The sequence below is a fragment of the Streptomyces sp. NPDC096105 genome, from assembly GCF_044763335.1.
GTDB lineage: Bacteria > Actinomycetota > Actinomycetes > Streptomycetales > Streptomycetaceae > Streptomyces.
In genome coordinates, this window is record NZ_JBIWGC010000023.1 from 43,435 (window position 1) to 100,758 (window position 57,324).

Sequence of the window (57,324 nt, forward strand, 5' to 3'; positions counted from 1 at the left end):
GTTCGTCGTAGAAGCCCTGGTCGGGGTGGATGGTGGTGGCGGGTTTGCCGGTCTGTTCGGCGACGAGTGAGGTGACCAGTGCGGTCAGGCCGCCGCCGGTGGCGGAAGCGGTGACGACGGGCTCGGGGGACTGTTCGGCGGGGGCCTGGATGCCTTCGTCGGTGAGGTGGGTGACGAGTTGGCCGATGGTGGGGTGTTCGAAGAGGAGGGTGGGGTAGAGCTCGGTGTTCAGTGCGGTTTCGAGTTTTCCGGCGATGTTGAGGAGGTCGACGGAGGTGAGGCCGAGTTCGTCGTAGAAGCCCTGGTCGGGGTGGATGGTGGTGGCGGGTTTGCCGGTCTGTTCGGCGACGAGTGAGGTGACCAGTGCGGTCAGGCCGCCGCCCGTGGCGGAAGCGGCGACGGCGGGAACGGAGGTCGGCTCGGCGGCCGCCGGGGTCTTCGCGGGCGCCGGTACCCCGGCCCGCGCCGCCCGCGCCTTTGCCGGCGGCCGGCCCTCCTCGGCGTGCTTGCGGATGTCCTCGGTGGTACGGACGCGCTTGGCCCGGTAGCCGGTCAGCCGGACCGCGACCTCCCCGTCCGGGGTGCACAGATCGATGTCGGCCACGACGGCCTGGGTGCTGTCGTCGACGTGCAGGCTCGGCAGCCGCGGCGAGTGCACGAGCGTGCGGGCTTCGAGGGAGCGGCGGGCGCGGAAGGAGTCGACGTAGATCGGAATGAACGGCTGGACGATGCCGCGCCGCACCGGCTCCGGGAACTGCAGGAACGGGACCAGCACGGAGAAGTCCATGAAGACGGGGTGCACGTGGAAGTGGCCGAGCGCCTCCACCGCGCTGGGGTCCAGGTGCACGTCGGCGACCGAGAAGCCGTCGCCGGCCCCGACCCTGCCCTGCACCTTCATGAACGGGCCGTGCTCTATGTCCAGTTGACGGGCCAGCGCGTACAGGTCGTCGGCGTCCAGCGAACCGGGGCCGGAGGCGGCCTCGAGCCGGCCGGCGGGCACCGGCTGCGGCTCCCACGGGCCCACCACATGGATCTCCGTCCGGAAGTTCACCTGCCACTGCTCGTCGGCCACCTCGCCGCCCAGCAGCGGACGGCTGCGCACGGTGACCGGCACTCCGCCGCGCGGGCCCGGCTCGCCGACCGTCACCTCGAGCTGGCGGTCGAGATCGTCCACGGCGATCAGCGGCCGGATGAAGACACAGCGGCGGAGCTCGACCAGGGAGGGATCGACACCCAGGTGCCGGACGAGCCGCAGCACCAGGTCGAGATGGAAGACGCCGGGGAGCACCGGTGTGCGGTGAACCAGGTGGTCGCGTACCGCCGCGTCCTGCGCGGTGACCCGGGTGGCGAAGCGGTGCCCCGCGAGGGCGCGGAGCGCGGCCCCGGCGTCGAAGGACCGATGGGTCTCGGACATCGTCAGTTCAACTCCTCGAGGGGCAGGATCGGGCCGCCGACGGCGGCGGGCGCGACAGGCGCGGAAAGGGCGGGCGCGGAAAGGCCGGAGGCGGGAGCGGTGGTGGGCACGGTCGGGGCTGCCATGGCCACGTCGCGTTCCACCCAGTGACGGGTGCGCCGGAAGACGGCGGGCGGCAGACTCGGGCGCTCCGCCGGACGCGTGGCCAGCTCCGCCGCCGTCGGCTCACGCAGGACGGCGTGGCAGTTGACCCCGCCGAAGCCGAAGGCACTGACCCCGGCCCGGCGCACACCGCCGATCGGTACGAACTGCCGCAGCTCGGTGTTCGGGTGGAAGGGCGACTGGTCGAAGGAGAAGCGAGGGTTGGGTGTCTCGCAGTGCAGCGTCGGGGGGATCATCCGGTGCCGCAGGGCCAGCACGGCCTTCTGGAGCCCGGCCATGCCGGCGGCCATCAGCGCGTGCCCGATGTTGGACTTCACGCTGCCCACGGCACACCATCCGGTGCGGCCGCCCGCGTCACCGAACGCCCGTGTCAGGGCGCGCAGTTCCATCGGGTCACCGATCATCGTGCCGGTGCCGTGCGCCTCGACGAGACCGATCGCCGTGGGATCCACGCCCGCCGTGCGCTGCGCCCGGCGCACCACGTCCTCCTGGGCGTCCGGGTTCGGCGTCGTCAGCCCCATGGTGCGGCCGTCGTTGTTCACCGCGACCGACTCCACGACCGCGTACACCCGGTTCCCGTCGGCGAGCGCCGCATCCAGCGGCTTGAGCAGCAGCGCGCCCGCACCCTCCCCGAGCACCAGACCGTTGGCCCGCGCGTCGAACACCCGGCACTCCGCGTCCGGGGACAGCGCGCCGGACGCGCTCAGCTTCAGGTACGGCATCTCGTCGAGCAGCAGGTCGGCCGCGGCGACCAGCGCCATGTCGCACTCGCCCAGCCGCAGTGACTGCTCGGCCAGGGCCAGCGCCGCCAGCGACGAGGAGCAGGCGGTGTCGATCACCAGGTGCGGGCCGCGCAGGTCGTACACCTGGGCGAGCTGGGCGGCGGCGAAGTTCTGGTTGAGCCCGGTGACGGTGTTGCGGTGCGGGACGCGGATCCGCGGCGCGTAGGCGCCCGTCTGCGCCGCCGCGAACACTCCCGTGCGGGTGCCCGCCAGTTCGGCGCGCTCGTACCCGGCGTCCCGGAAGGCCTGCTCGGCGCACTCGAGGACCAGCCGGATGAGCGGGTCGACATGCGCGGCGTCCTCCGGCGCGATGCCGAACGGCTCCGGGTCGAAGTCCTCGATGCCGTCCAGGAACCCGCCCCAGCGGGAGACGGAACGCCCCGGTCGCTTCTCCGGCGCGTACAGCTCGGCGGTGTTCCACCGGGATGCCGGCACCTCACGGATCGCGCTGCGGCCCTCGGCCAGGAGCTGCCAGAAGGCGTCGGTGTCGGGTGCTCCCGGGAACCGGCTCGCCATGCCGATGACGGCCAGCGGCCGGGGTCCGGGCACCGGGCCGGTGGCACCGTGCGGCTGAGGCCGGTCGGCGGTCCCGGCGGCGCCGCGCCGCTTGTCGCCGACGCCGCGCCGGGCCGCCCAGCGCTCGACGCCCTGTGGGTACGCGCTCGACAGGAAGGCGGCGAGTCGCGCGGCGGTGGGGTTCTCCAGGACCACGGACGGGTCCAGCGGCGCGTCGGTCAGCTCCTCCAGCCTGCCGACCATCCCCGCGATCAGGATGGAGTCCACGCCCAGGTCGGCGAAGGACGCGTCGGTGGCCACCGCCTCCTTCGGCAGCATCAGTTCCTGGGCCATGAGGTCGAGGAGGAACTCCTCGACCGCCGTCCTGACGGCAGCGCCCGCGGCGCCGTCCGAGGTCGTCACCTGATGCTCCTTCTTCTCATCGTCGTTCGGTTGCGTGTTCGGGCCGTTCGGCCGGCCCGCCGGGCTGCCGGAGGCCGGGGCGGGAGGCGGGGTGGCGGGGGTGCCGGTGAGCGGGAAGCGGCCGGGGCGTACGGCGGCCGCGACGGCCCCGTCGACGCGGCCCGCGATCACTCGGTCCAGCAGCCCCAGGCCCGCTTCGCGGGTCAGTGCCCCGAAGCCCGCCTCGCGGTAGGCGTCGGCCGTCACCTCGCCCATGCCGAGTCCGGTCCAGCTGCCCCAGGCGACACAGAGGTAGCGCGAGCCGTCGGGCCCCTCGGCCGCGTTGCGCTCGGCCGCGTAGGCCTCCAGATGGGCGTTGGCGGCGGCGTAGTCGCCGAGCCCGACGCCCAGGTGGGGCAGCACCGCGGAGACGGACGAGTACAGGACGAAGAAGTCCGGCCGGTCGGTCCGTACCAGGTCGTCCAGCACCCGCAGCCCGGTGGTCTTCGGCTCCCAGGTCGTGGCGACGGCGTCGGGCGAGCGGCGCACGAACGCCGGGTGCCGGCGGTCCACCGAGCCCGCGCAGTGCAACACACCGGCGACGGGACCCAGTTCGGTCCGCACGTTCTGCAGGAAAGCGGCCAGTGCGGCGCGGTCGGTGAGCGGCCCGGTGTGGATCAGCACGCGCACGCCACGGGACTCCAGCCGCGCGACGACCCGCGCCAGCTCCGCGGTCCGCAGGTCGGACTCGTCGCCGGAGGTGTCCGCTGATTCGGTGATCCGCCGCCACTCGGCGCGGGGCGGCAGGGGCCGCCGCCCGAGCAGGGCCAGCTTGCGGGCGCCCCGGTCGGCCAGCCGCTCTGCGGCCGCCAGGCCCAGTCCGGCGGTGCCGCCCGTCACGAGGTAGGTGCGGTCGGGGTCGAGTTCGGGCCGGCCGGCTCCGGCCGGCAGGACGCGCAGCGGGCCGGGCACATAGCGGTCCGCGCCGCGCAGGCACACCTCGGTCGGGGTCTGCGTGACCGCGGGCAGCTCGGCGCGCACGGTGCCGAGGACCGCCTCCGGATCGGTGACGGCCGGGTCCAGGTCGACGGAGGCCGAGCGAACCGCCCGGTACTCGGCGCCCACGGCCCGGACGAGCCCGGCCATGGCCCCGCCCCGGGCGAGCGGCCCGGGGTGCCGCAGTGCCTGGCGGCCACGTGTCACGTGGAGCACCGCCAGCTCCTGGCCGGCCGCGGTGGCCCGGCGCACCAGCTCCTGGAGGAGCCCGATCCGGGCGGCCTCGCACTCCAGCGGTGCGGCGTCGACCGCCTCGCCGCCGGACAGGTCCGTCAGGTCCACGACCGCGTCCAGCCGGCCGTACCGCTCGTACAGCTGCTCGGCCAGGGCATGCCCCGCCGTGTGGTCGGCGAGGTCGAGGTCGTACTCGTCGGGCCCCAGGTGCGGCAGCAGGCTCCGCTCGCGAACCACGATCCAGCCGCTCTTCTCCGCACCCGCCGCGTGGGCGGCGCTCTCCGCGAAAGCGAGGGTGTCCGCCGCGGCGACGAGCAGCACGCCGAGCGGCCGGCGGCCGGTGTCGGCGAGGGCGGGCGGCGGCGCCTCGACCCAGTCCCGGACCAGCAGCTCCGGGATCGCGTCCTCGTCCGTGCCGGCCGGTGAAGGCGCCGTCGGGAGCGGCTCGGACGGCTCGGGCACGGTGTCCGGCGCACCAGGCGACGGCATGCCCGAGGGGCCGAACCCGGTGCTGTGGTCGAACGGGTACACCGGGAACGGCACCCGGCGGCGCGGTGCGTCGTGCAGCGCCCCCCAGTCCACCCGCTCGCCCGCCGTCCAGCGGGCGGCGGTGTCCGCCGGGTCCGTCGGCCGGACGGCCGGGCCGTCCACGGCCTCCCGGTGCGGACCGCCCAGGTGGACACCCGGCGTTCCGGCCTCACCCGTGTCGTCCAGGTAGGCGCTGAGCCGGTCCCGCAGCTCGGGCAACGAGGTGGCGACGACCGCCAGTCGCTCGGCGAGCGGGGCGCGACCGTGCTGCGAGGTCCACGCCAGGTCGTCCAGGCGTACGTCGCTGACGGCGGCGAAGTCGCGCAGCCGCGCGGCGTAGGCGCGCAGCCGTTCCCGGGTCCGGGCGGACAGCACGACCACCTGCGGACCCGCCGGAGCCTCGGTCCGTTCGGCGGGGGCCGGCGGTTCCTCCACCACGACGTGCGCGTTGACTCCGCCGAAGCCGAACGAGCTCACCCCGGCGCGCAGCGGGGCGTCACCGGCGGCCGTCCACGGCTCCGCCTCGCGCAGCACCCGGAACGGCGAACCCTCGAGCTCCAGATACGGGTTGAGTTCGCCGAGGCCGGTGACCGGTGGCACGGTGCGGTCGCGCAGAGCGTGGATCACGGCGATCAGCCCGGCGATGCCGGCCGCGCTCTCCAGGTGCCCGACGGACGCCTTGAGCGCGCCGAGCACCGTGGACCCGGCGGGTACATCGGCCCCGTCGGCCGCCCGCTCGAACGCCTGCTTAAGGCCCTGCACCTCGATCGGGTCGCCGAGCCGGGTGCCCGTGCCGTGAGCCTCGATGTAGCCGACGGAGGCGGGAGACACGCCCGCGTCGCGCAGCGCCGCCACGATGGTGTCAGCCTGGCCGCGCGGGGTGGGCGCGGTGAGCGAGTGGGCGCGGCCGCCGTGCCCGACGGCGGAGCCACGGATCACGGCGCGCACCGTGTCGCCGTCGGCGAGGGCCTTCGACAGCGGCTTGAGCAGGACCGCGCCGACGCCCTCGGCGCGGACGTAGCCGTCCGCGCGACTGTCGAAGGTGTGGCAACGGCCACCCGGCGACAGCATGCCGCCCCGGCTCAGCGAGACGTACCAGGTCGGCGTCATCACCACGTTGACCCCGCCGACCAGAGCGGCGTCGCACTCGCCGGCCCGCAGCGCCGCCAGCGCCCGGTGCAGGGCGACCAGCGAGCTGGAGCACGCTGTGTCCACCGTCTCGCTGGGGCCGCGCAGGTCCAGCAGGTACGACACGCGGTTGGCGACGATGGCGTGCACATTGCCGGTGACCGTGTGCCCGGCCACGTCAGTGCCGTGCTCCCGCAGCACCTCCAGATAGTCGTGGAGGGTGGCGCCCGCGAAGACCCCCGTGCGGCTCCCGGCGAAGGACCTCGGGTCGTACCCGGCGTCCTCCAGGGCGTGCCAGCACGTCTCCAGGAACAGCCGCTGCTGCGGGTCCATGAGGGAGGCCTCACGCGGGGACAGCGAGAAGTGCGCGGCGTCGAAGGCGGTCACCGAGTCGAGGAAGCCGCCCGCCCGGCAGTCGGTGGTGCCGGGGTCCCGGCGGGGGTCGCCGTCGTACGCCCGCCAGTTCCACCGCTCGGCCGGCACCTCGGTGACCATGTCCCGCCCGGCGATCAGGTTCCGCCAGAAGGTCTCGGCGTCCGGGGCGCCGGGGAAGCGGCCCGCCAGACCCACCACAGCGATCGGGTCCGCCGCGGCGGCGTCCGCGCGCTCCTCCTGCCGCGCCCGTGGCAGCGGCGCCGCAACCGGCTCGGGAGCGGGTTCGGCGGCCGGGTCGGGAGCCGGTTCGGCCAACGGCTCGGGAGCCGTGCCGGCGAGCCGCGTGGGCGCCGCCTTCCTGATCTCCTCGCTTGCCGGTTCCACAGCCGCCAGGGGCGCCGTTTCCAGCGCCGTGGCCGGTTCGGCCGCCTCCGGTCCGCCCCACGCCGCGCCCAGCTGCCCGGCGTGCCGGTCCATCAGGTGCGACGTGATGGCGTCGGCCGTCGGGAACTCGTAGAACGTCACCGGCGTCAGAGCCGTGCCGAAGGCGTCGTTGAGCCGGTTGGCGAGAGTGGTCAGCAGGACGGAGTTGAACCCGTACGCGCCCAGTTCGGTGGCCGCGTCGATCCGGTCGGGGGAAGTCCCGGCGACCTCGGCGACCCGCGCCACGACCAGGGTGCGGACCCGGTCCGGGTCCGGCGCGGTGTCCGTGACCCGGGCCGGACGCGGAGCCGTACCGGCGCTGGGCAGCGGGCCCAGCCCGGCCCGGCCGAGGACCGAGCGGGTGCGCTCGGCGCCGGCGCAGGAGACGTACAGGCGCGGGGCGGCGGACCGCACCGCCTCCTCCAGCACCCGCAGTGCCTCCGGCGTCCCGATGGGGACCAGGCCGATCGTGGTGACGGCCATCGCGGCGGCCTCCGCGTCCAGCCGCATGCCGCCCTCCGACCACAGGGGCCAGGCCACGGAGACGGTCCGGCCGCTGCGCATGCCCCGCGCGATCCGCTCGGTCCGGAGGACGGCGAAGGCGTCCAGGTAGGCGTTGGCGGCCGCGTAGTCACACTGGCCGGCGTTGCCGACGGTGCCGACGACGGACGAGAAGAGCACGAAGACACCCAGCCGGTCCTCGGCCGTCAGCTCGTCGAGCAGGGCCGTTCCGGTGGTCTTGGGCGCCAGCACCCGCGCCACCTGCTCGTCGCCCTTGTCCTGCAACAGCGCGTCCTCGATCAGCCCTGCCGCGTGCAGCACACCGGACAGGGCGCCGAAGCGCGACCGGGCGGTGCGCAGGGCGGTGTCCAGTGAGGAACGGTCGGTGACGTCCGCCCGCACATAGAGTCCGTCGCCGCCCAGGGACCGCAGCCGGGAGCAGAACCGCTCGTTCTCGGGGCCGGGCGCCGACCGCCCGAGGAGCGTGATCTTCGCGCCGTACTGCTCCGCCAGGTGCGCCGCGACGAGCCGCCCGATGCCTCCGGAGCCGCCGGTGATGACGTAGTGGCCGCCCTCCGTGAACCCCGGACCGGAGTCACCGCCCGTCGGGGCGGACTCGGCGAACCGCATCACCTGGCGCCCGCGCCGGCCGATCCGGATCTCGGTGTCCGCGCTGTCCGCCTCGGCGACCAGCGCGGACAGGGAGGGGGAGAGACCATCGGCGAGGGCGACGCGGACGTGCCGGAAGCGGCTCGTCTCCCGGGCCAGCGCCCGGCCGAACGCGGCGACCGCGTCCTCCGCCGGCTCCTCGCCGCCGGCGGACGTCACCTGGACGTAGGCCAGCGGGGGAAGGGCGCCGACCGAGACGGCCCGGCCCAGGTCGGCGGGGAGCCGCTGCGCCAGCGCGGACGCCGGGTCCTCGTCCGGTGCCGTGGCGGGCGCGAGGCCGCGCCGGTCGATCAGGACGACAGGCCCCTCGGCGCCCGCCCGCGCCAGCAGGGAGCGCAGATCGTCGGCGTTGCCGCGGCGCACAACCGGGTGGGGGGCGCCGCCGGGAACCTCGTCCGCGGCGTACTCCACGGCCCGCACCAGCAGCCAGGGCCGCTGGGGGTCCCCCTCAGCGAGCGGCGGGATACCGGGCGCGTCGAGCACCACGACCGTCGCCGGGGCCTGGTCGCCGATGCGGACGCGCTCCGCGGAGTCGGCCCAGTACGGCGTCCACAGGGTGGCCGAGTCGTCCGCGTCCGCCGCCGCACCGGCCGCGGCCGGGAGGGTGCCGGCCGGGGCCAGCGCGGCCGACGGCAGCCAGTACGGCACCCGCTCGAACGGGTAGGCGGGCAGCGGGGTGCGGCGGGCCGTGGGCAGCAGCGCGGGCCAGTCCAGTTCGGCGCCCTGGACCCACAGCCGGGCGAGCGTGCCCAGCTCGCCCCGCGCGGCCAGCGAGGCCAGGAAGTCCTGTCCGCCGGTGAGATCCGTGAACAGGCCGGCGAGCGGACCGCCCCGCACCAGCCGGCCGGTGTACACCGCGGCGGAGCCGTCCTCGGTGCCGTCCGCGACGCGGTCCAGCACCGCGAGCAGTTCCTCGTGGCCTCGCGCGGTGAACGCCACACGCACGTCCAGGCCTTCGCGTCCCACACGGAGCGTGTGCGCCACGTCGGCGAGCCGCACTTCCTGCCCGGCGGGCCCGCGCAGATGGGCCGCCAACCGCCGGGCAGTGGTGCGCAGTTGCTGGTTCGTGCGGGCCGAGAGCACATACAGCTCGGTACGCACCGTGTCCTCCTCCTCGGCCTCGCCGGCCGGTTGCCCGTACGCCTCGACGACGAGGTGCGCGTTGACCCCGCCCGCTCCGAAGGAGCTGACGCCCGCCCGCAGGGGCGGCGTGCTGCCGTCGGCCTCCACGCCCACCGGCTCCCACGGCGCGGCGGCGGTCTGCAGCCGGAAGGGGCTGCCGTCCAGCTCGATGAACGAGTTCGGGGTGTCGGCGTGCGGCGTCGGCGGCAGGACACGGTGTTTGAGCTGGAGCAGCACCTTGGTCAGCCCCGCGATGCCCGCGGCCGGTTCGAGGTGGCCGATGTTGGCCTTCACGCTGCCCAGGGCGCAGCTGCCCGCCTGGTCGCGCGCGCCGAACGCCCGGGTCAGCGCCCGCACCTCGATGGGGTCGCCCAGCGAGGTGCCGCTGCCGTGCGCCTCCACATAGCCGACGGTGGCCGGGTCCACGCCCGCCGAGCGCAGCGCCGACGACACGAGCGCCGCCTGGGCCTCCGGGCTCGGCACGGTGAACCCGCTGGTCCGGCCGCCGGAGTTGACGGCCGTGCCGCGGATGAGGCCGTAGACGTGGTCGCCGTCGGCGATCGCCCGCGACAGCGGCTTCAGCAGCACCGCGCCGGCACCCTCGCCCATGACGAAGCCGTCGGCCCCCTCGGCGAAGGGACGGCAGACCCCGGCCTTCGACAGCATCCCCATCTGCGCGTACTGGATGTGCCGCACGGGGTGCAGCACCAGGTTCACGCCGCCCGCGATCGCGGCGGCCACCTCACCCCGGCGGATCGCCTCGCAGGCCAGGTGGAGCGCCACGCCGGACGCCGAGCAGGCGGTGTCCACGACCATGCTCGGCCCGGTCAGGTCCAGGAAGTACGAGACGCGGTTGGCGATGGCGTAGTTGTCGGCGTACGGGTAGGGGGAGTGGCCGGTGGCGGCGCCGTTGGCGCTGAACGTGCGGTAGTCGTCCGCCATGGCGCCCACGTAGACACCCGTGTTCCGGTCCAGCGTGTGCCGGTCGTATCCGGCGTCCTGCACCGCCTCGACGGCCGTCTCGAGGAAGACGCGCTGCTGCGGGTCCATCTGCTCGGCGTCGCGCGGGGCGATCCCGAAGTAGAGCGAGTCGAAGTCGGCGACGCTGTCGAGGAAGTTGCCGATGCCGCTGTACGTACGGCCCTGCCCGCCTTCCGGGTCGTACACCGCGGCGTGGTCCCAGCGGTCGGACGGCACGGGCCGGGCGGCGCTGCGGCCGTTCAGCACGTTCTGCCACAGCTCGTCGAGGCTGGCGGCACCCGGGTAGCGGCCGGCCAGGCCGACGACAGCGACCGGTTCGGTGACGGGCCCGGGGGCGGACGGCGCGTCCACGGCCACCGCGGCGGGCGCCGGGGTGGGGGGCCGTTCGGCCGGGGAGGCGGCTGGGACGGGACGCGGCGGCCCCTCGCCGCCCGCGGCGGTCGGCTCCGTACCGTCCCCCGCCAGCGCCGCGGCGATGTCGCCGAGCGTGCGGTGCTCGAAGAACAGGGTCTTGGACAGCTGCCCGTACCGCTTCTCCAGCCGGATCATCACGTCCACCACGGCCAGCGACGTCATGCGGATCGCTTCCAGCGGCGTGTGCGGGCCGATGTCCGCACGCGGCAGACCCAGCACCTCGGCGACGACCGAGCACACCGCCTCCCGCGCCTCCGCGAGACCGCCCGCGGCGGGCGCCGACGGGGTGGGGTCCGGTGCGGCCGGGACCGTGAGGCGGGCGGAGGGCCGGGTGGCGCGCAGCACGGTCGACAGCGGATCGGTGTCCTGCGCGAGGTCGACCAGGGCACGGCGGCGCACACCGTCCCGTACGGCCGCGTCGGACGGCTTCGCCTTCCGGACGGGCTTCGATTCGGCCGCCGGCTCGGGCTCCGCCTCCTCCGGCTCGAACGCCACCTGAGCGACCGTGGCGACGGGCGCCCGGTAGACGACACGGCCGTCGTCGCCCGGCTCGGCGAAGGAGCCCAGCACCGAGTCGAAGAAGCGGCGCACCGGAGTGTTCCGCTCGCTCGGAACGTACGGGGCGACCAGCTCGGACACTCCCGCCTCGGCCAGCTCCCGGGCCACCGCGGCCAGGAACGCGTGCTCGACGCCGCGCCCGAGCACCCGGCAGCTCATCAGGAATGTGTCGAGGACCGCCGAGGCCCCGTCCGGGTCCTCCCGGGTGATGGCGAGGCCCACCAGGCCGTAGTCACCGAACCGGTCCCGCACGTGGGCGGTGCGGACGCGCACCGCCGGGTCGGCGAGGAGCACCCGCATCTCCGGTTCCCCGCGGCGGACGGCCGACAGATTGAACTGGTTGGTGCGATACGTCAGCTGGGACATCCGCGGGTACTGCTCGGCCGTCGGCGGCGCGACGTCCACCGTCAGCTCAAGGCCGGCGATGAAGTCGGCGAACGTGGCCGCGTCGCGGCGCATCGCGTCGCGCTCGCCCCGGGCCCGGTAGAAGTCGGTGCGCCGGCGGTCCTCGTCGGTGACGGTGAGCCGGTCCAGCGACCACACGCGGTCGAGGAAGGCGGGCACCTCGTCGCCGTCCTCGGGCAACTGCAGCGCCAGGACCTCGGGGTGGGCGGCACGTACGGCCGCGACCTCGACCGGGTTGTCGTCGATGAAGACGAAACTGTCCGGACCCAGGTCGAGTTCGGCGGCCAGGGCGGCTATGTTCAGCGCCTTCGGCTCCCAGTTCACCCGGCGGGCGGTGAGGTGCTCGGCACGCAGCGGCATGTCCTCGCGCACCGCGAACACCTCGTCGACGTCGGCCGCCTCGTTCTTGCTGGCCAGACAGATCAGGACACCCTCGCGCTGACGGGCCACGGCCCACTCCTGCACCGCCCGGTGGGCCGGCTCCAGCCGCACGCCATGCGGGCCGTCCTCCCCGACGACCCCGCCCCACAGCGTGTTGTCGCAGTCCAGGACGATCACCTTGGACGGTGCGGTCAGCGCGCTGTGCGCGGCCCGGGCCACACCCGCCGCCAGCGCGACGCAGCCCTCCTGGGTGAACGGGATGTGCGCCGCCGCGTCCCGGGCCTCGTCGTAGTGGGTCTCTTCGGCCGGGACGGTCCCGCCCGCCCAGCGTTCCCGGCCGAGCACGTGCACGCCCGAGACGCCTTGGAGCTCCCGCGTGATCAGCTCCTCGGCGGCGGTCAGCTCCGCGTCGCGGCCGCGGCCGTCGGCGTGCGCGGGCGACGGCGGGCACAGCAGCACCAGCACCGGCACCGAGCTGCGGGACGCGTGGGAGCGCACGGCGTCGGCGAATTCCGCGGCGGTCCGTCCGCTCTCACCCCGCGGCCAGTCCTCCGTCCGGATCAGGACGGCCTTGACGCCCTGCTCGACGGAGGCGAACACACCGTCAGGGGAGAGGAGTTCCTGGAAGACCTGCGCGTAGTCGGCCGGCCTGACCCGCAGTCCCAGGCCCAGCCGGTCGCACCAGTGCTGGAGCGGCTCCAGGAGCGGGTCGAGGGTGAAGGTGGCGACCAGGCCGAGGTCGAGTGGCCGCGCGTCGGCGACGGTGGCTTCGGCGATCTCGGTGCTTTCGGCGTTGTCGGTCGCCTCGGTGCCTTCCGTGGTCGCGGGCTGCTCGGGCGCCGCGGCCCACGGGCTTGGTGTGGGACCGGTGTCCGCCGTGCGCTCCTCGGACGCGTCGGTGCGCACCGTCCCGTCCTCGGCGAAGGGCAGCACCCGGACCTCGCCCGGTTCGGAAGGAGCGGCCAGGGCACGGACCAGCGCCGCGGCGACGGGCTCCACCGCGGCACCGCGTTTGCCGAGCGGGGTGGCGGTCATGGCGGTACGCAGCCGGGGCGGGCGCGCGATGATCCACGAGGCGCCGGGATGCTCGGCCGCCGCCGCGCGCACGAGGCCCTCGACCGCGGACTTGGCCGTCACATACGCCGACCACCCCGGCGGCGGCGCCTGCGTCCACGCACTGGAGACGGCCACGACGCGGCCCCCGCGCCCGGCGACCTCGGCCGCGAGGCCGGCCAGCGGCTCCCGGGCGAGGGCCAGAGCACGGCTGACATGGTCGGCGGCGCGCCCGGAGGTGGCCGGTTCCAGCGGCAGCTCGGCGGGGGTCGGGCAGGCGTTGAGAACCAGCAGGTCCAGACCGCCCCGCTCCGCGCGGATGCGGTCCAGGGCACCGGCGACCCATTCCGGGTCGGCGGCGTCCCCGGGCAGCGGGCGAACGCGCGCCGCGGCCTCGCCGACCTGCTCGGCGGCCCTCGCCGCGTCCGTGGCGCTGCGGTGGTAACCGGCGTACACCTCGGCGCCCTGCAGCGCGAGTGCCTGGGTGACGGCCGCTCCGAGGCCGCGGCTGGCACCGACGACCAGGGCGGTACGGCCGCGCAGCGGCTCGCCCTGCGGCAGCGCGGCGGCCAGGGCCGCCACGTCGCCCGGCGGGACGTCCGCGCGGTGGAAGGCGCGGACGGCCGCCGTGGCGCGCAGGCCGGCCGCTTCCACGGTGCCGGTGAGCCGGAGCATCCGGAACCGCTCCTGCACGTCGGCCACTTCGGCGCGGGCGGTGAACGGCCCGGCGTCGTCCGCCGGCTCGAACTCCACCTCGAAGTCGGACAGCAGGGCGGCCCGGCCGGGGGCCTCCATCCCGACCAGGTAGCTGATCCACGCCAGAACGCCGATCGGGACCGGCCCCAGCCCGCGCTCGGCCAGGCCGAGTTCGCCGGCCAGGCGGTCGATGCCGTCCCAGCGCGGTGCGTAGCCCTCGCCCAGGGACAGTCCGGCGGTGAACGCCGTGAGCTCGGCGTCGCGCGGCTCGGTCCGCCGGGTCACCGCCGGGTCCGCTTCGGGAGCATCGGCGCCGACTGCCGGGCTCTCGGCGAACTCCGCGGTCACCTCCAGCAGCGTGCGGCTGCCGTCGCGCAGCCGGGCGACCGCCCGTTCGGCTGTGTCCTCCGCTATCTCGCGGGTGTACTCCTGGCCGGCGTGGACCGGCGCGTGGAAGCGTGCGGAGATCCGGACCGGGCGGCGGCCGGGCCTCGGTGCCAGGCCGGACAGGGTGAGGAGCGTGCCGAGCACCCCGTAGACGACGGGTGTGCCGAAGGCGGTGCGCCGTGCGTAGTCGGCGTCCACGTGCAGTGGATTGTCATCGGCACTGGCATGCCGGAACGTCTCGACCACGGCGGCGGAGGCCCGCACTCGGGTCGTCGTCTGGTCTTCCATGATCGCCTCTCGACTCACTCGCTCGTGGGGTTCACGCGGCGGCGGACAGCGCCTGCCGCTGGGTCTTGATCTGGGCGATGAGCCCGGTCAGCACCTGGCCGGGGCCGACCTCCCGGAACTCCGGCTCCGGCCGCTCCAGCAGATGCTCGACGCTCTCCGTCCAGCGCACCGGCGACGCGATCTGCCGGGTCAGCAGATCGGCCGGGTCGTCCGTGCCGTACGGCCGCGCCGTCACGTTCGAGATCACCTCGATGCGCGGTGCGGCCAGCCGGTACTGAGTCAGGAACGTGCCGAACTCGGCTGCGGCGTCGGCCATGTAACGGGAGTGGAAGGCACCGCCCACGTTCAGCGGTACGACCGCCTTGGCCTCGTCGCCGAAGACGTCCCGGAGCCTCGCGATGTCCTCCCGGGGGCCGGAGACAACGATCTGGCCGGGAGCGTTGAGGTTGGCGACGTCGACGGCGGGAGCCCGCTCGGGGAGGATCTCGCGGATCCGGTCCGCCGGTACGCCCATCACGGCGGCCATACCGCCCTCGGGCGCCTGAGCCATCAGTTCGCCGCGGCGAATGACGATCTCCAGTCCGGTGAGGAAGTCGAACGTGCCGGCGGCGAACAGCGCCACGTACTCGCCGAGGCTGTGCCCGGCGACCGCGTCCGGCACGCGGCCCGTCTCGCGGACGGCGTCGAGGTAGGACAGGGCGTTCACGACGTACATCGCCGTCTGGGTGTTGCGGGTGTCGGTCAGCTCCTGGGCGGAGGCGTTCAGGCACAGGTCCGTGACGGAACGGCCGAGCACCGAGTCGGCCTGGCGGACGAGGTGAGGGAACTTCGGGAACAAGTCCCGGCCGATTCCGGGGCGGTGCGACCCCTGGCCGGGGAACACGTGGATGAGCGTCATGTCCGGGTCTCCCATAGGACGTCGTGGGGCTAGGCCGCGGCGAAGGGCCGGGACGAGGGAACGAGGTCGGCGGCGCGGGAGAGCAGCTCCGCGGCGCCGGTCATGATCAGTCGGGCGAGGTCGTCCGGGTGACGGGCGCGCCAGTCCTCCCGGGGCGTTCCGCGCAGCCGTTCGTTGAGCGCGCCGAGCGCGGGGCCGCACGGGATCTGGAAGTCGACCCGGCTGTCGGTGTCGCCCTCCAGCGCCACCCGGGTCGCCCTGGCGAAGTACCAGGTGAAGATCAGCGCCATCCGGCGCTTGGGGTCCTTCTCGGCGTGCTCGATCACCGCCGGGCGGGTGTTCGCGTAGCGCGCCTTGACCTCCTGCCACACCTCCTCGAAGGTGCGCCCGAGGATGCGGCGCTGCACATGGTCGGCGGTCTCCGGGTCCAGCTCCTCCAGCGACCCGTGCCGTAGCCACAGCTCGTACAGCTTGTTGGCGCGGGCGGGGAAGAACAGCCCACGGCGCAGCACCTGTGCCTTGGTGCCCATCTCGAACATGTCGCCGGCCGGCACCAGCGCGGTGTCCTGCACCTGGGCGCGCTGGAGGAGGTCCTTGGCGGTGTCGGAGGTGCCCGCCTCCACGGTGCACTGGTTGATGCTGCCGGTCAGGACGAAGTCCGCGCCCATGACGAAGGCGGCGGCCGCGGCCTCGGGCGTGCCGATGCCACCCGCCGCCCCGACCCGCACCCGCCCGGACGCCGGGTGTCTGCGGGCGGCCCGGTCCCGCAGCGTGAGCACGGCCGGCAGCAGAGCCGTAAGCGGCCGCTGGTCCGTGTGACCGCCTGAGTCGGCCTCGGCGCACAGGTCGTCGCACATGGCGACCGACGCCGCGAGCTGGGCCTCCTGCGGGGTGATGCGTCCGGCGGCGACCAGATCGCGGACGATCGACGCGGGCGGCGCGGACAGGAACGCCTCCGCGACCTCCTGACGCGACACCTTCGCCATGACGTGGTTCGGTGTCCGGACGGTGCCGTCGGACGAGCGGTGCGCGCCCGTGAGGCGATAGCGGACGAGGGCGGGGCTGATCTGGACGAACGACGCCGCTTCGACGCGCCGGACGCCGTGCGTGAGGAAGGTGTCGACCGTGCGCTCCTCGCGGTCCGGGCGCGAGGCGAGCAGATTGACGCCGAAGGGGCGGTCGCCGAGTCCGGCGCGGATGCGTCGCAGGGACGCGTCCAGCTCCTCCTCCGTGAGGCCGCCGGAGCCGAAGTAGCCCAGGAGCCCGGCCCGGCCCATCCGGACCACCAGCTCCACGGAGGCGATGGCCTTGTACATCGACCCCGAGGCGTACGCGTAGGCGACGCCGTGGTCGGCGCGGAAGTCGGCGCTGCCGAGATCCTCCGGCCGCATACCGGACCGTGGGGTGGCGGCCCGTGTACCTGACGTACCGTCGGGCGAGTGCACGGGAGTCCTCCAGGACATGGGTGGGTGGCGGCGCTCCCGCCCGGATGCCGGGGGAGGCCGTGGTGAAGGGAAGGAGCGCGGCGCCTAGAGGAGCTCCGGTTCGCGCATCACGAACCGCAGCTCCTCGCCGCGACGGCGGCCGATGCACACGGCCGCGTGGAAGTCGGCCGGCACCCTGAGGAAGTCGTAGAGCCAGTTGTCGGGCCGGTCCGCCAGCGAGGGCTTGAGGACCAGCTGCGGGGTGCGGCCGTCGGGGAAGAGGAAGGAGATGTCCTGCAGCGGCAGCGAGATGCCCTGGCCGCGCGCCTTGGCGTACGCCTCCTTGAACACCCACACGTCGAGGAAGCGGCTCTTCCAGGCGCGTGCGGGCAGGCGGCGCAGCTCCTCGATCTCGGGTTCGGACATGACTCGGTGGATCAGGTCGGGCAGCGAGATCTGCGCGTCGCGCTTCTCGACGTCCACTCCGATGGGACGTTCCCGGGTGATGCCGAGCAGGCACATGCCGCGCGAGTGCGACAGGTTGAAGTCGAGGTCGACGCCCAGCCGGTGGTGCACGGCCGGCTTGCCGTGCTCGTTGAACTCGAACTCCCACTCGGCCGGTGCGATGTCGACGTACTCGGACAGACAGCGCCTGAGCAGGGATCGCGCCATCACGAACTGGGCGCGGTCCTCCGCGAAGTAGAACTGGTCGGCCCGGTTCCGTTCCTCGGGGGACAGGACGGACTCGTGCGCACGCAGATCGTGAGGCTTGCCGTCCCGCCCCGCGGAGGACGCGATCCACAGGTGCACGTCGGTCCTGCTCAACGTGACGTGGGCTTCCCTGGTCATGGTCCCTCGGTGCTCTCCGGACTCGGCGCGGACGCGCACGTCGCCCTGAAGGTGGTGGCCGGCGGTGGACGGGGCGTCCCCGGGCGGGACCCGGGGACGCCGAGACGGATGGACGGTCGGACGGATCCGGGTCAGACGGCGGCCGAGTTGCGGTGCTCCTCGAAGACGTCGAAGACGCCCTCGAGCTTGCGGGAGATGACGCCGTAGAGCTTCTCCATGCGCTTCAGGCGCTCCAGACGCTCCTCCGGCTGGTCCTTCAGGACCTCCAGGCCGTGCTGGACGGCCGAGTGGAACTCCGGGATGCGGCGGAAGGAGTGCTCCACCGCGTTCGGCCAGGCGCCGTCGTTCAGGGTGATGTAGTAGTCGTCGGTACCGGGGATCTCCTCACGGGTGTACACGCCCGGCGGGGTGAGCAGGTCGGCGATCCAGTCCACCGGCTCGCGCGGGATGTCCAGCGCCTTGGCGATCTCGTTGGCGCTCTGCCTCGCCGGGTAGCTGATGATCATCCAGCCGATGACGTAGCCGCGCTCCCACTCCATCCCGTCGGTGATGTGGTAGTGCTCGGCGATCTTGTGGACGAAGGACTTCTCGGCCTCGTTGAGGGTGGAGCGCTCGGAGATGGCGCCCTCAATCTTTTCGGTCATGCCCTCAAGTATTGAGGTGCCGAATTGCTGGTCAAGCTTTCGAGGAATGCCGCGAAAGTGATTCCGCAAGGCGCCTGAACTGCCTCTTTGTTGAAGTCGATGGCCTGCTGAACTGCCACTTCAAGATGGCCTGAGGTTCTGCTTTCGCTGTCTTTACATTCCGCTTTACATTCCCGACATGCTGCTGTGGCGGAGTTCTCGCCGAGGGCTCGCCAATATTTGTCGTTCAGGTGGTGACGCACTCCGTGCGCTGTCGCGGGGGTCGGTCCGCACGTCGCGGGTCAGTCGACCACAGGCTGTTCGGCCGGCGGTTGGGCGTGCGCCGTCGCCGCCGAGGCCGCCACGCACACCGGAACGATCGGTGCAGGTCGTGCGGGTGGTGCCCGGTAGCGACCACGTGACCCGACTTCTGAGATCGACTGTTCAGCGCACTCACTCCGCCGTCCCTTTGCGACCCGCTGCCGTCGACCGTCACCGTGTCGCGCGGGTACGTTCTGCTCTCGGGCTCAGAAGGGGGCAAGTGGCCCCCGGCCTCCCTGACGGAGGATCCGAGGGCCGCACGTCTCGGCACACCGTCGGTGTTTTGCGACGATGCGGTCATCGGCGACGCTCGGATCGCCGGCCCGGCAAGAGCGCTGAGCACACTGGCGCCCGCAGCGGCAGTCGCGGGATGTGGCCGACCGGCTCGCTTCGCTCTGGCGACGAGCGTGCCCTGGATGAGGCCGATGGCAGGACGCGGCCGACTTCTGTCCGTCACGCGGTGACCTGGACGGCCTCCGGCCGCGTCGGCTGCTCCGCCAGCCCGTGGTTGGTCAGGCGCAGCACTCTCCGGTTGAGCGCCATGAACGGCTGGATCAGGCCGTCGACGAAGACCAGGAAGCACAGCGTCCCGATGCCGACGGGACCGCCCAGGAGGAAGCCGAGGCCGAGGAGAACCGCCTCGATGCCCGCCTTCGCCGCCCAGAAGGGCCACTTCCAGCGAAGGGTCATGGTGATGACGATCAGGTCCATGGCGCGTATGCCGATGCCGCTCATGATGATCAGGGCTGAGCCGTAGGCGCACAGCAGGACCGCCGTCGCGAGCGACGGGACGCTTCCGATCCACGACATGTCGGTGAGCAGCATGAGGTCGATCAGGCTGCCGCACAGAAAGAACGTGATGAAGGGGGCCACGACCGGGCGGCGTCGGTTCCACATGGACCACACCGCGATGCACACCGCGGCGATCGCCGCCTGGGCGATGCCGATGGTGATCGGGATGTGTTCCTTGAGGCCCAGGGCGAGCACGTCCAGCGGGTCGGTCCCGAGGTCGGAGTGGATGAAGAGGGTGGCGCCCGCGGCGAAGACGAAGCAGCCGGCGAGGTAGACGCCCAGCTGCTTGGCCAGGCCGCGCGCCGACAGGACAGCGAAAAGGGCAGGCAGTCGAGACATGAGGGTCCTTTGCGTCGGGAATGACGGTCTGCTGCGCTCGCCATGACGTTACCGATCCCAACGAAAGCCCTGTATCAGAGCAATATCAGGCAAGCTGCAAATAAATGTATGAAATGCGCAAGGCTGCGTCCGCAGGGGTTGAGCGGCGAAAGCCGGGTCGATGCGTGATCGGCAGGTTCTCTATGTTCGGTGTATCCTGAACAAATGGAACGGAGTGCACAGGGCAGGCCCGCTGCCACCGAGGAAGAGCTCGCCTTCGTCGAGGAAGCCGCGATCAGCCTTGAGCGCCAAGGGCTGTTCCGCATGGCCGGGAGGGTGCTCGCCTGGTTGCTGATCTGCGATCCGGCGGAGCAGACGGCCGGCGATCTCGTCGAGGTTCTTCAGGCCAGCAAGGGGTCCGTCAGCGCCGCGACGCGATTCCTGGTGCCGAGCGGCATGGTGGAGAAGATCTCGCGGCCCGGTGAGCGCCGGGACTACTACCGGATCAAGGAAGGCGTGTGGCCGGCCTTGGCCAAGAGCCAGGCCGAGCACTACCAGTCGTTCGTCGACATCACGGAACAGGGCCTGCGGATCCTGGAGGGGGCGCCGGCCCAGCGCAAGGAGCGGCTGCAGACGATGCACGACTTCTATGCCTGGCTGGCCAAGGAGATGCCTCTGTTGTGGAAGCGCTGGGAGGAGGAAGAGGGGATCCTCCGCAGCGCGAGCCGAGGGGCCTGACACGCCGGTCGGAGCGGAATGCGAACGCACGGATGCCCCGTCGACTCGACGGGGCACCGGTATCGGCGGAGCGGGTGGGCATCGCCCGGATGTCACCGCTGGGCGCGGTGCAGCAGCACGAATCGCCGCGCTGCTTCCTCGGCCTCGGTGAGGGACAGAAAGCCGCGATCGCGTGCCGCGGCCTCCAGTTCTGCCTGCTCCTCCACGCGCCAGACGTCCGCCAGATGGCGCCGCACCACGGCGTGCGGCAGGTGCCGCGGTGTGCGGCGTTCACCGGTCCGCGCCCTCTGCTGGTTGAGGCGGTCGGCGGCGGACACGGCGTCGGCACTCGACCTCCAGGCCGTGTCCGTGTCCCGCAGTTCCTCGGGCGCGTCATGGAAAGGCGCCGCTCCCGGGACACTGCGGAACGACCGGACCAGCAGCTTGAGCAGTCGGCCCTCGACGCTGCCCTTCCGCAGTTCGCCGGGTGTCAGCCAGTACGTCCAGGCGTCCCGCGGCACCTGCTGGGCTGTGATCCCGCGCCCGGCCGCCGCTTTCAGTGCGGCGTGGACAAGGCCCCGGTCCTCGGAGGCCAGGAGCGGACCGGCGATACGGGTCAGGGCGAAACGCCGGTAACGGGCAGGGAAGCCCGGCGCGTACAACTGCTGAAAGCGCAGCACATCGAGCTCCGAGACGGTACCCGGACCGGTTCCGGGTACCGTGGGCCGGAACATGCCGCGCCAGCGTTCCAGATACATCGTGTTCGGCACCATCCAGGCGGGAGTCGACCATCCCGTCGCCGGGGCGGACGCCGGCCGGGGCGTGGCGCAGTGCGACAGCGCCAGCAGGGCATCCCGGCGCTTGAGATCCGAGGACGCCGGATTACGTTCGGCGAACCGCCGCAGTGCCACGGCGGCCTCACCCGCCACCGGCGAGTGGCGACCCGCCGCGTGCGCGACGGCGCCCCAGGAACGTTCCGTGTAGTGCACCGACCGTGCCGCCGCCAAGACCTCCGCGCCGTGCTTCTCGTCCAGCACCTCCTGGGCGACCGCGTTGGAGATCGACCACCGCACGTTGACCAATGGGACGGTGAGTTGCCAGTGGTCGCCGGACGGCAGACGGCCGACCGCCACCTCGTCGTCGGCGTCCAGGGTGCCCTGTACGTACATCCCGAAGACCAGCCCGACGCCCTCCATGCCGTACGGCCACAGCTCGGCCGCACGCAGGGCACCCGTGCTGGAGGCTCCGATGACCCGCGCGCCACGGGCCAGTACGTCGGTGATCTCCTTGTGACGAACCGGCGCCGTCCGATGGAACACGCCGTCGATGACGACCACCGTGTCGTCCGCGCCCGCCTCAAGAGCGAGGAGATCGCCGTGCCGTACGGGGCCGTGCACCACCGCTGCGGGCAGTCCGGCCAGGACCTCCTCCGCGGACAGCGTGGGCCCGATGAACACATGGGTGGTCATGAGATCTCCTGCGGAAGGCGGCCGGACGCCGAAGCGGTGAGCGGACGGGGGATCTCGTGGCGGCCGTCGAACTCCAGACCCGCGGCCACGACCTTCACCACGCTGAACTCGCTCTCGGTGCTCAGGTCGACGACGACCGGCGGTCGACCGGTGTGCCGGCTCACCTCCTCCGCGAGCCAGCGTGCTTCGTCGGTGTCCTCGGCGAACTCGTGCGGGACGGCGGGGACGTCCCGCCAGGAGACCGTCTCTCCTTCCGTGACCGGGGGCGGGCCCGGAAGAGCGAGGCCGTTGGGGAAGAGGGCCGCGGCCAGGTCGTCGCGGCTTCCCGCGATCGCGGTCAGGCGGCTCTGCGCCGACTCGGTGACGGCCCGGCTCAGTGCCACGGCGGGAGAAGCGTGCACGCCGGAGCCGACCGCCAGCGCGGGAAAGTCCTCTGACCAGATGTACGTGACAAAGCAAGGCAGCCCCCAGCGGTTGGGGACATCGACGATCTCGACCCAGACGCCGGCCGCCGTGATCCGGGAGAGGACCTCCGCGCACAACGGGTCGTCCACGGTCGCCGGATCCACATGCCGACGCTCGGCGACGGGCACCGCGCCGATCCCCGCCGTGCAGTCCCGCTCGATCACCTCGTACAGGGCGTGCGTGACCGCCTCGTCGTAACTGTTGCCGCTGGCCAGCCCGTTCGTGGAACCGTGCAACAGGGGCGGCTGCCAGGCATCGGAGACCTGGTGGTCGACCGTGACGTAGGAGCGGGGAACCAGCGTCTGCGCTCCGGTCAGGGCGTCGGCGCCGACAACCCAGTCCAGCAGGGTTCGATCGGTCAGCAGACTCCCGTGGTGCTGCTGCAAGTCCCGCACGTCGTAGGGGAGGTCCAGCCCGAACGCGGGAGCCTTCCTGACCTCCGGAGCGGGGCAGGCGTACTCGGCGTGCCACAGCTCCACGGACTCCATGATGGCGGATACACGGGCGAGAAGGAGGCACGTGCCCTTGCCCTGCGAGACGGTGAGGGTCTTCGCCGCCGGCCGCACCGCCATCACGACCGGTATCCCCAGGATGTCCAGCCCGGTGACGTCCGCGACCCGCGTGATGCCGAACCGGCCCCGCAACCCGTCGATGAGTGCCCAGGTCTCCTCCGGGCGCCGGACGCGATGGGTGCCGTCGAAATGGACCTTCTTCACGCGTCCCCTCCTCCCTCTCCAATGCCTGGGCCTCAGCATCGGGGATGTCACGGAAAACACGTGCCAGAGGGGCGGAAGTCCGTGGGCAACTGTCGGACAAGTTGTCGCAAGAGCGAGGCCAGAATTGCGTGCACGCAGCATCAGAAGCACGTCGGAAACACCGCATCAACGCGCTGTCAGTGCAGGTCAACCGGGGTTCGAGGCCAGGTCCGGGGAGACGGGCGGAGAGGTGGTCATCTGCCCGGGGAGCGGGATACCAATTCGTTCGTCCCGCCGAGCCGGCCGAAAGGAGTGGGAAACGGAGAGCACCACCTCTCTCCTCGATCTGGAGCAGCTCGGAGCACCGCCGCCTTCGAGATGCGGATGAGGACCCTACGCGAGCACATCACGCTCGGCACGGACGAGCTCACCGAACGCCTCGACGCTGTCGCTGACGGCATCACCGGTCCGTACGGGCCGCCCACGTCTCAGTACGGCGACCAGATCCCGCTCACCGTGGCGTGCTGCGCCGTCGCGGGAGGGGAACCGGCCGTCGGCGCAGACCTCGATCCGCGGGCGGCGGAGGCCGACGCGCTGCGCCGCGCCGCGGCGACCTACGCGTTACGGAACGCGCGGACGGCACTTCCGCTGTCCGGTGACCTCCTCCACGCCGAGCGCCTGACCGACCGGCGTCCGCATCCGCTTCCCGCCTCCCTCCTGCGAGCCGCAGCCGCGGGGACCGCGTGCGCCGAGAGCTGGGACGCCGCCGTGGAGACGGCCCTCTTCGCCGCCGTACGGGAACTGGCCCGACGGCGCGCCCGGCGAAAGCTGTCCCCGCCTCCTGCCGGAGGCCGGAGCCCTGTGTACCGAACCGCTCGTCGCCCAGGTACTGGGGACTGCTGCGGGCGTTCGGCCCCGCACCGGAGGTGTGGGACCTCTCGGGCGGCCAGGGCGCGCCGGTCGTCGGGCTGGACCTTCCACGAACTGCTGGCTTTCGACGGCGGCCGGGCTGGTCCCCGTGACCGTTCGTTCGGGCCGGTGTTCCCGCTCCGCGGCACCGAACAGCCGGAGCCGCTCTGCCGGCCCCTCCCGGCGGGGCGCCGGGTACCGCTGCACGGGCCGGACCTGGCACGGACCGCACGTGAGGACCGCCCGTTCACCGAAGTGCTGGAGGGCCGTCGCTCCCGGCGCGCATTCGGCGGCCGACCGCTGACGCGCAGGCAATCGGGCAGCTTCCTCCACCGGGCCGCCCGCGTCCGGACGGTGCTGTCCGCCCGCAGCGAGGACGACCGCCCGTACGCCGTCACCAGCAGGCCCTACCCGAGCGCGGGCTCCGCCCACGAACTCGAGCTGTACGCCGCCGTACGCCGCTGCGACGGACTCGATCCGGGTCTGTACCACTACGACCCGCTCGGCCACGCCCTCACCGAGCTCCCGGATCACCCCGGCGCCATGGATCAGTTGCTGCGCGAGGCGAGCGCCGCCGCCGGAGAGCGAGCCGTGCCCGACGTCCACCTCACCGTGGTGTCCCGCATCAAGCGACTCTCCTGGAAGTACGCGGCTCACTCCTACGCGCTGACGCCGAAGAACACCGGTGTCCTGCTCCAGACTCTCTCGCTCGTCGCCGGTGCCATGGACCTGGCTGGCTGCGTACTGGGCGGCGGCAGCGACACGCCCGTACGCGCCTTCCGCCTCGCTCCCTACGCCGAGATACCCGTCGGAGGCTTCCTGCTGGGCACGGCGGTCCCGGCGGGGAGCGGTGAACAGCGGTGAAGCGCGGCCGGCGGACAAAACGCCGTACGTCGCGACACCGCGTACAGGCCCGGCCCACCCCGGACGCCACGGGGAGCAGCACCCGGGCCGGGGTGGTCCACGAGCGGCACTGGTCCCGCGAACTGCGGTACGGCGCGGCATGGTCGGCGCTGGTGCTCGAGCTGCTGTTCGTGACGGACGCGGGCATGGGCGGGCTCAGCCCGGTTCGGGCCGCACTGTGGACGGGCCTGAGCACGTTGCTGCTGGTGGTGCTGGTTCCAGCGAGGGTGAGCGTGGGGGAGGGGTGGATCGCTGCCCACGGGATCCTCAGCCGCACGTCGGTGCGCACGGACCGCCTCGTGGCCGCCGAGTGGGCCGATGGCGTCTCCTCGCGGGTGCTCCTGTGCGACGACGCGGGCGGCCGGGTGGACATCGCCGCGCGCGTGCTGACCGGCAATCCGCTGTTGTGGCACACGGTGGAGGAGGGCGTACGGCACTCCTGTGCGCGGGGAACCCTGCGCACCGGCAATGACGATCTGCGGCGCCTCACCCGTTGCATCGACACGGACACGGCCTGCGGAGTCCTCCAGGCCTCCGGCCTGGGATGAGGAAGCCGGCGACCCTTCGGCGGCGGCCCGGCGGCGCAGCGAGCGGGCCAGGCAGGCGCTGAGGGTGATCGCCGCGGCCGTCGACACCGCGAAGCCGATCCAGCGGGTCTCGAACCACAGGCCGTTCACCACGCCTAATACCACGAGGTAGCAGGCCCAGGCCAGGCCGCCGACAGCCGACCAGCGCAGATAGCGGGCACGCTGCCCCGGCACGGCGCCCAGCGTCAGGCCGAGGACGGTACGGCCGGCGGGCACGAATCGCCCCGCCACCGTCGCGGCTGGCAGCCGCCGCGCGAGATGGCGGCTCAGCCGGCCCGCGCCCGAGGCGAGTTTCACGTGCCGTTCGAGCAAGACGTCCGCTCGGGCAGAGCCACCACGGGCGAGCGCGACGACGACGAGATCGCCGAGGAACGAGGCGACCGCGACGGCGATCGCCAGCGCGATCGGTGCGCCGCCATGGTCCAGGGAGAGCAGTGCGGCGGCGATCACGAGACTGCCGCTGGGCAGAAACGGCAGCAGCGCGTCGCCGACCACGGCGGCCAGCGCGAGAGCGGTGACGAACCACGGCTCGGACACGAGGGCGCCCAGTTGGATCTGCATGCATCGATCGTATCGAATGTTCAGAGAGTAGTGAACAAAGTAAAAAACCTGATCCTCGCCGTCAGCGGATCCTTGATGCCTTCCTGACGCAGTTCTGACCTTCTCCTGGCAGCCCCTTCGCCGCCCTGGACGGCGTTGCTCTGGACAGGGGAAAGCCGCTCGCCGCGAAAGGTCCCCCACATGACCATGTCCCGACAGACCGCCGGAGCGTCCCTCACGCCGGTGAGCGCTCGTGGCCCTCGACGCTCGGTGCTCTTTTCACCCCACACGACCGGGCACGCACCCCAGGAGACGGACCCCGGTCGCTCGGCTGCGACAGCCGTCGTTCTCGCATTCCCCGTCGCCATGGCCCCGGCCACCGGAGTCGAGGCCCCGTCCACGGTCATCGCCCAGCTCGGCCGGCTCGACGACACCCAGCGGCGCCGTTTCGGACGCGGCACGCTGGCGCTGCTACCGGTCATCGTGGGCGGCCTGACCCTGGTGCTGACCGCACTGGCCGTACGCCTGCACATCGGCATACCCGAGGAGGAGCCGACCCAGATCGCCGACATCGCGCACGCCGCGGTGGGCTCCGGCTGACTGTACGGGGCCTTCCAGCTGACCAGCTCCCTCCTGCTGCTCCGCGGCGGGCAGCTCGGGGTTCCAGGCCGGCCCCGGCCTGCTGAAGACGCTGGCCGGGACCCCGAGCGCCCCGGTGTGCTGCCGCCCATCCTGAGCAGGGTGAACCGCCACCGCACGCCGTACTGGTCCGTCGTCGTCTACTTGGCCGCGGCGGCGCTCATCATCGTGGCCGCGGCGGGTGAGGAACAGGAGCTCGTGCTCTTCTGCGCAGTCGCCGTGTTCGTCAGTTTCCTCGTCGGCCTCGTCGCGATGGCCCGCTTCGCGCACCGCGAGGACAGGAGGGGGCCGGCATGGGCCGACTCCGTCGCCGCGTCGGCGGTCGGTTTCACCCTGGTGGTCAATCTGATGCGCGGCTGGCCCGTTCTCTCCCTCGCCGCGACCGTGCTCATCGCCTCCGCCCTCCACGCCCGCTCGGCCCGGCCGGGCTGGTGGGTACGGGCGGCGGGACGGGTCGCCGTCGCGGCCGTCGTCGTCGGGCTCGTCGTCGTGGCGGTGTCCGGCCGTGACGGCGGACGGGACCGTCCGGTCCACCCGCCCGCGACGGCCCCCCACGCCCAGGAGACGGACTGACGGCCGGTACCGGGCGGGCCGGACGGCGTCCCGGGATGGGATGACGGCCGGCGACAGGGCGACGGCGGAACGAGGAAGCCGGTGTGCATCCGGCGCGGTCCCGCCACTGTGACCGGCGAGCGGGTCCCGGCAGGCCACGGCCCGGCAACGGGTGGGAAGGCCGGGACGGGCATCGACCCGGGAGCCAGGAGACTCACGCGGTCGCCTCCTCGACGGACCACCGGGGCGGATCTCCCCGGAGAGAGGGACGGCGCCGCATGTCCGCACCGCCGACCGGACCGACGACGGACGACGAGAGGCCCGCAGCGGCCACCGGCACCGTGCCGTGCCGCATCGTGGTGTGCCGCGACTGCTGCTGCGGCAGCCCCAAGGTGACCGGCGTCGACCACGCGGCCCGGACCGAACGCCTGCGTGCCGCGGCACCGGTACGCGTCTCCGGCTGCCTCGACGTCTGCGAACACGCCAACGTCGTCGTCGTCCAGCCCTCCGCCGAAGGCCGGGCCGCCGGCGCCCGGCCGGTCTGGCCGGGGCTGGTCAACGACCCGGACACGACCGAGGACATCGCCGCCTGGGCACGCGCCGGCGGACCGGGCGTCGCACCCCGGCCGGACATCCTCGACCTGTACGCCATCACGCCGCCGCGACGGCGTACGGCCTCCTGACCGTACGGACGGAGAGCCGGAGGGAGGACAGGAAGCGTGCACGAAGCCCGTGCCTCAACCGCGTCCGTCACCGCCGCACTGCACGACGTGGCCGGCCTCGGCGGCTTCTTCGCCCCGCAGGTCGGCGGACGGGACGACGGCTGGCATCCGATCGCCCGTTCCTACGCGGCGGGTTTCACCGACCTCGCCGAAGCCGTCGCACGCCGCCACCGCACTCCGGAACCGCGCGTCGCCGTCTCCATCGCCCAGCTCGGTCACGCCGCCCGCCTCTGGTCACCGGCCCTGGCCTGCGTCGTCCTGCACGGGATCGTCCCCGACCTGGAGGGACTGCAGCGGGCCGGCGACGGACCGGCCCTCCGGGTGCCCCGCCCGGCCGGCTGGTACGCCGACCGGCTCGACGACGGCGGTGCCCGCGCCCTGTACCAGCAGGTGACACGACACCTGTCGGCACTGGCCGACGGACTGCGCGTCAAGGTCGCCCCGCGTCTGCTGGACGGCAACTCGGCGTCGGCGCTCGCCGGGGCGGCCCACGCCCTGCTCGCGCTCCGCCCCGCCGTACGCGGGCCGCTCACCGGCCTCACGACCGCGCTGCTCAACACCGGACGCCTGGCGGGCACCGGAGTGCTCACCGGCCCCGACCTCGCGTTCCGCCGCCGAAGCTGCTGCCTCTACTACCGCGCGCCGAACGGCTCGAAGTGCGGTGACTGCGGGCTGGCCGGTGAGGTACGCCGCCGAGCCCCGCGATGAGGTGCATCCGTTCCGGGCTGTGCCGCTCACCGGCCCAGCACCTCAGCCGCAGCCGGCCTGTCCGCCGCCTCCGTCCGCTCGGCATCCGGCCTCGCACGGCCCGCGGCACTGCACTCGTCGAGCCGGCTTCCGAGCTGCCCGCGGTCATGGTCAGCCGGCTGCCCGGCGTCCACCAGAACACCGCCGACCCCTGGAAGCGCATCGGCGGGCAGGACAACGCCTGCGCAGAGGAGGTCACCGGCCTCATAATCCAGGATTCTCTGAATTCAGGATTCGATGTACTCTCAGGGGGTGCCGACACTCGCTGCTGACATCGAGGTGCTGGCGCGGTTCGGCCGCGCCCTCGCCGACCCCATCCGCTGCCGCATCCTGCTCGCCCTCCGCCAGACTCCCGCCTACCCGGCCGACCTGGCCGACGCCCTGGGCATCTCCCGCACCCGGCTGTCGAACCACCTGGCCTGCCTGCGCGACTGCGGCCTGGTCGTCACCGTCCCCGACGGCCGACGCTCACGCTACGAACTCGCCGACGAACGCCTCGGCCACGCGCTCGACGACCTGCGGACAGCTGTCGTCGCGGTCGAGGCGGACAAGACTTGCCCGGATGCGGACGAGAAGGACTGCTGCTGAATGACCGCTCTGTCCCTCGGCCCCAGCCCGGTCCGCCGTGACACGCTCACCCGGCGCATACGCCTGCTCGTCGCCGCGACCATCGCCTACAACGTCATCGAAGCCGTGGTCGCGATCACCGCAGGCACCCTGGCCTCGTCGACCGCCCTGATCGGCTTCGGACTCGACTCCGTCATCGAGGTCTCCTCCGCCACAGCGGTCGCCTGGCAGTTCTCCGCCGGCGACCCCGCTGTCCGCGAAGCACGCGAGCAGCGCACTCTGCGGATCATCGCCGTGTCGTTCTTCGCGCTCGCGGCCTACGTCACCGTCGATGCCGCCCGCGCGCTGACCGGCACCGGCGAGGCCGGCCACTCGATTACCGGCATCGTCCTCGCCGCCCTTTCGCTGGCGATCATGCCCTTCCTGTCGGCAGCCCAACGCAAGGCCGGCCGCGAGCTCGGCTCCGCCTCCGCGGTCGCCGACTCCCAGCAGACCCTGCTGTGCACCTACCTCTCCGCCGTGCTCCTGGTCGGCCTGCTGGCCAACCTGCTGCTCGGCTGGTCCTGGGCCGACCCGATCGCCGCCCTCGTCATCGCCGCGATCGCCGTCAAGGAGGGCCGCGACGCCTGGCAGGGGAAGGGCTGCTGCGCGCCGGCCGCCCCCACCGCGCCGCCGGTGCCCGGAACGCTGATGGGCTGCGGCTGCGGCTCGGGATGCTCCTGCTGCTGAACCACTCACATCAGCGAACGCCCCGGCTCGACCTTCGAGCCGGGGCGAAGGCTCACCGTCGATCGCATGAGAGCCATGCGGATCTCCCAGCTCGCCGCCGGGGAACTGCCGGAGTCTCGAGCCGTGGACCGGACGGAGTCGGACCGGACGGCGTGCTCCAGGGCGGTGTCCTGGGGCTCCCGCCCACCGCCCAGCAGGGACCACATGCCCGGCTCCCGGATCCGGCCGGGGAAGTCGTCGCGAAGGTGGAGCAGGTACTCGCCGCGGTCGATGTCCAGCGGCACGGTCCCGTGTCCGGCCTCGGGCAGGAAGCGGAGGGCCCGCTCCGTGACGGCCGTGTCGATGTCCAGGGTGGTGACGTGACCGGCCGAACCGGCGAGTTCGGCCAGGAGGGCAGCGTCGTAGCCTCCGGAGCCGGTCTCCAGGACGCGGTGGCCGGGCTGGATCCGGGCGGCTTCCAGCGTGCCGGCCTGCAGCCAGGGTGCGGACAAGGAACTGGTGATGGTGCCGTCGCGCTGTGACGGGTGGCGACGATGTCACTGGCGTACGCAGCGGGGAAGGGGACCTCGGGGGCGAAGACGTGGCGGGGCACGGTGCGGAAGGCGCGCTCGACCGCGGCGGAGCGGATGTGGTGGCCGGCGCGGAGCTGCTCGACGAGTCGGTGGCGAAGCTCGCTCGGGTCGCCGGCTTCGGCGGCCGGTGAAGTAGGCACGGCACTCCTTCCGGGGAGGTGCGTCGGGCAGTCGGGACGTGGTGCGAAGGACGCGTCGGGAGCGGGCCGCCGTCTCGGCCTGGCGGAACGGCGGCCGGGCTCAGGCCGGGTGATCAGGGGTGTCGTCGCTCATCCGGCGCTGCAGCTCCCACAGGGTCCGGAACAGCCCTGCCTGCTGGGTGAGCTGGGCGTAGGTGCCCTCCTGCACGATCCGCCCCTCGTTCAACACCACGATCCGGTCGGCGACGGCCACGTTGGTGAGGCGGTGCGTGATCAGCAGGACGGCGCGGTCCTTGGCCAGTTCGCGCAGGCCGGCGAAGATCCGGTGCTCGGCGCGGGCGTCGAGGGCGGCCGTGGGTTCGTCCATCACCAGCAGCGACGCCTGCCGGTGGAACGCGCGGGTGAGGACAAGGCGTTGCCACTGCCCGCCGGAAAGCTGCTGCCCACCGAACCACTCGCTGGTCAGCAGGGTGTTCAGGCCGGAGCGCAGACCCGGCAGCATCTCCGCGGCGCCGGACGCCTCGCAGGCGGCGAGCAGAGCCGCGTCGCTGGTGTCGCCCTGCCCGAAGGTGATGTTGTCGCGCATCGTCAGCGGCAGGTAGGTGAACTTCTGCGGCACCAGCGCGACGTGCTCCCACGACCCCCACGGGTCCAGGTCCGCGGTGGAGGCGTGGTCCCAGGCCACGTCGCCCTCGGTGGGCAGCAGCAGTCCGCACAGCAGGCGCGAGAGGGTCGTCTTGCCGGAGCCGTTCTCCCCGACCAGCGCCACGATCTCCCCGCGCCGCACGTGCAGGGAAACGTTGCTCAGGCTGGCCTTGGGGGCGCCGTCGTAGCGGTAGGTGACGTCGCGGACCTCGAAGCGCTCCGGGGGCGCGGTCACGGGCGCGGTGCCGCGCGAGTCGGCCATGGCCTGGCCGTGGGCGTCGTCGAGGAAGTTCTGCCAGTCCTGCACGTACCAGCCGGTCCGCACCAGGCGGGCCCCGCCGTTGATGATGCCGCGCACCGAGCCGGTGGCGGTCTGGAGGGCGAAGACGGCGCCGCCGCCGGCCGCGAGGCTCATCCGCCCGGAGGCCAGGAGCCACAGCAGCGCCGCCCACACCGCGGCCGAGGCGACTCCGCCGGCCACGGCTCCGGCCAGCCCCATCCAGGCACCGGTGTTCGCGGCCTTGCGCTCGGCGGCGTTGACCGAGGCGGCCAGCCGCCGGTACCGCCCGATCAGGAACGGGCCGGCCAGGCAGGCGCGCATCTCCTCACTCGACTCCTGATAGGCCATGTGCCAGCGCAGCTTGCCCAGCATCCGGCGCCGCCCGGAGGTCTCCAGCCCGGCGAGGTAGATCACGCGTGCGGAGCGGACGTACGCGGCGGCCTGCGGCAGGCACGCGAGGAAGAGAAGGGGAAGGAGCAGGGGGTGCAGGACGGTCAGGACGGTGGCGCCGGCCGTGAGCGTGGCGGTCGCCGCGAGCACGTCCTGCGCTTCTTCGACGAGGTCGGGGGTGACCTGGGCGCCGCGGTCGGCGATGTCGTAGGCGTCGTTGTAGCCGGGCTTGTTGTTGGCGGCCAGTTCCGCGCCGAGCGTGGCCTCGATCATCGTCAGCTCCGCCGCCCGGCCGAGCACCGGGCGCAGACGGCCGGTCAGCCAGACGACGGCGATGCCCAGCAGCGCGCGCAGGCCGGTGGCGCCGGCGATCACGGCCAGCTGCGGGGCGGCGTCCCGCAGCCGCTCGGTGATGTCACCCGAGGAGATCAGCGCCGTGATCGTGCCCGTGACGGCCAGGAGTCCCAGGGCCGCGAGGACGCCGGTCCCGATCTGGCACACCAGCAGACCGATGGTCGCGCCGCGGTCCACGCGCCAGGCCATCCGCACCGAGCGTCGGACGAGTGCGGGCAGGCGGCGCGCCATGGTGCGGGAGGTCAGCAGGGAACCGGCCTGGAGCCTCGACTCGTCGCGGTAGAGGTATTTCTCTTCTCGAACACCGGCGTCCTGCGGTTCGTCGTCCGGCGCGGCCCCCTCGGGTGGTTGTGGCGGCTGGTCCTGCGTGATGGCCGAGGTCATCGTTCCCCCTGGGACGGTCGCTACGACTGAGTCGTGAGGTCCAACGACACGGCGGCGATATCGAACACACGTCATTCGGTCGTGCTGGGAAGCCCGCTGTTCCCTGCGTCAGCCCACCCCGCAGGCGCCCGGTCCCTGGTCCGGCCTGGAGCGGCTGCGGACAGGAAATGGCCGAAACGCCGACACCGTCAAACCGTGGGGATGTACGTCGGGGCACCACGCGGCGGCCCCTCCTGCCGACCTTCAAAGCGTGGTGATCGACACGGCGCGCGGCAGCTTCACCGTCGGCGCGTGGGTCCGGCTCGGTGTGATCCCTCCGCACTTCGTCACCGCGGTCCGCCAGGACGGCGGGGAAACCAGCGGCTTCTGCCTCCAGTACTCCTCCGACGGGGGCCGCTGGGCCTTCGCCCGTCCGGACCTGCGCGTCACGTCGACGTCCGCCCCGGCCGCCGCTGCGTGGACCCGTCTGACCGGTGTCTGCGACAGCGTCGCCGGGGAGCTGCGCCTCTTCGTGAACGGCGTCCAGGAGGGTGCGGTCCGCGACAGGATCCTGATCGTGTCCGAGGGGCCCTTCGTCATCGGCCGGGGCCGTTACGGCGGGAGGCCGGTCGATCACTTCCCGGGCGGCATCAAGGACGTCATGGTCTTCGACCGTGCCCTCACCGGGGGGCCTGCTCGGAGAACAGGGGGCGACAACAGCCGACGGGGCTCCCCCGCGGGCGGTCGGACCGTGGCCGATCCTCCGATCAGCCACTGGACAGGCCGTCTCGTGAAAGCGCAAAGTCAGCGTTCCCGGCGGATCTGTCCGTTGCCGGGCGGTTGGATCACTTCTGCCGGCTCAGGCCGGTGGCGACACCGGGTGACCATGCGTGGATTTCCGCCGGGGTGGCGGAACGCGCCGTGGCGCAGGCCGGCCGGCACGGGACCGGCACGCCAAGGACCCCGTTCCGGTGCCGCGCCGGCCCCATGCCGCGGTGGGCGTTTCACGCTGTCCGTCACCGGGAACCCGGCGGGCCGCCGACGCGACGAGAGGAACGGACATGACCGGGCAGCAGGACCAGGACACCGACCGCTACGGCCGGGCGCGCAGCGGCGAGGAGCCCGGCGCCCACTCCGGCGGCGAGCAGCAGGCGCAGGACCGGACGATCCCGGGCGAGGGGAGCGCCAAGGAGGGCTACCAGACCGGCCGCGGCACGACGGCGGGCAACCCCCTGGAGGGGGTCGAGGCCCCCGCGGACGCCGAGGCCGAGGAGAGCGGGGACACCGGGGACCGCCAGGGTTCGTGACCGCCGGCCGGTCACGAGGGGCGGGCCCCGCGACCGGCGTCCTCACGCCATGGACCACACCAGGTACGTCTCGCCGTCCCCCGGCGGCCGGATCCACGAGCGGGTGGTGACGGTGTGCAGACGGCCGTTCAGGAGAACGTGGCGGGGGAGACGGACGCCGAAGTGCTCGGCCACGGCTTCCAGCAGCGGCCGTTCCACCGCGGCGCCGGCCCCGGGCACGGCGAAGAAGCGGTCCGGGTCCAGTGCCCGGGGGATGTCACCGGTGCGCCGGATCTCGCCGTCCGTGCAGGTGAAGGCGTACTCCCGTGTGCCGTCGCGTGCCACCGAGAGGTGGAAGGACGACTCTCCCCGCCGGGCTCCGAGGTCGCTCCACACCACCACCGCGCGGGTGCCCGCAGCGGCGGACGCGGCGGGGGAGACGAAGCGCCGAGGGGCGAACGGGGCCGGGTCCCCGTCGAAGGCGAAGCTCCACCGGCGCCGGCCCGGCCGACCGCCATGACCGGCCTGTCGTCGTAGGACGAGGACTCCCTTGGGCCGCGCGGCAGGCGCCGCCGCGCCTCCCGGAGGGTCTCGGGGGTGTCGAGCGCCGCACCCTCCGCGTCCTCGTCGCCCAGACGCGCGGGCAGCTCCTCCGGCTCCACCCCTTCCACCAGGACGAAGCGGTAGGGCCCTCGTCCGCCTCCCGGTCCGGGATCCGCGAGCCAGGCCAGGCCGGGCGGGTCGAGGCCGGGCGTCGGGGCGGGCGCCTCTCCCGGGTGTCCGCCCCTGGGCGTGGACAGCAGTTCGCGGCCCCGTTCCACGGTGAACAGCGGTCCGAGGACCGGGCCGGCCACCCAGCCGAGGGGGACCAGGTGGTCCGGGCCCAGTGGCCGCCACAGGGGCAGGGCGTCCGTCAAGGTGCGCCATGCCTGGTCGGTGTCGCCCCAGCGGGCCAGCTCGCGTGCCCGGTCGACCGCCTCGCCGAAGGGGCCGGGGGCCGTGTACCGGTACGTGCCGGCGCGCACCTGCTCCAGGGTCGCGAAGGCCTGGGACACCAGGGCGTCGTCCGCGCCCCGCAGGGGGAAGGTCAGGGAGGCGTCGCCGCGGTAGGAGTGGGCGGCGTGCTCGGCCGCCAGGGGAGGCAGGAGTTCGGGAGCGTACCTCGGGTCGGTCACCACGTCGGGGAAGTACACCATGTGAGTCCGGCCGAGCAGGCGGCGTATCTGGTCGCCCAGACCCCTGGCCCGCGGTCTGCCGTACTCCCCGGCCTCGTCCAGCGTCTTCAGCGCCCTCTCCCGGTCGCCGCGCAGCGCGTCCCGGCGGGCCTTGTCCACCCGGGCGTCCAGCTCCCGGGTCGTGTCGTTGACGCACACGGGCTCCCGGCCGGTGCGGTGCGCCCGGAGGCTGTGGAACTCCCGGTACATCGCCTCCATGAAGGACCCGAAGTCCGTGTACCGCTTCGGTGCGTCGGCCCGCCGGCTCGCCCAGGTGTACACGGCCCACTCGCCGTCCTCGTCCACGTCCTCCGGGTCCAGCAGGACGTACGTGGCGTCGGACCGGACGTCGAGCTGGAGCCCGCGCCGCCAGATGCCCGCCTCCCGCCACTCCTCCGGGCCGGCGTCCTCGTCCAGGTCCTCCTCGTACATGTCCGCCGGCTCCGACGCGTTGTCGTGCCGGCGCGCGTCCGCCGTCCCCGCCAGCAGCCACACGAACCCGCCCGCGTGCCGCCAGCCGTCGGTGACCAGGAGGAAGGCCCGGTACGACGGAGGCATACGCCGGCCGAGGCGCTCCTCCATCGCCGTGACCCGCTCCTGCGACGCGGGCGGGAAACCCAGCCACCGCGCCCGCCGCGCCGCCTCGTCGTCCGGGTCCCGCGCCTCGTCGTGCGGCAGGGAGTCCGCCCCCTCACCGCTCCACCGCAGCAGGAAGGGCCGCCGGTCGAAGGCCGTGTGTCCCGTCATGCGCCGATGCTGTCACCCGCCACTGACGGACCGACAGGCATGGACCTCTCCGGGCGGGGCAATCGCAAGCCTGGCGCCCCGCTGTGGGACGGCCTTCGACGAGGGGAGAGGAAGCGACCATGATCATGCCGGCGGAGAAGGAGCTGCGTGCGGTGCTGGCCCGGTTCGCGCAGGCGCGGATCGAGCACGACGTGCTGCCCACCGGCCACACCAGCCGTGCGCTCGAGGACGCCACCTACACGCTGTGCGTGATGACCGGCTCCCGTACCGCCGAGCAGGCCCTGCGTGCCGCCGACGCCCTGCTCGAGCAGTACCGGGCGGGCCGCGCCGGCCTCCGCCAGGCGGACGAGACGCTCGCCGCGTGAGGAAGTCCCGGCAGCGGGGAGCAACGGGGGCGCGTCGGGCGGGTGCGGGTGTGCGACCGTTGAGTCAACGGCCTTCCGCCCACACCGGAGTTGCTCATGACCACAGCGCGTGACCTGGCCCTCGTCGCCGCCGACCCGCGAGACGGCGCGGTCGTGGAGCAGGGCGATCTGTCGCTCGCCCTCGCCGGGGCGGAACTGATCGACCTCCTCGACGCCGGAACCCTCGCCCTCGACGGCACCCGCCTGGTCCCCGACGGGCCCGCGCCGGCCGGCGACCCCCTGCTGTCCGAGGCCGCGCAGCGGCCCGCGGACGGGGGACCGGGCGAGACCGTGGAGGACTGGCTCTGGCGCCGTGGCCGCGACCTCGCGGCCCGCTACCGGTCCGTACTGGAGGCGGAAGGGCTGCTCGCGCCCGAGCGGCGGAGCCGCAACCCGCTGCGGCGGCAGCGCACCGCGCCAGCCGACCCGTCGGGGGTCCGGGCGGCGAGGGAGCGCTGGACGTCGGGCGACCCCGTGCTCGGCGCCCTCGCGGCCGCCGCCGGGCTGACCGAGCGGGGCGGCGACGAACCGGCCGGGCTCGCCGACGACCACACGGCGGTGCTGGCCGCTGTGCTCCAGGCGGTCACGGAACTGGCCGGCGAACGGCAGCGCCGCACCATCGAGGCCGCGGCCTTCGACAACATCTGGCGCGGCAACTGACCGGCGTCCGCCGCCCGCCCCGGCGGGCCCGGCCGTTCCGTGCCGCCGCCTCCGCCCCCGCGCACCGGCGGTGGGACGGACACACGCGTGCGTGTGCCGCGGGAGGGGGTGGCACCGGCGTCACCCCGCCCGTCCTCACCCGGCCTCCCTCTGCCACCACCCGGTTCGGTGCGCGGCCCGCCCCCGGCCGGGCATCCCCGTGACGCGGGCCGTCAGACCGCCGTGCCGTCACCGTCCCGGCAGGTCCCCAGGACGCGTGCGCAGCCCCACCTCGCTGATCGTCGGGGACGCCGGGACGCGTGCCACAGCCGGTCCACCGGCGCCTCTGACGGGCGGCCGGCGGTGCGACGCCGGGGCCGCGTTCCCGATGGTGCAGTGGGGCGCCCGGCCACCGGTCGAACGGGCGAGCGGTCAGGTGGGAGGTCGCGGAACCGGTGCCGCGGACGGACGGGACACGGCGCGGCGACGACCCCCGCGAGTCCGCGTCCGGCTGGGTGATCACCGGTGGCGGGCCACCGGGGCCGCTCATAGCTTCGGCCTCATGAACAAACGTCACATCGCGTGTGCCGCCTGCATCACCGCCGTCGTCGCGGCCGGGATCGGTGCCGCGCCCTCGACCCCTCAGGCGACCGTGCACCGCGTGCAGCCCGGGCAGTCCATCCAGAAGGCCGTGGACGCGGCCCGGTCCGGGGACACCGTGCTGATCGCCGCCGGCACCTACGAGCAGAGCGTCGACATCACCCGCTCCGGCATCACCCTGCGCGGCGACGCCGCCGGCCGCACCGTCCTGGAACCCCCCGCGAGCCCCGGGACGTCCGCCTGCGCCGAGGCGGGCAACGGCGTCTGCGTCACCGGCACCGACAAGAAGCCCCTCAAGGACGTCTCCGTACGGTCCCTGACGGTGCGCGGGTTCGCGAAGAACGGCGTGTGGGCCACCGGCACCGAGAACCTGAAGGTGCGGTCCGTGACCGCCGAGAAGAACGGCCAGTGGGGCATCGCCGCCGAACGCTCCACGCGCAGCGTGATCAGCCACAACGTCACCCGCGGGAACGGCGACGCCGGACTGTTCGTGGCGAACACCGTCGACACCGAGGAAGGCGCGCGCGACGCGAAGAAGACGGTGATCCGCCACAACGAGACGGCGGAGAACCGGGTCGGCGTCATCGTGCGGCGGCTGCGGAACCTCAGCGTCGACCACAACGAGGCCACCGGCAACTGCGCCGCCGTGTTCGTCGTCGGCGACGAGTCCAAGCCCCGCGCCGGACACCTCAGCGTCTCCTGGAACCACGTCCACGCCAACAACAAGTACTGCGCCGCGACGCCCCGGCTGCCCCACCTCCAGGGCTCGGGCATCATTCTCACCGGCGTCGAGGAGACCCGGGTGGCGTTCAACCGGGTCGAGAACAACAAGGGCGCCTCCCCGCTCTCCGGCGGCATCGTGCTCTTCAAGAGCCTCGTCGGCATGCCCAGCGAGCGCAACGACGTCCGCGACAACCTGGTGACCGGCAACAGCCCCGCCGACCTCGCCAACCGCGACACCGCCACCACCAACACCTTCAGCCGCAACACCTGCACACTCTCCGAGCCCGCCGGAATGTGCTGACCCGACCGCCTTCCCCCCACCCACGGCACCACAGCAGAAGCGAGGCAACGGATGACCACCGTTGATCCGGCTCCCCCACCGCCCATGCGGCTGAGGGAGCTCGTGTTCGGGGCGGCCTGCGCGGCCGCCGTACGCGCCGCCGTCCGTCTGGGCGTGCCCGACGCGCTGGACGACGACCCCATGACCGCCGACGACCTGGCGGCGGCGGTGAAGACCCAGCCGCACACCCTGCGGCGGCTGCTGCGCGCGCTGTCGTGCCAGGGCGTCTTCGCCGAGAACCCCGACGGCACCTTCGAGCACACCGACATGTCCCGGCTGCTGCGCGAGGACGACCCGCACAGCCTGCGCTACATCGCCCTGTGGTGCACCGAGCCCTGGACCTGGAACGTGTGGCCCCGGCTCGACGAGGCGGTGCGCACCGGCGGCAACGTCTTCGAGGACGTGTACGGCCGGGAGTTCTTCACCTACCTCAACGAGTCGGCGCCCGAGTCCGCCCACGTCTTCAACCGGGCCATGACCACCTCCAGCGAGCAGTCCGCGCGGGACGTGGCCAAGCTCCTGGATCTGGGCGACGCCGCCTCCGTGGCGGACATCGGCGGCGGCCAGGGCCACGTCCTGGCCAGCCTCCTGGAGAAGCACCCCCACCTGCACGGCACCCTGCTCGACCTGCCCGGAGTCGTCGAGAACGCCGACCCCCGGCTGTGGGACGGCGGGGCGCTCGCCGCCCGGGCCCGCGTCGTGGCCGGGGACTGCCGCGAGGAGGTGCCCGTCGAAGCGGACGTGTACATCATCAAGAACGTCCTGGAGTGGGACGACGACAGCACCCGCCGGGTGCTGGCCGCCATCCGCCGGTCGGCGCGCCCCGCCGCCCGGGTCGTGGTGATCGAGAACCTCGTCGACGACACCCCGTCCATGCGCTTCACCACCGCCATGGACCTGCTGCTGCTCCTGAACGTCGGGGGCGCCAAGCACACCCGGCGGAGCATGGTGGACCGGCTCACCGGGGCGGGCCTGGTCATCGGCGAGATCCGCCCGGTCAACGCCTACCTGCACGCCTTCGAATGCACCGTTCCCGGCTGATCCCGGGACCCCCGCACACCCCGAGGCCGCCGGTCCCGCGACTGACGCGGAACCGGCGGCCTCGGGCCTTCGTGTGTGCGGCGGCTCAGGAGCCGGCGCCGCGCTCCCAGCGGTAGAAGCACTGTGCCATGGCGTCCTTCGGGCCGCGCCACGTCGCCGGGTCGTACGGGCTGACGTACGCCTCCAGCTCCTGGCTGATGCGGCGGAACTCGGGGTGCGAGGCCACCTTCGCGATGGCGGGCGCCGGGTCCTGCTCCGACTCGATGAGGTGCAGGTACACGTCGTCCCCGAACCGGAAGAGGCTGCGCCGGCTGACGCCGACCAGGTGAGGCAGCTCACCCCGGTCCGACGCGGCGAACACGTCGGCGATGTCCGGCGCCGAGCCGGGCTTCATCCGGGCGACGATCAGGGCGTGGTGCATGGGATTCCTTCCGGGTCCCCGGCGGGACCGGTGCTCAGCGCGAGGACGCGACGGACGCGGTCTCGGTCTCGGTCTCGCGGGCGGCCTGCTCGATCTTGTCCCGGATGAGCGCCATCTGGGTGCGGGAGTTGCGGTTGATGTTGTCCGTCATCCAGGCGTCGTCCACCGGCGCGTCGGGCTTCATCGCGAAGTCCTGCGTCCAGCGCATCTCGATGCCGCCCGGCACCTCCTCGTACTCCCACAGGATGTCCATGTGGGCGAACGGGCCGGTCTCGACGCGGCGGGCGCGCACCCTCCGCTTCTCGCGGTCCGGGGTGCGCTCCGACACCCAGCTCCACACCTTGCCGTTCTCGTCCGGGTGCATGGTCAGCCGGAACGTCGTCGTGGCGCCCTCCCGGGAGAGGATGTCCACCGACGCGTACTCGCTGAACAGCCGCGGCCAGTTCTCCAGGTCGTTGGTCATCTCCCAGACGAGGTCGAAGGGAGCGTCGATGGTGATGCTGTTCTCGGTGTGTCCTGCCACTTTCAGGCTCCAGCCGTGAGGGTGCTGTTGACGAGGTCCAGGAACTCGCGGGGCGTCCTGCAGCGCTCGGAGTCGGGCGGCAGGGAGGCGCCGTACCGGTTCTCCAGCTCGCCGACGATGCCGAGCAGACCGAGCGAGTCGAGACCGAAGGAGTCGAAGGGGGACTCCGCGGCGTCCTCGAGTTCCTCGGGGGCGACGGTGATGCCGGCCGCCTGCTTCATCAGCGCGGCCAGTTCGTCGAAGGTCACTTCGGTGGTGATCATGGGTGACCGCTCCTTCCCCGCCCGGATCACCGGGCGGAATCGTCACCGCGGCGCACGACCAGCGCCGCGTTGGAGCCCATCAGTCCCCGGCTGAGGACGAGGGCGGTGCGCAGCTCGGCGGGGCGAGCGTGCGACGTCACCAGATCGAGGTCGTGGCAGATGTCGAACACGTTGGGCGTGGGCGGCACCTGACCGTGCTCCATGGCCAGCAGCGCCGCCACCGTGTCCAGCACCGGCGCGGCGCAGTGGGCGCGGCCGAATCCGGTCTTGGGCGCCGTCACCGGCACCCGGGCGCCGTGCGCGCCGAGGGCGTCGGCGATCGCCAGCGCCTCCGCGCGGTCCGCCTCGGGCACGCCCAGGGCGTCGGCGAACACGACGTCGATCTCCTCCGGTGCGACGCCCGCGTCGTCGAGGGCGCCGGTGATGGCGTGGGCGAGGCCCTCACGGGACTCCGCCCAGCGGGACGCCCCGGTGAACGTGGCCGCGTGACCGGCCACGACACCCCGCACGGGCACCCCGCGCTCACGGGCCCGCTCCTCGTCCTCGACGACGAGCAGGGCACCGCCCTCGGCGGGCACGAACCCGCACGCCTTCTCGGTGAACGGGCGGTAGGCGCGGCCGGGGTCGTCGAGGGTGCTGAGCTCGGGGTAGCCGAGCTGGCACACCATCGAGTACGGGGCCAGCGGCGCCTCCGCCGCCCCCACCACCATCACGTCGGTGCCGCGCCGCACCGCACGGGCCGCGTGCGCGAGGGAGTCCAGACCGCCCGCCTCGTCACTCGCCACCACCCCGCACGGCCCCTTCAGGCCGCCGCGGATGGAGATCTGCCCGGTGCTCGCCGCGTAGAACCACGCGATGGACTGGTACGGGCCGACGAACCTGGAGCCCTGGCCCCACAGCTTCTGCAGTTCGCGCTGGCCGAACTCGCCGCCGCCGGAGCCGGCCGCGGTGACCACGCCGACCGAGTACGGGTCGGAGGGCTCGCCGCCCAGGCCCGCGTCGTCGAGGGCGAGCGCCGCCGCGGCCATCGCGAAATGACTGAACCGGTCGGTCTGCACCAGGAAGCGGTCCTCGATGAGGGCCGCCGGGTCGAAGGACCGCACCTCGCCCGCCACCCGCAGCGGCAGGTGCTCGCAGCCCTCGCGGGTGATCAGGTCCAGTACGCCGAGGCCTTCGCGCACCGACTTCCAGTACGCGTCGGTCCGCAGTCCGTTGGGCGCGACCACACCGATGCCGGTGACGGCCGCACGCCCGGAACGCCGCTTGCTCATCGTTTCCTCCCGCCCGTCCCGGACAGCAGCACCGCGGACTGGAAACCGCCGAACCCGCTGCCGACGGAGAGCACGTGCTCCAGCTTCCGCGGGCGGGCGGTGCGCGGCACGTAGTCCAGGTCGCACTCCGGGTCGGGGGTCTCGTAGTTCGCCGTCGGCGGCACGGCCTGGTGCTGCAGCGCGAGCACGCAGGCGACCACCTCGATCGCGCCGATCGCGCCGAGCGAGTGCCCCACCATCGACTTGATGGAGCTCATGGGCGTCTCGTACGCGTGCGCGCCCAGCGACCGCTTCACCGCGGCCGTCTCGTGCCGGTCGTTCTGCCGGGTGCCGGAACCGTGCGCGTTGACGTAGTCGATCCGGGTGGGATCGATACGGGCCTGGTCGAGGGTGCTGTCGATGGCGCGGGCCATCTCCAGGCCCTCACTGGTCAGGCCGGTCATGTGGTAGGCGTTGCCGTAGGTGGCGTAGCCGCTGATCTCGCAGAGGATGTCCGCGCCGCGGGCCCGCGCGTGCTCGTACTCCTCCAGCACCAGCACCGCCGCGCCCTCGCCCATCACGAACCCGTCGCGGCGGGCGTCGAACGGCCGCGACGCGTGCTCGGCGTCGTCGTTGTTGGGCGACGTCGCCTTGATGGCGTCGAAGCAGGCCATCGTGATCGGGGAGATCGGCGAGTCCGACGCCCCCGCGATGCAGACGTCGGCCCGCCCCTCGGCGACGGTGTGGAAGGCGTAGCCGACCGCGTCGAGTCCGGAGGTGCAGCCGGTGGAGACCGTCTGCACCGGGCCCCGGGCGCCGAACTGCTCGGCCACCGTGGAGGCGAGGGTGCTCGGCGAGAACGCCCGGTGCAGCTTCGGCTCCGCCTTGGTGTGGTCCACGTCCCAGCGCCGGCCGCTCTCGCTGACCAGCACGTAGTCGTGTTCCAGCCGGGTGGTGCCGCCGACCGCGCTGCCCAGCGACACCGCGGTGCGCCACGGGTCCGTGGCCCCGGTGTCCAGCCCGGACTGCCGGACCGCCTCCCGGGCCGCGACCACGGCGAACTGGATGTAGCGGTCGGAGTGCTGGCACAGGTCCGCGTCCAGGCCGTGCTCGAACGGGTCGAAGTCGCACTCGGCGGCGATGCGCGAGCGCAGACCCGCCGGGTCGAACAGGGTGATGCCGCGGGTCGCGGTGCGGCCGGCCGCCAGCAGGTCCCAGAACGCCGTCGTTCCGATGCCGCCGGGAGCGACCACACCGATGCCGGTGACGGCCACTCGCCGGGTCACTTTATGGCCTCGCTCGGCTCGGCCGGACGGCCCGCCTCCGGCCCGCCCACCGTCAACTGCGGCCCGGACAGCGCGCCTTCGGTCTCCTCCGTGTCGACGTGCCCGAGGCTCGGGTGGGGTGCGAGGGGACCCAGGTGGAACACCATGCGGGCCTCCTCGTCGCCGACGTTGCGGAACCGGTGCCGCATGTCGATCGGGATCATCAGCCCCTGCTCGGCGCGGAGCGCGAACGGCTCGCCGTCCAGGTCCACCTCGAGCGAGCCGGTGACGACGTACACGAACTCCTCGGAGTAGGGGTGGTAGTGCTCGGCGATCCGCTCGCCGGGCTTGATGACGGCCAGCCCCATGAAGCCGCTCGTGGAGCCCACGGTGGCCGGGGTGAGCAGGGTCCTCAGGTCACCCCCGCGCCGGCGGTTGGGTTCCGTCTCGCTCAGGTCCACGATGCGTGGATGCTGCTTGGACATGGTTGTTACCTCCGGGTGTTCCGGTGACGTCCGGACGTCCGCGGCCGCGGACGTCACCGCGGTGGGTCGTCAGGAATCCGCGGAGATGCGGTCGGTGACGGGCAGCATGTCGGCGTGCGCCAGGAGCCGGTGCAGGGTGCGCTCCGAGTCCAGGGAGCCCTCGACGCCGATCGCGGCGCCGTCCAGGAGACGCTCCAGCTCGGCAGCCTTGCCCGGGCCCTTGACGCCGAGGGCGGCGGCGGGGTCGAGATCGAGCTCGCCGGTGAAGTCGATCATGCGGACCACGACGTCGTCGCGCTGGAAGACGGTGCTCGCGTACACCGGGCTGTCCGGGTCGCTCGCCGCGGCCTCGTCCTGGTGGGCGAGGAACCGGGCCAGCTCCAGGCCGCGGTCCGTCACGGCCGGGTAGTACAGCATGTGCCGTTGCAGGCCGGCGGGTTCCGGGCGGCCGGCCGTCACGTGCTGCATGGCCGGGAGCGCCGCCCGGGTGAAGAAGATCCGCGCGGAGTCGGAGTCGGTCAGGTCCCGGTCCTGCTCCAGATGGGGGTTGATGGCCTCCTCCACCGCCTGGACCTCGGGCTGGCTGGCCACGTGGCACAGGGTGGCCAGCAGGTCGCCCTCCACCTCCACGGCCCGCACGACGCGGTTGCCGTGCATGAAGAGGGAGGTGCGGTGCAGGCGCGTGATGCCGTTGATGCGCGTCTCGGGCGCGTCGTAATTGGCCAGGATGTCCACGACCTTGGACTCGGATCCCGGCTTCACGGTGAAGGTGAGGGCGTGGCGGGTGATCCCGGTGCCCACGCGAGCTGCCTTCTGCAGGCTCGCCTGTGCGGCCTCGGCGGTGAGCGGCTGTTCCGGGTGGGTCTCGCGGAGGACGCTGTAGCGCATCGACCGGGTGTCCCGGACACAGCTGTGCATCGGCCGGACGATCGCGATGTGCTCCTCGCTGTTCACCCACTTGAGGAACGGCAGGGCGCTCTCCCACTCGCTGGTGATGAGCCACTGCGAGGGGTTCTCGATCGACTGGCACAGTTGGTCACTGATGTGACCGGGGACGGACGCGACCTTGTTGCGCATGTGCTCGTACGCGTCGAGGAACTGCTCCTGGGCCCCCTCGTACAGGTCGAGCAACAGGATCACCCGCAGCCTCGAGCCGTCGAACGCCGACTGCGACACGCGTGCCGACATGGTCATCCGGCGCACCTCTCCTCTTCGTCGGAAGGTCGGGAACGACCACCGTGCCCGCTGGAGGGCCGGGATCGTCATGCGTTGATCGTTGACGCGACTTTCCGGTGCGCGCGAGCGACACGGGGCAGGTGGGTGAACCGCGTGCCATCCGGGTGCCGCCGGGACGCGAACCGTCCCGCACCGGGCATGAAAGGTGCGTCCCATCCCACAGCCCGTCGAGGGCGACGCTGGAGGCGTTTCAATGAATCGATCGGACACGACCGGCCGGGCGGACCACCGCACGCCGGTCCTCATCGTCGGTGGTTCCCTGGTGGGCCTGTCGATGTCCCTGTTCCTGGGACGCCTCGGCGTGCCGCACACGCTCGTCGAACGTCACGCGGACACGTCGATCCACCCGCGCGGGCGGGGGAACAACGTACGGACCATGGAGCTGTTCCGGGCGGCCGGGGTCGAGCAGGGCATCCGCCGGGCCGCGTCGGTCCTGGCGGAGAACCACGGCATCTGGCAGACCCCGAGCCTGGCGGGTGACGAGGGCGAGTGGCTGCTCCAGGAGATCGACCCCGGGGGCGGGCTCGCCCGCTTCAGCCCCAGCGGGTGGTGCCTGTGCAGCCAGAACGACCTGGAACCGGTGCTCCTCGAGGGAGCCCGGGAGCTCGGCGGGGACCTGCGCTTCGGGACGGAGATGCTCTCCTTCGACCAGGACGCCGAGGGTGTGACGGTGCTGGTCAAGAGCCGGGAGACCGGCGAGCACACCAGGATCCGGGCGGACTACCTCGTCGCCGCCGACGGCCCGCGCAGCCCCGTCCGCGAGGCGCTGGGCATCGGGCGGAACGGCCCGGGCGACCTGTTCCACAACGTGAGTCTCACCTTCACCTCCCGTGACCTCGCCGGCGTCGTCGGGGACCGGCGGTTCATCGTCTGCTACCTGACCAACCCGGAGGCCGACGGGGCGCTGCTGCCGGTGGACAACCGCGAGCACTGGGTGTTCCACGCCCCCTGGCACCCCGAACACGGTGAGACCCTCGAGGATTTCACCGACGAGCGGTGCGCCGCGCACATCCGGCGGGCGGTGGGCGTGCCCGACCTGGACGTGGCCATCACCGGCCGGGCCGCCTGGCACGCCGCGGAGCGGGTCGCCGAACGGTACGCGGACGGGCGGGTGTTCCTGGCCGGCGACTCGGCGCACGAGATGTCGCCCACCGGGGCGTTCGGCTCCAACACCGGCATCCAGGACGCGCACAACCTCGCCTGGAAGCTGGCCGCCGTACTGGGCGGGTGGGCCGGGCCCGGACTGCTCGCCACCTACGACCGTGAGCGCCGGCCCGTCGCCGAGGCGACCAGCGCCCGCGCCTCGTCCCGCTCGGCGGAGCACAGCCACCCCGGCTACACGCCCGACGGCGACGCCGCGGCGCTCGTCAAGCGCAAGGGCGGCATCCTCAACGTGGCCCTCGGCTACCGCTACCCGAGCGGCGCGGTGCTGGGCGCCGACCCGGCGGCCCCGGTGGTGCCCGAGACCCTCGCGCTGACCGGCGAGCCCGGCAGCCGCGCACCGCACCTGTGGCTGGACCGCTCCGGCGCCCGCGTCTCCACGCTCGACCTCTACGAGCGCTCGCTCGTGCTGCTCGCGTCCCCGCACAGCCCGTGGCTCGCCGCCGCGGCCGAGGTGGCGGCCGCGCTCCCGGTGCCGCTGGACGCGTACGGCGTCGGTGAGGGCGCCGACCTGGTGCCCGAGCCGGGCGCCGACTGGGCCGGGGCCCACGGTGTCACGCCGGACGGCGCGGTGCTGGTGCGGCCCGACGGCTTCGTCGCCTGGCGCCACGAGGGGCGGGCCGCGGACCCGGCCCGCACCCTGCGGGACGCGATCACCGCCCTGCTGTCCCGCACCTGACCGGCCGCGGACGCCGGGGCGGTGCGGGTCACCCGCCGCGGACACCGCCCCGGCGGCCGCGCTCCGACGTGGCCGGGTGCCGCCCGAAACGCCGGAGCGCCCTCCGACGTCCGCACGAGTGTGGTCCAGGATGCGGAACACCCGCGCGTCCACGCCGTCGGGGCCGCGCTCCGGCCTCGGGGGAGCGCGGCGGGGTGATCGTCGCGGATCTGGCCCTCACCGCCGGGCGGCCGGGCGGACCGGGGCGGGGCCGGACGACTCGCCGGCCCCGCCCCGCCGTCGCGCGTGACTCAGGCCGCGGGGGCCGGGTACGTCGGGTACTCCACGCCGGACACGTACTGGACGACGCGGACGACCTGGCAGGAGTAGCCGAACTCGTTGTCGTACCAGAGGTAGAGGATCGCGTTGTCGCCGTCGACCTTCAGGGCGCCGGCGTCGACGATCGAGGCGTGCCGCGAGCCGACGAAGTCGCTGGAGACCGCGTCCGGCGCGCTGATGAAGTCGATCTGGCGCTTCAGCGGGGAGGTCAGCGACACGTTGCGCAGGTAGTCGAGGACCTCCTCGCGGTCGGCCGCGCGGCCCAGCTGGAGGTTGAGGATGGCGATCGACACGTCCGGCACCGGCACGCGGATGGAGCTGCCGGTGATGGGGGCCTTCAGGTCGGGCAGCGCCTTGGCGACGGCCGACGCGGCACCGGTCTCGGTGATCACCATGTTGAGCGGCGCGGACCGGCCGCGGCGCTCGGACTTGTGGTAGTTGTCCAGCAGGTTCTGGTCGTTGGTGAACGAGTGGACGGTCTCCACGTGGCCGCGGAGCACTCCGTACTCGTCCGCCATCGCCTTCAACGGCGGCACGATCGCGTTGGTGGTGCAGGACGCGCAGGACAGGATCCGCTCGTCCGGCTTGAGGGTGTCGTGGTTGACGCCGTGCACGATGTTCGGCACGTCGCCCTTGCCGGGCGCGGTCAGCACCACCTTGTCGACACCGGGCCGCAGGTGCTGCGACAGGCCCTCCCGGTCGCGCCACTTGCCGGTGTTGTCGATCAGGATGGCGTTCCTGACGCCGTACGCGGTGTAGTCGAGCTCGGCCGGGTCGTTCGCGTAGATCACCTTGATCGCGTTGCCGTTGGCGACGATCGTGCTGTTCGCCTCGTCGACGGTGATCGTGCCCTGGAACTGGCCGTGCACGGAGTCGCGGCGCAGCAGCGAGGCGCGCTTGACGATGTCCTGCTCGCCGCCCCGGCGGACGACGATCGCGCGCAGCCGCAGGCCGTTGCCGGAGCCGGCCTTCTCGATCAGCAGGCGGGCGAGGAGCCGGCCGATGCGGCCGAAGCCGTAGAGGACGACGTCGCGCGGCTCACGGCGGTCGATCTTGTTCGCGCCGGTCGCGCCGGCGACGGCCTCGGCGGTGAACTCGGCGACGGACTTGCCCTGGTCGTCCGCGCGGTAGGCCTCCGCCAGCAGGCCGATGTCGATCTGGGACGGTCCGAGGTCCAGCGCGGTGAGCGCCTGGAGGAACGGCAGGGTCTCGGTGACGGAGAGCTCCTCGCCGGCGATCTGCCGGGCGAAGCGGTGCGTCTTGAGGATGCTGACCACCGACTTGTTCACCAGGGAGCGGCTGTGCAGCAGGACGGTGACGTCCCGCTCCCGGTGCAGCCTCCCGATGATCGGGATCATCGACTCCGCGATCTCCTCGCGGTGCTTCCAGTTGGTGAACGAGTCTTCGTTGACAGTCACAGCATCATCTTTCGAGCTAGAGGGTGCTCATATGATAGCCATGCCGCTCGGAGGGGTCGGAGGGGGGCTGTCCCGGAGGAACGGCGGAGCCGTGCGGGGCCGCCCGGGACGGTCGTCGACCGCAGGGTTGCGCGACATGCGAACGGGTACGCGTCCCTCACTGTGCCCGGAGCCGAAGTGTGTCCCGGGCGGGCCGACAACCGCCGCTACCAGGGAATTCGTCATGGAAACACCCGCGCACGAGAACAACGCCCCCACGCCCGCGCAGCGGGCCCTGGACGCACTGTCGGAGAACACCGAGGACACGGCCGCGCTGGACGCCCTGGCCAACAGCGACGTGCTGATCCCGGTCCCCGACGACACGGGCGACGAGGAGGCCGCCGACCCCGGCGCCGTCGCGCTGCCCGTGCTGGAGCAGCCGGGCGGCACGCAGGTGGTGCCCGTGTTCACCTCCGAACTGGAGATGGCCGGGCTGCTCCCGTTCGTGTCCCGCTACCGTCTGGTCCCGCTCGGCGCGCTCGCCGCGCAGTGGCCGGCCGACGACCTGTCCCTCACCATCGACGGCAGCTCCGACCACCGCCTCACCCTCACCTCCGAGGGCGTCCGCACCCTGCTGGCCCGCCCGTAGCGGGCGCGGTACGGCAGCCCCGGCCTGCTCGGGCCGGCCGGGGCCGGACCCCGCGCGGACCGCGGGTGAGACCGGGGCCCCGTCGTCCGGTGAGCGCGCAGGGGCGCCCCAGGTCCACACCGCCCGCGGGCCCCCGCGGCGGAGACCCGCCGGTGACCCGGCGCGGTCGGCCGGGGCCCGCACCCGTCGTAGCCTCTCGTCGGTGTCCGCGGCGGCAGCCTGCCCCCTCGAGCACCCTCGAGGTCGATGCGTCCGCCGGGTTCAGTCCCCGAGCGCGCGGGCCAGGGCGGCGCGCTGCACCGGGAGCGTCTCGGCGTGCAGCTCGCGGCCGCGCGCGGTCAGCTGTACATAGACACCGCGCCGGTCCGTCGGGCAGGTGCTCCGCTCGACCAGGCCGTGCCGTTCGAGGCGGGCGATCAGCCGTGACAGGGCGCTCTGGCTCAGATGCACCCGGCCGACCAGGTTCTGCACCCGGCACTGCTCACCGCGCGGGGAAGCGGTGGACGCGAGGAGGTCGAGCACCTCGAAGTCGGAGGCGCCGAGACCGTAGGGATGCAGCGCGCGGTCTATCTCACCCAGGGTGCGCGCGTGCACGGCGAGGATGTCACGCCACCGTTCCTCGAGCCGTACCTCGTCGGTCGTCCCTGCCATACAGGAACGGTAACATTTGTTCGAATTTCAATGAACGGGCGGCGGTGTCAGGCCGACGCCCGCTTCGCCGGCTCCGCGGACAGGATCACCCGGGCTGCCGGACGGTGGTCGGGGCGGGGGTCACTGTGCCGGCCGCAGGGCCGGCGTCGAAGCCGCCGGCCGCGGCGTCAACGCGGTCGACGGCGGCGTGCTCCGGGGCGAGGGGCGTCCGCGCGGTGACCGGGGGTACGGCGCCCGGCCGCCGCTTTGACGTTCAACCCCTGTGCGCGGTACGGGTGTTGGGTCGAGACAAGGTACGCGCAGCGCGGGACACGCGGGCCCCGGGCGGGGCACAGTGGGAGGGCGCCGGAGACGAGGAAGCCCGGCGGGGAGGTGGACGACATGCTGAGGACTCCCGCCGACGGGACACGACTGCGCATCCTCGCGTGGCTGGGAGAACCCGGCACCGCCGGACGCGGCCTCACCGCGGACGACGTCGCCGCTCGCCTGGGCGTGTCCCGCCCCGCGGCCCTCACCCACCTCCGGCTGCTCGCCTCCCTCGGCCTGCTCCGCCCCGCCGGCGACGACGGCGGCCCCCGCTACCGCCGTGACGAGATCCGCCTCGCCGAGGTGACGCGGCTGTTCGAGAAGGGCTGGTAGGCGGGCCGGGCCCGGCGGGGGACGGAGGACGTCCGGCCGTTACGCTGACCTCGCGAGCGAGTGGGAGACGTACGACGGTGACAGCCCCGGACCCCGAGAGAGCCCGGCCCCGCTCCGTGCTCCGCGCCCAGGCGCCCGTCGTCGCGACGGTCGCGGTGGGCGGGGGAGCGGGAGCGACGGCCCGGTACGCGGCCACCCTGTGGTGGCCCACCCCCGCGGGCGGATTCCCCTGGACGATCCTGTGGGTGAACGCTGTCGGCTGCGCCCTGATGGGCGTCCTCATGGTGGCCGCCACCGAGTGGCGCACCGCCCACCCCCTGGTCCGTCCGTTCCTCGGCACCGGCGTCCTCGGCGGCTTCACCACCTTCTCCGCCTACGCGGTGGACATCCGCGGGCTGTTCGAGGACGGCCGCCCCACGGCCGCCTTGCTCCACCTCGCCGTCACCCCGCTGACGGCCCTCGCCGCCGTGTGGGCGGCCACCGCGGCCACCCGCCGCGCCCTGCTGGAGCGGCCGGCGGGCGGAGGCGCCCGGTGAACTGGCTGTACGTGCTGCTCGGCGGGATGGCCGGGGCGTCCCTGCGCTGTCTCACCGACCGGGCGGTGCAGTCCCGGCACGGCTCGGCGTTCCCGTGGGGGACGTTCACCGTCAACGTCGCCGGCAGCCTGATCCTCGGCCTGCTCGCCGGGGCGGCGGCCGCGGGAGCCGCGGGCCCCGGCGCGCAGCTGCTGCTCGGGACCGGCCTGTGCGGCGCCCTCACGACCTATTCGACCTTCTCCCACGAGACGCTCCGTCTGCTGGAGAACGGCGCCCGCGGTCACGCGGTGGCCAACGTCGCGGTGAGTACGGCGGCCGGCCTGGGCGCCGCCTTCGCGGGGGCGACGCTGGCCGGGGCGATGTGGACGTAGGACCCGAAGGCGCGGGTGCCGTGGCGGTCAGCGACCGGCCGTGCGCAGGGGCTCGCCCACCTGTCGCAGATGGCGCAGCGCCGTGCGGTGCGAGTCCAGCAGGCCCGACCGGCAGTACGGGATGCCCAGCTCGGCGCAGTACCGCTCGGTGATGACCTGAGCCCTCGCGAGCGCCGGTGTCGGCATGCTGGGGAAGAGGTGGTGCTCGATCTGGTAGTTGAGGCCGCCCATGAACACGTCGGTCAGCGCACCGCCGTCGACGTTGCGGGAGGTCAGCACCTGGCGGCGCAGGAAGTCCGGCTCGGTCCCCTCCTCGATCATCGGCATGCCCTTGTGGTTCGGCGCGAACACGGAACCGAGGTAGAGGCCGAACAGCCCCTGGTGGACGGCGACGAACGCGAGCGCCTTGCCGGGGGAGAGAACCGTGAACAGACCGCCGAAATACACGGCGAAATGCGCGACCAGCAGCGTGCCCTCCAGCACGGGCCGTTTCATCGACGGACTCCGCAGTGCCTTGAAACTGCTGAAACTCAGATTCAGGCCCTCGAGGGTCAGCAGCGGGAAGAAGAGGACCGCCTGGTGTTTCCCGATGAACCGGGCCGGACCCTTGGCCTGCCGAGCCTGACGGCGTGACCACACGATGATGTCGGGCGCGACGTCCGGGTCCTTGTTCTCGTGATTGGGATGCGCGTGGTGGCGCGTGTGCTTGTTCATCCACCAGCCGTAGCTCATGCCGAGCAGCACGTCGGCCGCCACCAGGCCGCCGATCTCGCTGGGGCGCCGGCGGGAGAACACCTGGCGGTGCGCCAGGTCGTGCGCGGCCAGCCCGAGCTGCCCGAACACCACCGCCAGCACGGCGGCGACGCACAGCTGCCCCCAGCTGTCGCCCAGGACCAGGAACGCGGCGACACTTCCGGCGAGCGCCAGACCGACGGCGGTGAAACGCACCGTGTAATACAGCGGACGGCGGCGGAGCAGTCCCGCCTCCGCCATGCGCCGGGACAGCTCGGAGAAATCACTCCCTCTCCCGGGGCTTTTCTCCCGCTCCCTTTTCCGTCCGTTCCCCTGGTGTTCCGTCCGCTGTTCTCCCTCACCCGGGGAATGGTTGCCGGTCAGTACCGTCGAATGGGCCATGCGTTGGAGTATGGGTGTGGTCCACGGTACGAAGAAGGGCGCTGGCACCCGCATGCGGAAGGACGGTCGCCCCCTGGGAAAGAGGGGTGTCACCCCCAGGGCGGGGGTGTGGCCGGCACCACCCCGGCACCGCCCTCGCTTGACAGTGCGTGCGGCCGGCCCGCACGATCGTCCCGTGAACCTGTCAGACAGCCAGACAGGTGGTGCGGCACCACGGCGCGTCAGCGCGACGGAGGCGGTGCTCGCCCACCTCCGCGACGCCATCGAGCGCGGCGAATACGCCATCGGCGACAAGCTCCCCTCCGAGGCCGAGCTGTGCCGCGGCCTCCAGGTGTCCCGCCCGGTGCTGCGCGAGGCGCTGCGGGCGCTGCAGACCATGGGCCTGACCGTGTCCCGCACCGGCAGGGGCACCTTCGTGGTCGCCGACGCCGTGCAGGACCCCACCTTCGGCGACTACACGGCCGGACACCTCATGGAGGTGCGCCGGCACGTGGAGATCCCGGTCGCCGGCTACGCGGCCCGCCGCCGCGGCCCCGAGGACCTCGACCGGCTGCGGAGCCTGCTGGAGCGGATGGAGCGGGAGACCGACCCCAGCGCCTGGGCGGCCATGGACACCCTCTTCCACCTCACCGTGGCCGAGGCCGCCCAGAACCCGGTGTTCCGGCGGGTCATCGAGGAGATCCGGGACGCCCTGGCCCGCCAGTCCGCCTTCCTCAACGAGCTCGGCGGCCGCCGCGCCCACTCCGACCGTGAGCACCGGGCCGTCGTCGAAGCCCTGGCCCGCGGCTCCGAACAGGACGCCGTCCGGGCCATGACCCACCACCTCGACCGTGTCGAGACCACCCTCACCGACATCGTGCGCTCCGCGCGCACACCGGGCCCGCGCACCACCCCCGCGCCGGCCCGCCCCGACAACCCGCAGGCAGTGTGATGCACAGCAGTCTCCCCGCGGACGCACCCCCGGTCCGCGCACCCCGCCACGCCCCCGTCGCCCACCTGATACGCGGCGGAGTCGTCGAAGGGGTCCACTACGGCTCCGTCGTCGTCCTCGACACCGACGGCCGCGTCGCATTCCGTCTCGGCGACCCCGAGGCGGCCTTCTACCCGCGCTCCGCGCTCAAGCCCGTCCAGGCGGTGGCCATGGTCCGCGCCGGCCTCCCGCTCGACGGCGGACTGCTGTCCCTGGCGGCGGCCAGCCACTCCGGCGAGGAACGCCACCTCGACGGCGCCCGGCGCATCCTCGAACACGCCGGACTCACCGAGGACCACCTGCGCAACGTCCCCGACCTGCCCTTCGACCCCGCCGTCCGGGACACCTGGGTGCGCGCGGGCCGCGGCCCCTCCCGGCTCGCCCAGAACTGCTCCGGCAAGCACGCCGCCATGCTGTACACGGCGAAGCTGAACGGCTGGTCCCTCGACGACTACCTCGACCCGGCCCATCCTCTCCAGCAGGCCGTCGCCGAGGCCGTCGAGGACCTCACCGGGCGGCGCGTCGCCACGGTCACCGTCGACGGCTGCGGCGCGCCCCTGTTCGCGGTGTCCCTGGAGGGCCTCGCCCGCGCCGCGGCCCGTGTCGCCGGCGCCCTGCCCGGCACACCCGAGGGCCGGGTCGCCGACGCGATGCGCACGCACGCCGAAATGGCGTCCGGCACCGGCCGGGACGTGGCCGCGCTGATGCGCGCGGTGCCCGGACTGCTCGCCAAGGACGGCTTCGAGGGTGTCCAGGTGGCCGCGCTGCCCGACGGACGGGCCGTCGCGGTGAAGATCGCCGACGGCGCCGGCCGGGCCCGCGTCCCGGTCACCGCGGCGGCCCTGGCCCGTGCGGGCGTGGACCCCGCCCGGCTCACCGCGTTCGCGGGCGAGACGGTACTCGGCGGAGGCCGCCCGGTCGGAGGCATCCGTCCGGTGAGCGCGCTGGACGCGACGGCGGAACCCGTGTGCGTCTGAACGAGGTGTGACCCGGCAGGCCGGCCCCCGGCACCGGGCCGTTCCACGCGTGAGGCGTGCGGAACCGGGTGGCTGCCCGTCGGTGGGCGGGTCCACGGCGCCGCCCCTTGCACGCCCGAGGCGTGCGGGACGGGACGGCCGCCCCCGGCGGTCAGGCCTGTGGCACGGGACCCTTGGAACCTCAGGCGTGCGGGACGGGGCGGCCGCTCGCCGGCGCTCAGCCCCTCGGCACCGGCCCCCACCTCAGCCGCAGGTACACCGCCACGCCCGCTCCGCCCAGCAGCCCGGCCCCGGTGACCGTCCACCACACCGGGCGGTCGTCGGTGTCGTCCCGGCGGGACGTGGACACGGCCACGGAGTCCGCCTCCGGGCCGCCGGGCGGGCCGCTCCGCAGGGCGTCCAAGGAGCCCACCGGACGCACCCTCCCCGCCGCCTCGAAGCCCCAGTCGAGGAGCGAGCGGGCCTCCTCGTACACCGCGTGCCCGTCGTCCGGGCGAGGGCTCATCACCGTCGCCACCAGGGTCCGCCCGTCGCGCCGTGCGGCCGCGACCAGGGTGTTCCCCGCGTGGCTGGTGTAGCCGTTCTTCACCCCGATCAGCCCCCGGTACGGGGCGACCCCGTCCGCCCCGGTGAGCAGCCGGTTGGTGTTGGCGATCGGATAGCTGCCGCCGTCGCGGGCCGGGAAGGTCGCCTCCGCCCGCGCGCAGTACTCCGCGAACTCGGGGCTGCGCAGCCCCGCACGGCCGAACACGGCCAGGTCGAACGCCGACGACACCTGGCCCGGCACGTCGTACCCGTCGGGCGACTTCACCCGGGTGTCGCGGGCGCCCAGGGCCCACGCCTTCTCCTCCATCCGTTCGGCCGTGGCCCGCCAGCCGCCGCTGAGGGCCGCCAGCACGCGCACGGCGTCGTTGCCGGAGTTGAGGAAGACGCCGTTCCACAGGTCGGAGACGCGGTACGTCCGGTTCTCGGCGACCCCGACGAGACTGCTCCCCGGGCCGATGCCCTCCAGTTCCTCCGGGCGGACGCGGTGCCGGATGCCGGACGGCAGGACCGGCATCACGGTCAGCGCGAACAGCGTCTTGAGGGTGCTGGCGGGCGGCAGTCTGCGGTGCGCGTCGTGCGCCGCGAGCACCTCGCCGGTGTCCGCGTCTGCGACCAGCCAGGAGCGGGCGGACAGGTCCGGGACCTCGGGCGCCCCCGCACGCGGACGGACGTGCGTGCCGGGCCGGTACAACAGGGACGCGGGGGCGTCCGTCGTCCGCGGTCCGGGATCGACGCGGGGACCGGTGGTCGCCGCGGCGGGCGCGAGCGCGAGCAGACCCGCAGCGCAGAGCGCGCACCCCGACACGGCAGCCCGCGAAGCAAATCCGATAGTCATACCGCAAACGTAGGAAGGGGTGTCCCGAACACCGTGCTGCCCCGGCCGCGAGCCGCTCGCGAGTACCCGGATGCCCTGCCCGGCTTGCGGCGGTCCGTCGGCGGTGCGCGGACCCCGAGGCGCGGCCCGGGGCGCGCCTCCCGTACGGGGCCGTCCCGGCGCGACTCCGGGACGGCCCCGGCGGACCGGCTCTAGGCTGGGCGGATGTTCAGCCCCGAAGGCCCCCGACTGAGCGAACTCGCCGTCCAGGCACTGTCGTCCGTGGAGCGCGGCTACGACCTCCTCGCCCCGAAGTTCGACCACACCCCCTTCCGCACCCCCGACTCCGTGCTGGACGCCACGGCCGCCGCACTGCTGGAGTCCGGCCCCTACGGCGCCGGGCTCGACCTGTGCTGCGGCACCGGCGCGGGCGTGGACGTGCTGCGGCAGGTGTGCCGGGACGGCGTCACCGGCGTGGACTTCAGCGCCGGGATGCTGGAGGTCGCCCGCTCGCGCACGCGGCCCGAGGGGCCCGGCGTCTCCTGGGTGCGGGCGGACGCGCGGGCCCTGCCGTTCGGGCCGGAGTTCGACCTCGTGGTCAGCTTCGGGGCGCTCGGCCACTTCCTGCCGCGCGAACTGCCGGGCCTGTTCGCGCAGGTGCACAAGGTGCTCCGGCCCGGCGGCCGGTTCGTCCTCCCGGTCGTCGCACCGCCCCGGCCCGGCTCCCTCGCCCACGCGATGCTGCTCGGGTTCGACACCGTCATGCGGGTGCGCAACGCCGTCTGGCGTCCGCCGTTCGTCATGTACTACCGCGCCGTGCGCTTCGGCGGCCTGTGGCGCGAGCTGGAGCGCGCCGGGTTCCGCGTGGAGTTCCTCGCCCTCCCCGAGTTCGGCCGCCGACGGGACGGGAGCCCTCGGGTGCGGCTGATCGTGGCCGAGCGGGGAGAGGGCTGACCGGCCCGCCGGAGCCTCCGGCGTGTCTCCCCAGGTCCGGCAGTCCGGCGGGGACCGTGCGGTGCGTCAGGCGCGGTCCCGCATCCAGCGCAGTTTCACCGCCTCCTGGTAAGGGCCGCCGCCTTCGTGGTCGTTGAAGTCGTACACCTCGATCGCCTTGTCCTCGTGCGCCCACGCGTTGAAGGCGGCGAACACCGTGGAGGGCGGGCAGGTCTGGTCCTCCAGCGCCGCCGAGAACAGGGCGGGCGCGGTGCCGCGGGCGGCGAAGTGCACGCCGTCGAAGTAGGACAGCGTGCGCCGGACGTCCGCCGCCCGGCCGCGGTGGGTCTTGAGGTAGTTGCCGATCTCCCGGTACGGGTTGCGGTCGGTGAGCGTCGTGGCGCGCGGGAAGTCGCACAGGAACGGCACGTCCGGCGCGACGCCCGCCAGGTCCGGCACCAGACCGCCCACGGCGAGCGTGATGCCGCCGCCCTGGCTCGCGCCCACC

Annotated in this window: 47 protein-coding genes, 2 pseudogenes and 1 riboswitch (1 of these 50 only partly in view); of the genes and pseudogenes, 25 read left to right on the forward strand and 24 right to left on the reverse strand. The window is 73.3% G+C overall.

Going from position 1 to position 57,324, the window contains the following annotated elements:
• The 7 genes from ACIQ8B_RS27620 to ACIQ8B_RS27650 all read right to left on the reverse strand — a co-directional run.
• A partial coding sequence (locus tag ACIQ8B_RS27620; protein ID WP_403550511.1) for a phosphopantetheine-binding protein occupies positions 1–1,414 on the reverse strand: 1,414 nt, incomplete at its 3' end.
• 2 nt (positions 1,415–1,416) lie between these two features.
• The gene (locus tag ACIQ8B_RS27625) at positions 1,417–14,394 is read right to left on the reverse strand and encodes an SDR family NAD(P)-dependent oxidoreductase (RefSeq protein ID WP_403550513.1); all 12,978 of its coding nucleotides are present in this window, start codon (positions 14,392–14,394) and stop codon (positions 1,417–1,419) included.
• A gap of 31 nt (positions 14,395–14,425) precedes the next feature.
• Entirely contained in the window at positions 14,426–15,292 is an 867-nt protein-coding gene (fabD, locus tag ACIQ8B_RS27630) for an ACP S-malonyltransferase (RefSeq protein ID WP_290005074.1), read from the reverse strand.
• 29 nt (positions 15,293–15,321) lie between these two features.
• Complete coding sequence (locus ACIQ8B_RS27635; RefSeq protein WP_403550515.1) at positions 15,322–16,683, reverse strand: PfaD family polyunsaturated fatty acid/polyketide biosynthesis protein; 1,362 nt, start codon at positions 16,681–16,683, stop codon at positions 15,322–15,324.
• A 138-nt stretch (positions 16,684–16,821) separates the two neighbouring features.
• Positions 16,822–17,565: a 4'-phosphopantetheinyl transferase family protein gene (locus tag ACIQ8B_RS27640; RefSeq protein ID WP_403550517.1), complete on the reverse strand. Its 744-nt coding sequence runs from the start codon at positions 17,563–17,565 to the stop codon at positions 16,822–16,824.
• A gap of 131 nt (positions 17,566–17,696) precedes the next feature.
• The gene (locus tag ACIQ8B_RS27645) at positions 17,697–18,209 is read right to left on the reverse strand and encodes a hypothetical protein (RefSeq protein ID WP_403550519.1); all 513 of its coding nucleotides are present in this window, start codon (positions 18,207–18,209) and stop codon (positions 17,697–17,699) included.
• Positions 18,210–18,962: 753 nt separating this feature from the next.
• Positions 18,963–19,640, reverse strand: coding sequence for a YitT family protein (locus ACIQ8B_RS27650; protein ID WP_403550521.1), 678 nt, complete (start codon positions 19,638–19,640; stop codon positions 18,963–18,965).
• A gap of 204 nt (positions 19,641–19,844) precedes the next feature.
• Here ACIQ8B_RS27650 and ACIQ8B_RS27655 point away from each other — a divergent pair, with 204 nt between their 5' ends.
• Positions 19,845–20,357 (forward strand): GbsR/MarR family transcriptional regulator, encoded by a 513-nt coding sequence (locus ACIQ8B_RS27655; protein ID WP_290005065.1) that lies wholly within the window; start codon positions 19,845–19,847, stop codon positions 20,355–20,357.
• A 92-nt stretch (positions 20,358–20,449) separates the two neighbouring features.
• Here ACIQ8B_RS27655 and ACIQ8B_RS27660 read toward each other — a convergent pair whose 3' ends face one another.
• Positions 20,450–21,805 (reverse strand): TfuA-like protein, encoded by a 1,356-nt coding sequence (locus ACIQ8B_RS27660; protein WP_403550523.1) that lies wholly within the window; start codon positions 21,803–21,805, stop codon positions 20,450–20,452.
• Entirely contained in the window at positions 21,802–22,986 is a 1,185-nt protein-coding gene (locus ACIQ8B_RS27665; RefSeq protein WP_403550525.1) for a YcaO-like family protein, read from the reverse strand. Before ACIQ8B_RS27665 ends, ACIQ8B_RS27660 begins: the two co-directional genes overlap by 4 nt.
• Positions 22,987–23,349: 363 nt before the next feature.
• On the opposite strand from ACIQ8B_RS27665, the gene ACIQ8B_RS27670 reads away from it, so the two are divergent.
• The 9 genes from ACIQ8B_RS27670 (at position 23,350) to ACIQ8B_RS27710 (ending at position 29,860) form a co-directional block, all read left to right on the forward strand.
• On the forward strand, positions 23,350–24,738 hold the full coding sequence (locus ACIQ8B_RS27670; RefSeq protein ID WP_403550527.1) for a SagB family peptide dehydrogenase: 1,389 nt from the start codon (positions 23,350–23,352) through the stop codon (positions 24,736–24,738).
• A 92-nt stretch (positions 24,739–24,830) separates the two neighbouring features.
• Complete coding sequence (locus ACIQ8B_RS27675) at positions 24,831–25,325, forward strand: hypothetical protein (protein ID WP_403550529.1); 495 nt, start codon at positions 24,831–24,833, stop codon at positions 25,323–25,325.
• A gap of 336 nt (positions 25,326–25,661) precedes the next feature.
• Complete coding sequence (locus tag ACIQ8B_RS27680) at positions 25,662–26,012, forward strand: hypothetical protein (protein WP_403550530.1); 351 nt, start codon at positions 25,662–25,664, stop codon at positions 26,010–26,012.
• 258 nt (positions 26,013–26,270) lie between these two features.
• Positions 26,271–26,504, forward strand: a complete 234-nt coding sequence (locus ACIQ8B_RS27685) for a hypothetical protein (RefSeq protein WP_403550532.1) — start codon at positions 26,271–26,273, stop codon at positions 26,502–26,504.
• Positions 26,505–26,645: 141 nt separating this feature from the next.
• On the forward strand, positions 26,646–27,116 hold the full coding sequence (locus ACIQ8B_RS27690; RefSeq protein WP_403550534.1) for a hypothetical protein: 471 nt from the start codon (positions 26,646–26,648) through the stop codon (positions 27,114–27,116).
• A 68-nt stretch (positions 27,117–27,184) separates the two neighbouring features.
• A riboswitch (cobalamin riboswitch) is annotated at positions 27,185–27,311 on the forward strand.
• Positions 27,312–27,373: 62 nt separating this feature from the next.
• Positions 27,374–27,778 (forward strand): (2Fe-2S) ferredoxin domain-containing protein, encoded by a 405-nt coding sequence (locus ACIQ8B_RS27695; protein WP_403550536.1) that lies wholly within the window; start codon positions 27,374–27,376, stop codon positions 27,776–27,778.
• A gap of 36 nt (positions 27,779–27,814) precedes the next feature.
• Positions 27,815–28,525: a (2Fe-2S)-binding protein gene (locus tag ACIQ8B_RS27700; RefSeq protein WP_403550538.1), complete on the forward strand. Its 711-nt coding sequence runs from the start codon at positions 27,815–27,817 to the stop codon at positions 28,523–28,525.
• Between the two features lie 291 nt (positions 28,526–28,816).
• A complete protein-coding gene (locus ACIQ8B_RS27705) occupies positions 28,817–29,152 on the forward strand; it encodes an ArsR/SmtB family transcription factor (RefSeq protein ID WP_403550540.1) in 336 nt (111 codons plus the stop codon).
• A complete protein-coding gene (locus tag ACIQ8B_RS27710; protein WP_403550542.1) occupies positions 29,153–29,860 on the forward strand; it encodes a cation transporter in 708 nt (235 codons plus the stop codon).
• Between the two features lie 5 nt (positions 29,861–29,865).
• Here ACIQ8B_RS27710 and ACIQ8B_RS27715 read toward each other — a convergent pair whose 3' ends face one another.
• Complete coding sequence (locus ACIQ8B_RS27715; RefSeq protein WP_403550544.1) at positions 29,866–30,351, reverse strand: hypothetical protein; 486 nt, start codon at positions 30,349–30,351, stop codon at positions 29,866–29,868.
• Between the two features lie 89 nt (positions 30,352–30,440).
• Between ACIQ8B_RS27715 and ACIQ8B_RS27720 the strand changes: the two genes are divergently transcribed.
• A complete protein-coding gene (locus ACIQ8B_RS27720) occupies positions 30,441–30,563 on the forward strand; it encodes a hypothetical protein (RefSeq protein WP_290005044.1) in 123 nt (40 codons plus the stop codon).
• Positions 30,564–30,672: 109 nt separating this feature from the next.
• On the opposite strand, the gene ACIQ8B_RS27725 is transcribed toward ACIQ8B_RS27720, so the two are convergent.
• Complete coding sequence (locus ACIQ8B_RS27725; protein WP_403550546.1) at positions 30,673–32,625, reverse strand: ATP-binding cassette domain-containing protein; 1,953 nt, start codon at positions 32,623–32,625, stop codon at positions 30,673–30,675.
• A 253-nt stretch (positions 32,626–32,878) separates the two neighbouring features.
• On the opposite strand from ACIQ8B_RS27725, the pseudogene ACIQ8B_RS27730 reads away from it, so the two are divergent.
• Positions 32,879–33,277, forward strand: a pseudogene (locus ACIQ8B_RS27730) (LamG-like jellyroll fold domain-containing protein); the annotation flags it as partial.
• A 388-nt stretch (positions 33,278–33,665) separates the two neighbouring features.
• A complete protein-coding gene (locus tag ACIQ8B_RS27735) occupies positions 33,666–33,911 on the forward strand; it encodes a hypothetical protein (RefSeq protein WP_403550548.1) in 246 nt (81 codons plus the stop codon).
• Between the two features lie 42 nt (positions 33,912–33,953).
• Here ACIQ8B_RS27735 and ACIQ8B_RS27740 read toward each other — a convergent pair.
• Positions 33,954–35,851 (reverse strand): annotated as a pseudogene (locus ACIQ8B_RS27740) (SMI1/KNR4 family protein).
• Positions 35,852–35,970: 119 nt separating this feature from the next.
• Here ACIQ8B_RS27740 and ACIQ8B_RS27745 point away from each other — a divergent pair.
• From ACIQ8B_RS27745 to ACIQ8B_RS27760, 4 genes are all read left to right on the forward strand, one after another.
• Positions 35,971–36,216 (forward strand): DUF5133 domain-containing protein, encoded by a 246-nt coding sequence (locus ACIQ8B_RS27745; RefSeq protein WP_106415485.1) that lies wholly within the window; start codon positions 35,971–35,973, stop codon positions 36,214–36,216.
• Positions 36,217–36,312: 96 nt separating this feature from the next.
• Positions 36,313–36,915 (forward strand): GPP34 family phosphoprotein, encoded by a 603-nt coding sequence (locus ACIQ8B_RS27750; protein ID WP_391664210.1) that lies wholly within the window; start codon positions 36,313–36,315, stop codon positions 36,913–36,915.
• Between the two features lie 541 nt (positions 36,916–37,456).
• Positions 37,457–38,518, forward strand: coding sequence for a nitrous oxide reductase family maturation protein NosD (locus ACIQ8B_RS27755; RefSeq protein ID WP_403550551.1), 1,062 nt, complete (start codon positions 37,457–37,459; stop codon positions 38,516–38,518).
• A 51-nt stretch (positions 38,519–38,569) separates the two neighbouring features.
• On the forward strand, positions 38,570–39,598 hold the full coding sequence (locus tag ACIQ8B_RS27760) for a methyltransferase (RefSeq protein ID WP_290005032.1): 1,029 nt from the start codon (positions 38,570–38,572) through the stop codon (positions 39,596–39,598).
• Between the two features lie 85 nt (positions 39,599–39,683).
• Here the strand turns inward: ACIQ8B_RS27760 and ACIQ8B_RS27765 are convergent, their stop codons facing one another.
• The 7 genes from ACIQ8B_RS27765 to ACIQ8B_RS27795 form a co-directional block, all read right to left on the reverse strand.
• Positions 39,684–40,019: a TcmI family type II polyketide cyclase gene (locus ACIQ8B_RS27765; RefSeq protein WP_106415489.1), complete on the reverse strand. Its 336-nt coding sequence runs from the start codon at positions 40,017–40,019 to the stop codon at positions 39,684–39,686.
• Positions 40,020–40,053: 34 nt separating this feature from the next.
• Positions 40,054–40,542, reverse strand: a complete 489-nt coding sequence (locus ACIQ8B_RS27770; protein WP_403550553.1) for an SRPBCC family protein — start codon at positions 40,540–40,542, stop codon at positions 40,054–40,056.
• A gap of 2 nt (positions 40,543–40,544) precedes the next feature.
• Positions 40,545–40,805, reverse strand: coding sequence for an acyl carrier protein (locus tag ACIQ8B_RS27775; protein ID WP_106415491.1), 261 nt, complete (start codon positions 40,803–40,805; stop codon positions 40,545–40,547).
• 26 nt (positions 40,806–40,831) lie between these two features.
• The gene (locus ACIQ8B_RS27780) at positions 40,832–42,076 is read right to left on the reverse strand and encodes a ketosynthase chain-length factor (RefSeq protein WP_403550555.1); all 1,245 of its coding nucleotides are present in this window, start codon (positions 42,074–42,076) and stop codon (positions 40,832–40,834) included.
• Complete coding sequence (locus tag ACIQ8B_RS27785) at positions 42,073–43,341, reverse strand: beta-ketoacyl-[acyl-carrier-protein] synthase family protein (RefSeq protein ID WP_403550557.1); 1,269 nt, start codon at positions 43,339–43,341, stop codon at positions 42,073–42,075. The genes ACIQ8B_RS27780 and ACIQ8B_RS27785 overlap by 4 nt, the downstream gene beginning before the upstream one ends.
• Positions 43,338–43,805, reverse strand: coding sequence for a cupin domain-containing protein (locus tag ACIQ8B_RS27790; protein ID WP_106415494.1), 468 nt, complete (start codon positions 43,803–43,805; stop codon positions 43,338–43,340). Before ACIQ8B_RS27790 ends, ACIQ8B_RS27785 begins: the two co-directional genes overlap by 4 nt.
• A gap of 69 nt (positions 43,806–43,874) precedes the next feature.
• Positions 43,875–44,999, reverse strand: coding sequence for a SchA/CurD-like domain-containing protein (locus tag ACIQ8B_RS27795; protein WP_403550559.1), 1,125 nt, complete (start codon positions 44,997–44,999; stop codon positions 43,875–43,877).
• Between the two features lie 235 nt (positions 45,000–45,234).
• Here ACIQ8B_RS27795 and ACIQ8B_RS27800 point away from each other — a divergent pair, with 235 nt between their 5' ends.
• On the forward strand, positions 45,235–46,881 hold the full coding sequence (locus tag ACIQ8B_RS27800; RefSeq protein WP_403550561.1) for an FAD-dependent oxidoreductase: 1,647 nt from the start codon (positions 45,235–45,237) through the stop codon (positions 46,879–46,881).
• Between the two features lie 290 nt (positions 46,882–47,171).
• On the opposite strand, the gene ACIQ8B_RS27805 is transcribed toward ACIQ8B_RS27800, so the two are convergent.
• Complete coding sequence (locus tag ACIQ8B_RS27805; RefSeq protein ID WP_290005013.1) at positions 47,172–48,617, reverse strand: glyceraldehyde-3-phosphate dehydrogenase; 1,446 nt, start codon at positions 48,615–48,617, stop codon at positions 47,172–47,174.
• 223 nt (positions 48,618–48,840) lie between these two features.
• On the opposite strand from ACIQ8B_RS27805, the gene ACIQ8B_RS27810 reads away from it, so the two are divergent.
• Positions 48,841–49,245, forward strand: coding sequence for an SseB family protein (locus tag ACIQ8B_RS27810; RefSeq protein ID WP_290005010.1), 405 nt, complete (start codon positions 48,841–48,843; stop codon positions 49,243–49,245).
• 261 nt (positions 49,246–49,506) lie between these two features.
• Here the strand turns inward: ACIQ8B_RS27810 and ACIQ8B_RS27815 are convergent, their stop codons facing one another.
• Positions 49,507–49,896: a MarR family winged helix-turn-helix transcriptional regulator gene (locus tag ACIQ8B_RS27815; RefSeq protein ID WP_290005009.1), complete on the reverse strand. Its 390-nt coding sequence runs from the start codon at positions 49,894–49,896 to the stop codon at positions 49,507–49,509.
• 381 nt (positions 49,897–50,277) lie between these two features.
• Here ACIQ8B_RS27815 and ACIQ8B_RS27820 point away from each other — a divergent pair, with 381 nt between their 5' ends.
• The 3 genes from ACIQ8B_RS27820 to crcB all read left to right on the forward strand — a co-directional run bounded on the left by ACIQ8B_RS27820 (position 50,278) and on the right by crcB (position 51,442).
• Positions 50,278–50,535 (forward strand): helix-turn-helix domain-containing protein, encoded by a 258-nt coding sequence (locus tag ACIQ8B_RS27820; protein WP_403550564.1) that lies wholly within the window; start codon positions 50,278–50,280, stop codon positions 50,533–50,535.
• Between the two features lie 77 nt (positions 50,536–50,612).
• Positions 50,613–51,071, forward strand: coding sequence for a fluoride efflux transporter FluC (locus tag ACIQ8B_RS27825; protein WP_403550566.1), 459 nt, complete (start codon positions 50,613–50,615; stop codon positions 51,069–51,071).
• The gene (crcB, locus tag ACIQ8B_RS27830) at positions 51,068–51,442 is read left to right on the forward strand and encodes a fluoride efflux transporter CrcB (RefSeq protein ID WP_106415503.1); all 375 of its coding nucleotides are present in this window, start codon (positions 51,068–51,070) and stop codon (positions 51,440–51,442) included. Before ACIQ8B_RS27825 ends, crcB begins: the two co-directional genes overlap by 4 nt.
• A gap of 27 nt (positions 51,443–51,469) precedes the next feature.
• Here crcB and ACIQ8B_RS27835 read toward each other — a convergent pair whose 3' ends face one another.
• Positions 51,470–52,435: a fatty acid desaturase family protein gene (locus ACIQ8B_RS27835; RefSeq protein WP_403550568.1), complete on the reverse strand. Its 966-nt coding sequence runs from the start codon at positions 52,433–52,435 to the stop codon at positions 51,470–51,472.
• A gap of 316 nt (positions 52,436–52,751) precedes the next feature.
• On the opposite strand from ACIQ8B_RS27835, the gene ACIQ8B_RS27840 reads away from it, so the two are divergent.
• Positions 52,752–53,507: a FadR/GntR family transcriptional regulator gene (locus ACIQ8B_RS27840; protein WP_403550570.1), complete on the forward strand. Its 756-nt coding sequence runs from the start codon at positions 52,752–52,754 to the stop codon at positions 53,505–53,507.
• Entirely contained in the window at positions 53,507–54,523 is a 1,017-nt protein-coding gene (locus ACIQ8B_RS27845) for an asparaginase (protein WP_403550572.1), read from the forward strand. Before ACIQ8B_RS27840 ends, ACIQ8B_RS27845 begins: the two co-directional genes overlap by 1 nt.
• A 217-nt stretch (positions 54,524–54,740) precedes the next feature.
• Here ACIQ8B_RS27845 and ACIQ8B_RS27850 read toward each other — a convergent pair whose 3' ends face one another.
• Positions 54,741–55,904 (reverse strand): D-alanyl-D-alanine carboxypeptidase family protein, encoded by a 1,164-nt coding sequence (locus tag ACIQ8B_RS27850; protein ID WP_290005002.1) that lies wholly within the window; start codon positions 55,902–55,904, stop codon positions 54,741–54,743.
• A gap of 204 nt (positions 55,905–56,108) precedes the next feature.
• On the opposite strand from ACIQ8B_RS27850, the gene ACIQ8B_RS27855 reads away from it, so the two are divergent.
• Positions 56,109–56,837, forward strand: a complete 729-nt coding sequence (locus tag ACIQ8B_RS27855; protein WP_403550574.1) for a class I SAM-dependent methyltransferase — start codon at positions 56,109–56,111, stop codon at positions 56,835–56,837.
• A gap of 66 nt (positions 56,838–56,903) precedes the next feature.
• Here the strand turns inward: ACIQ8B_RS27855 and ACIQ8B_RS27860 are convergent, their stop codons facing one another.
• On the reverse strand, positions 56,904–57,324 hold the final stretch of the coding sequence (locus tag ACIQ8B_RS27860; protein WP_290004999.1) for an acetylxylan esterase. 548 nt of this gene lie beyond the right edge of the window; 421 of the gene's 969 nt are visible here — the last part of the coding sequence; its start codon lies beyond the right edge, outside the window; its stop codon occupies positions 56,904–56,906.

Bases quoted from the DNA above. Each gene is read 5' to 3' on its own strand.
- ACIQ8B_RS27625 (WP_403550513.1), bottom strand. From the start codon at position 14,394: ATGGAAGACCAGACGACGACCCGAGTGCGGGCCTCCGCCGCCGTGGTC.
- fabD (WP_290005074.1), bottom strand. From the start codon at position 15,292: ATGACGCTCATCCACGTGTTCCCCGGCCAGGGGTCGCACCGCCCCGGA.
- ACIQ8B_RS27635 (WP_403550515.1), bottom strand. From the start codon at position 16,683: ATGCGGCCGGAGGATCTCGGCAGCGCCGACTTCCGCGCCGACCACGGC.
- ACIQ8B_RS27640 (WP_403550517.1), bottom strand. From the start codon at position 17,565: ATGACCAGGGAAGCCCACGTCACGTTGAGCAGGACCGACGTGCACCTG.
- ACIQ8B_RS27645 (WP_403550519.1), bottom strand. From the start codon at position 18,209: ATGACCGAAAAGATTGAGGGCGCCATCTCCGAGCGCTCCACCCTCAAC.
- ACIQ8B_RS27650 (WP_403550521.1), bottom strand. From the start codon at position 19,640: ATGTCTCGACTGCCTGCCCTTTTCGCTGTCCTGTCGGCGCGCGGCCTG.
- ACIQ8B_RS27655 (WP_290005065.1), top strand. From the start codon at position 19,845: ATGGAACGGAGTGCACAGGGCAGGCCCGCTGCCACCGAGGAAGAGCTC.
- ACIQ8B_RS27660 (WP_403550523.1), bottom strand. From the start codon at position 21,805: ATGACCACCCATGTGTTCATCGGGCCCACGCTGTCCGCGGAGGAGGTC.
- ACIQ8B_RS27670 (WP_403550527.1), top strand. From the start codon at position 23,350: ATGAGGACCCTACGCGAGCACATCACGCTCGGCACGGACGAGCTCACC.
- ACIQ8B_RS27685 (WP_403550532.1), top strand. From the start codon at position 26,271: ATGGCCCCGGCCACCGGAGTCGAGGCCCCGTCCACGGTCATCGCCCAG.
- ACIQ8B_RS27695 (WP_403550536.1), top strand. From the start codon at position 27,374: ATGTCCGCACCGCCGACCGGACCGACGACGGACGACGAGAGGCCCGCA.
- ACIQ8B_RS27710 (WP_403550542.1), top strand. From the start codon at position 29,153: ATGACCGCTCTGTCCCTCGGCCCCAGCCCGGTCCGCCGTGACACGCTC.
- ACIQ8B_RS27725 (WP_403550546.1), bottom strand. From the start codon at position 32,625: ATGACCTCGGCCATCACGCAGGACCAGCCGCCACAACCACCCGAGGGG.
- ACIQ8B_RS27735 (WP_403550548.1), top strand. From the start codon at position 33,666: ATGACCGGGCAGCAGGACCAGGACACCGACCGCTACGGCCGGGCGCGC.
- ACIQ8B_RS27745 (WP_106415485.1), top strand. From the start codon at position 35,971: ATGATCATGCCGGCGGAGAAGGAGCTGCGTGCGGTGCTGGCCCGGTTC.
- ACIQ8B_RS27750 (WP_391664210.1), top strand. From the start codon at position 36,313: ATGACCACAGCGCGTGACCTGGCCCTCGTCGCCGCCGACCCGCGAGAC.
- ACIQ8B_RS27755 (WP_403550551.1), top strand. From the start codon at position 37,457: ATGAACAAACGTCACATCGCGTGTGCCGCCTGCATCACCGCCGTCGTC.
- ACIQ8B_RS27760 (WP_290005032.1), top strand. From the start codon at position 38,570: ATGACCACCGTTGATCCGGCTCCCCCACCGCCCATGCGGCTGAGGGAG.
- ACIQ8B_RS27765 (WP_106415489.1), bottom strand. From the start codon at position 40,019: ATGCACCACGCCCTGATCGTCGCCCGGATGAAGCCCGGCTCGGCGCCG.
- ACIQ8B_RS27775 (WP_106415491.1), bottom strand. From the start codon at position 40,805: ATGATCACCACCGAAGTGACCTTCGACGAACTGGCCGCGCTGATGAAG.
- ACIQ8B_RS27780 (WP_403550555.1), bottom strand. From the start codon at position 42,076: ATGAGCAAGCGGCGTTCCGGGCGTGCGGCCGTCACCGGCATCGGTGTG.
- ACIQ8B_RS27790 (WP_106415494.1), bottom strand. From the start codon at position 43,805: ATGTCCAAGCAGCATCCACGCATCGTGGACCTGAGCGAGACGGAACCC.
- ACIQ8B_RS27795 (WP_403550559.1), bottom strand. From the start codon at position 44,999: ATGACCATGTCGGCACGCGTGTCGCAGTCGGCGTTCGACGGCTCGAGG.
- ACIQ8B_RS27800 (WP_403550561.1), top strand. From the start codon at position 45,235: ATGAATCGATCGGACACGACCGGCCGGGCGGACCACCGCACGCCGGTC.
- ACIQ8B_RS27810 (WP_290005010.1), top strand. From the start codon at position 48,841: ATGGAAACACCCGCGCACGAGAACAACGCCCCCACGCCCGCGCAGCGG.
- ACIQ8B_RS27815 (WP_290005009.1), bottom strand. From the start codon at position 49,896: ATGGCAGGGACGACCGACGAGGTACGGCTCGAGGAACGGTGGCGTGAC.
- ACIQ8B_RS27820 (WP_403550564.1), top strand. From the start codon at position 50,278: ATGCTGAGGACTCCCGCCGACGGGACACGACTGCGCATCCTCGCGTGG.
- ACIQ8B_RS27835 (WP_403550568.1), bottom strand. From the start codon at position 52,435: ATGGCGGAGGCGGGACTGCTCCGCCGCCGTCCGCTGTATTACACGGTG.
- ACIQ8B_RS27845 (WP_403550572.1), top strand. From the start codon at position 53,507: ATGCACAGCAGTCTCCCCGCGGACGCACCCCCGGTCCGCGCACCCCGC.
- ACIQ8B_RS27850 (WP_290005002.1), bottom strand. From the start codon at position 55,904: ATGACTATCGGATTTGCTTCGCGGGCTGCCGTGTCGGGGTGCGCGCTC.
- ACIQ8B_RS27855 (WP_403550574.1), top strand. From the start codon at position 56,109: ATGTTCAGCCCCGAAGGCCCCCGACTGAGCGAACTCGCCGTCCAGGCA.